Below are 57,402 nucleotides of genomic sequence, written 5' to 3' on the forward strand. Positions count from 1 at the left end.
TCAAAGTAGACCGTCAGGTTGTGGGCGGTGCCGCCTTCGTCATACACGCGTAACGTGGACTGGTAGGCAAAACTGTTCTGTCCGATGGGCGGGGAGTCCTGTCCGTTCCACTGGTTGAACATGGCAAAGAACGGGTCGTTGACGTCGTTGGCCTTGTCGCCGCCATCGCGGGCGTCAAGGTTGGTGATCATGGTAATGTTGGATGTGTGCTTGGGTTCGCACGTAAATCCTTCAAGCCTGATGTCGGTGGGGACACCCGACCCCTTGATGGCTGACGACGTGCTCGTTACCTGTGTGGACGAGGTTGCCAGCGAGGGACGGGCGGTCTGGATCTGCCAACCCTGCAGCACATAGCCGTGCGGGTCGACGAGATAGCCGTCCTTATCGAAGCGGAAGTTGCCTGCCCGGGTATAGTAGACGGATTCCTCTTCCTTTACTTTTACCTGAAAGAATCCCTTGCCCCCGATTGCAAGGTCGGTAGCTTCGGTGGTGGTTTCGAAGGCCCCCTGACCGAAGTCGCCGTAAATGGCTCCGATGGCGACGCCGCGTCCCACCTGGGTTACGCCGGCCGCGCTGTTCACATCTTGGTTGATGAAGTCCTCGAAGTCCATGCGACTGCCCTTGAACCCTACGGTATTGACGTTCGCAATGTTGTTGCCGAGAACATTCATTTTCTCGCCATGTGCCAGCAGGCCCGAAATTCCTGTCCACATGGATGCGGTAAGACTCATGATCGACCTCCTTACAAAGCACTTGTGTGCCACGTTGTGCGGAGTTATTCCGCACTTCTTTGTCAAGCTGCGTGCAGATGGCTTAAGCCATCGTTGCACAGGTTAGGATTTGTAAATTCGATTGCTATTGCCCGGACGGTGTTGTTTCATCCGTGTTAGAGCTGGAAGAAGTGTCCACAACTTCCTGAACGTCGGTAAATCTGACTACTCGACCGTCCGCAAGGCGCAGGTACTGTTCCGTGCCGTCCTTCTGAACACCGGCGACCTTGCCGCTGACTTCCGTCGATACGAGTACCGGGTTGCCGTCGAGACCTTCCGCGTACATGGCAACGGAATAGACGCCGTCGGCAAGGTTCGTGCCCTTGTAATCCTTTCCATCCCACTGGTATTCGTAGTTGCCCGGCTGTTTGGTGCCGATGCTCTCGGTGCGGACAAGGTTCATGTTCGGGTCGTAGATGTTGATAAAGCCGTTTGCTACCGGTTCCGTGATGGTGAAATAGAGCGAACTGGTACTGTCGTTCTGCTTGGAAAGCCCGTAACCCTTGGCTCGAACATCCTTGCCGATAAAGCTTACTGCGCTGATCATTTCCTGACGTGCAGTGGAATCGTTCATATCCTTGATCCCGCCGGAAATGTTGGTCAGCTGTTCAAGGCTGGAGAATTCAGAGAGCTGGGAAACAAATTCCTTGTCGTCCATGGGGTTCATGGGATCCTGATGGGAGAGCTGGGCTACAAGAAGGGTAAGGAAGTCTTCCTTGCCCAGTTCAGACTTGCCGCGAATCTGCAGTTGTCCGAATTCCTGCTCTGCCTTACCCAGAATGTTGCCATCGATTGCCGTTGCCATGGGAAACCTCTCTTACGCGATGATATCCAGTCCCTGATGGGTGGAATGTTTTGCCGTTTCCCCGGTATTGTGCATTTCCTGGGCCAAAGCTGATCCGTCAGCTCTCATGCTGTGTAAACGTCTCTGATTCAAAAACTTTTGTCTCAGTTCCTGTTGGGCATTATGTTCCATTGAACCCTGCCAGGAACTGTTGTTCTGCTGGTTCTGAAGGCCTGTCTGCACTTCGATGTTGTCCACCTTCAGGCCCTGATTTTCCAAGGAAGCTTTGAGCTGGTGCAGTTGATCGTTGATCGCTTTGGCTGCTTCCGCACTTTCAGGTCTGATAACGGCGTTCACTTCGTGGTTTTTTACGGAGAGGATGACGGTGACCTTGCCCAGATCTTCCGGCGTAAGCTGGAGGGTAAGCTGCTTGCCGCCATTCTGCATGGTGCGGAGCATGCCGTTTTCAACTTGTTCGAAGATCTGTCTGTCGGCATTTCTTGCCGTAGCTGTACGCAGCCCCCCTGCCGCCAGAGCGGCGTTGGGATCAGAAGTCTGAGTAGTCGTCGCAGCAGACTGAGGCTGGAACTCAAGGCGTTCAAGAAGCGTTTTCAACGCATCCTTTTTCCCTTTGGTCTGGTCCTTGGCGGCTTCATCGTCGAAAGAATCATTAAAGCGGTTGAACTGTCGGCCTTCGCTATTATGCTGCTTGTCGATGGCGGCTCGGCCTTCAGCCTTGCCTTCGTGTTGCTTGTCTGCATTCTTGAGGGCGTCTTCCGCCTTGTCATGCTTGGAGACGTTGCGTGCTTCGCGGTTCACTTCCTTGTTTCCCGCGGAACCTGCCGTGGCATTGGTAAATCCGTTGGCAGCAGCGGTCACACTGTCCTTGATGAGGACGGATGACGCTGTGGTTTCCTTTGAAGCACGCATGTCGGCAGCGTTGAATCTGCCGGAACGCTCCCATGCCTCTTCCATGGCAGGAGCAAGAGTCTGATGCAGGCTGTTCACCCGCTCTTCAGCAGCGTTACGTTTGGCGTTTACGCTGTTGGAAATTTCTGCCAGCAGGCTTTTCAGATTCTTTGCATCAACAGTTGCGCTCTGTTGTCCTGCAAAGAGCTGCTGCATGCGGGCAATGCCGTTTTCGTCAAGCTTGAGCGCCTTGCCGATGTTGGCAAGTTCTTCAGGAGCAATATCAATGCTGGTGCCTTCGGGCATTGCGTTGATCTTGTTCAGAACACTGTTCCAAGCCTTGGAAAGGTTGCCGGATTGAGCGGTTTCAAGAATGCTGGAGGATTCATCGGGGGTGAAGCCCAGCTTCTGGAGAAATACGGACGCGCCGTTTCGGGTGGCATCGTCGAGCTTGAAACCCGCTGTTTCCTGCTTTGTGAAAGCGCTGTTTGTCGTAAGGGTGTGCAGCAGGCTGTTCCAGGTCAAAGATCCTTCTGATGCAGAGTTTTCCAGCTCTTCGAGCGTAGAATCATCAACGCCGAGCTCTGAAAGCTTGGTCTTGAGTCCATGGAACGTGTGCACGTCGATCTTGCCATCGCGCAGTCCGCTTACTGCATCGTCCTTGCTGCCGCCTGTGAGAAGGCGGTTGCGGACCATGTCTGCCCGCGCACTGTTGCCGGGAAGAGACAAGGCGTTGATGGCGGAGTGCATGGAGTTGGCCCCCATATTTCCCGATGCATTCAAAAGCCCTTCGAAAGACACGCCAGAGGTCTTATCCTTGGGCTGTGCCTTTATGCCGGCAGAAGGGGTTTGATCGGAAAACAGTACGGGAAAGAATTGCATGGGGGAACTCCTTTCGCCTATGCAAAGCGAAAAGTGTTCCAAAATTGATAGGGCTGTAATTTCAGTTGGATAGTGATGTTTTTGTGGTGGAGATGGGCGGCACTACTTGCCCATAGAGGAAAAGCTTGCCTGCCGGAGGCGGCATGCGCTGCATGTGAGTATGGGCGCACTGGGCTTGCTGTTTATAGCAGGTGATGAGTCGGGACGGGAGGGGGCTGGGCGAGTATACCGGGATTGCAAACGGAGGTGCACTGCTGGCTATCGGGAAGAAAGTGCCAGAAGGCGCTCCAGCATGCTCAGGGCATCGGCAAGTCCGGCCGGGGAGAATTCCTGATTCTGCAGTGCAAGGTGCATGTATCCGGTGAGCGGGCGTATGAAAGGGGGATGTTTTTTCCAATAATTTTCTGACGTTGTCAGAGAAGGCTTGCCTTTTATGGCTCCAAGAAGATCTTTGCTTATGGTAAGCAATTCCTTTTTCAGTATCGGCATCAAGCTGGGGGAAATGGCACACAAGTCCTGCCATGCGGTTACTGTCCGGCTGGCGTCCCACAGGCCGAACTCTCCCCCGAAATAGGACTTCCAGAACAGGGCAAGACGATGCCTTGGGGTTGTTGTCTCCGTTCCGTCGGCGTATTGCAGGGAATAGAGGCCGTCGGTATCCCGTGAAGTGGCATAGAGGCGTTGTCCTGCGGGGGTGACACCGACGGCGGAAGAGCCCTTTTTGGTAATAGCGTGGGTGAGGGCGGCAACTCGTTCCATGGAGAAGGCGTTATGGCAGAGGAAGGAGGAGTGTTTACACTGCCAGCAGCCGTTGCAGCTGATGTTTGAGCGGAGCACATGGTGGCCCGGCTGGTATGGCCCCGTTTCCCAGGGATGCACATAACCCATGGAAAGATTGAGGGTCGGGGTGCCTGTCCACGCCGCAACATGCATGGGGCCTGTATCCGGAGTGATCATGCAACGCAGCGTTCTGGTCAGGGCCGTAAATTCAGCAAGCGTGAAGCGACCGCACAGATTCAGGGCAGGTGTTCCGGTCTTTAGCGCTACGGCATGTCCAAGCGGCATGTCGGCCTTGCCGCCGAGAAGCACCGGTTTCATGCCCCGCTTGAGCAGCGCCGTGACTAGAGTGCTCCATGTATCAACAGTGGGGCGCTTTGCTGCATCGCTGGCTCCGAGAAATACGCCGATTCTGGCTGCGTCCGACCGTTCCGTCTCTGGTGCTGGCCAGCGGGATGAACCGATGAGAGCAAGGGGCAGGGCGTCGAGGCCGTTCAGGTCTGCCCAGTGATACAGATTGTGCCGGTTGTTCTGTACAAGGCTGGCTCGGTAAAGCTGCCATTTACCGTGTATGTAATGGGTTCCCGAGGCTGTTGTCGCAGGACCGATGAGGTGGTCGCAGGTGACTTTACCGGCCAATTGGGCTGCCTCGGGTCGGTGGCTCAGGTTGATGACCAGCGCATAGGCTTCCTTGGCGAGCAGGGGAGCTGCTTCTCTGGGAAAGTATGTAACGTGGGGACTCAGGGGCATGAGCCCTTCAAAGAAGGTCCGCTCTGCTACAACCCAGATGGGATGGTTCGGATACTGGTGCTGCAACCAGAGCATGAGCGGAAATGTGAGCACAAGATCCCCCATGCGCTGCATCTGGAGGATGAGAATGGGCTTGTTGCTCATGGGCTTATCCGAAGATGCTGCGCATGGCGGCTGCAAGTTCCGTCACGCGTTTTTCATAGGTATGTTCTGCCAGGATGCGGGTACGGGCAGCTTGAATGACATTGCGCCGGGCCTGGTCATTTTTGAGATAGAAGGCAATAAGCTCGGGAGCTTCTTCGGGTTCGTTGTAGCAGACAACCTCTTTGCCGGGAATGAAGAGCTCGTCCATCTGTTCCCGTTTGTCGGTGAGAACGAAGGAGCCGGTTGCCGGAACGTCAAATACCCTCTGGTTTACTGCGCCCTTCATCTGCTTGCTGGTGCAGTTGAAGTTGATTGTCGAGAGGGGGTAGAAATGGGGCAACTCATCATAGTAGCCTATTTCCGGATGCAGTTCCCAGCGATGCTGAGAGGACCTGAAGGTCTGTCGCCAGCCTTTGTCCCCGACGATAAGGGGATTGAAAGGCAGCGTCTGTTCAACGCAGCGGGCACGGTACTGGCGGGTTGCTTCCCACGTGATCATGGTTTCATAGGAAAGCTGCCGTTCTGCGCTGTCCAGCGCATTGAAGTGCGGAAAAAGCTCGGGATGGTAGTGCTGCAGGAACGAGCGGACAGACCGCTCTTCGTGTGCGGCAAAATCCTTGGCCACCTGTTTGTAGCTCTTCAGCAATACTTGCGGGAAGCCGCCTGCCTTCATCCTGTGCGCAACCTTGTAGACCATGGAGTTTCCGACAAAGGAGATGTCGCGCTTCAAAGGATGATGTGCAGGGATTGCCGAAGGTTTGGCAAAACGGACCGGGTCGGTTCCAAGAGGCAGGTAGCGGACGTGCTGGAACCCCATCTGTTGCAGGCTGCCGATATTGTCGGTGTCCCAAGTGAAGATGGCTGTCCAGGGACTGATAAGCCGATTGTACAGGTACAGAATGAGATGGGGGTTATCCACAAACCATGAGGCGAGGGGAAGCTGTAGACGCTCCAGCAGGTCGGTCAGCACGCCTTCCCGGTCAACGCCAAGGTGGTTAATGGTAAAAGCGAAGTCCGGCTTGAATTCAAGCACAGCTTTGAGCAGGCGCTCCACGAATTCGGTGTGGCCTACCTCGTCGTCGTTCAACGTCAACAAGTGGTAGGGATAGCCAAGTCGCTCACAGGCTGTGACGATTTCGCCCATCAGGAAGTACTGGCTCGTAATGAGCAGAAGGCGCGGGGTATTGTCCTTGAATTTGGGGTAGGCCGCTTTGGACCAGAAATCGTAGCGTACGCTCGCTGCCAGTTTGTCCCTGATGGTGCCGTAGTAATTTCGGTCAAGGCGAAGATAGAAGGGGTGGGGAAGGGCTAGAAGCGGTTTGCCTCCACATTCCATCTGCCACTTTGTCAGGCCGTTGAGCACCGTTTCCGTATCGCCATCCGCTATCCAGAGAATGCGCCCGTCTTGCAGTGCGGTTGCCAACGCGGTCTCTGCCGGTGTTCCTTTCTGCGTATTGCCTGCGCGATCAAGGCCCGTTGCTTCAAGTATGGGCAATTCATTATCAATAACAGCAACTGGTCCGTCATATTGCTCAAGCAAGGCGCGGAGGGCATAGCCCATGCCGCTTCCAAGTACTACTGGCAGGGTGGCGTTCCTGTTTTCTTGCGCATGAAAAGGGCGGAGAATCTGCATCTCCCGATCAGAACCACCAGCGCCGAGCAGGGGCATGGTTTTCCCTGCCGTGGAAATACGGACATCTACGAGTTGTCCGTTCTCCATGACCGCTTCAACCTGATAGTTCTTTGTATGGGAAGACTGCATGGCTACCAGCTTTTCACCTCTGGTTTGTGGAGATAGAGCTCCATACGGTTGTTCGTCTCGCGGTTGGGGTCCGAGGTGTTGGGTAGCAGCGGCTGTGAATCCGCATATCCCACGGCCTTGAGGCGGGAGGCGGAGAGGTCGCCGCGGGACATTATTTCACGAAGCAGGGCTGCTGCCCGGGCGCTGGAAAGCTCCCAGTTGGTCGGGTACATGCCGGCAGGGGGAGCAATGTCGTTGGTGTGTCCGCGGACAACAAGATTAACGTTGCGTTCCTTGAGTATTTTGATGGCGCCGTCGAGCAGGGGGGCTGATTCAAGCTTCAATTCAGCAGAGCCGGGAGCGAAAAAGGTGCCAACAGGAAAGCGCATCACAACGCCTTGATCTTCTGCAGAGACTTTTACCGTCTTTTTCAGATTCGGGTCATCAAAAACGATATTCTTCAGTTCAACCACCATGCCCAGTATCTGCTGGTCGTCTTTCTTGAGCTCCACGTCCTTGCGTTCAAACTGGGAAGGAGAGAACGCTGCAAACTCGGCATCCGGTCTCTTGATCTGGATACCGAAAGCATTCTTGATGGACCCCATGAGTGTTTTGAACTTGTTGGCGTCCTGCTGGGCAAAGGAAAGAAGCAGCACGAAGAAGCAGAGCAGAAGCGTAACCATGTCTGCAAAGGTGGCCATCCATTCCGGAAGACCTTCCTGTTTCGGTGGTTCGTCCGCTTTGCGCTTCGGCGGAGGCGCGGCGTTTTTTTCAGCCATGTCCTACCTGCCCTGCCTCTGTCCGGGGGGAAGGAAGGAGTCCAGCTTTTCCTTCACGATACTGGGGTGTTCGCCATTCAGGATGGCAAGAACGCCTTCCATGATAAGCTCCATGTTCAGAGCTTCTTCATTTGAACGTTCTTCCAGTTTCTTTGCCATGGGCAAAAACATACAGTTCGCCAGAACCGCGCCGTAGAAGGTCGTCAGCAGCGCAACGGCCATTGCTGGGCCGATTGAAGCGGGGTCGTCCAGATTCTGAAGCATCTGAACGAGGCCGATCAGTGTTCCGATCATGCCGAACGCCGGGGCCATTGTGCCCATACCCTTGAGAATTTCCTGACCGGTGCGGTGGCGTTTCACCATGTTGCCCATTTCCAGTTCCATGACAGCGCGTACGATGGATTCTTCCGTACCGTCGGAAACAAGCAGTATGCCGCGTTTCATGAAGGGGTTTTCAACGGAAACCTTTTCCAGCGCGACCAAGCTTTCCTTTCTTGCCTTTTCTGCCAGACCGATGAGCGTCTGAATTGATTCCGTCAGGTTCGGAGGTTTTGCAAAAAAGGTCTTCATGATGACCTTGGCGGCACCAAGAATGGTCTTCAGGGGGAACATGACGAAGGCAACGGCAAAAGTACCACCCACAACAACGATGAGAGAGGGGATGTCAACAAAGCCCCCCATCCCGCCGCCGATGGCGATGGCGCCGATGATGAGGCCGAGAGAGCCGAGAATACCAATTAAAGTCGCTATATCCATGTGTTACTACTTTTTGACTATGGCTGGTGAATCAAAGACGATTTCATCATCCCGATATGAGATGCAGACGTTTTCCATGAAGTCGTTGATAATGCAATAGGCGCCGCCAATACTAATTTCGACTCCGGGGCGAAGCTGACCCGGGACGATGATGCGGCACTTGCGTAAATCCGATTCGCTGTTCATCTGGGCCCAGAGTGCTTCCCGCTTTTTATGCAACGCTTTCAGGCGGGTGCGGGCCTGTTCCAGTTTGCTTCCATATTCAGCGCGATGCACATCGCTTTTCGCACATTGAATACTCAGGCTGTCTACTATGGCATCCAGTTTCCTGATGCCTTCATCCGCTGCGCGTAGGTTATAAAAGTGCAAGGGGTCATAACCCATGACAATGCTGGTAATGGTGCTGATGCCGCCCCCCAGCTGGTCCTGAACATATACAATGCGGTTGGCGTATACGGTTCCTCCGTTCAGTCGCCCTTTGACAGCAAGATTCCCTTGCACCCATACGTCGGTATGCATGCAGGAGCCTTCAATCAGGATATCGCCCCCTGCGATGAGGGTGGCGTTTTCGATGAAGGGGATGCGGATGTCGTTTTTAGCAGAGATATGTGCCGTTTTTCCGCCTTTTATGCCATTTTCTGAAGTAAAGCTTCCAAAGGCTTCAATGTGAGCCCCTTCCACAGTCTGTTTGACTAGAATGTTGTTGCCCTGCACGTTGAATCCGGACCGGATGGTTCCATGAACGCAAATATCCCCGACAAACACGATGTTGCCCGTATGAAAATCCACGTCCCTGCGCACATTCAACAGCTTTTTAACGGTAATGAGATCTTCATGATAGAAGACATAACCGTTGGATGCTGCAATGATTTGTGTTGGTTTTACGGGGTTTTGTGCCGTGTTCGGTCCTATTGGCAGTTTGTTGTCCCTCAGCGGTCTTGGCGCCTTGGAGCCCTGAGGCGGCGGGGTGTCCTGCGCTATTACTTCTGCCAGAACCTGGCCGGCGACGACATTCTGCACATACCCCAAATTATAATGATCAACCTTTCCGTTGGATGACTCCTTTGGAGTGAGGTGCATGTGATCGAAATCGGGATCGAAGTAATGTACTAATAATTGAGACATGAACTGGTCCTGACAGTTATTCCGGCAGCAAATCCAGGATTTCATCGTCTCCTTCCAGAATCTGGAAGAAGCTGCTCAAGTGTACCAGATCAATGGTGGAACGGACCTGACCAGACGGATTGAGAAGAAACAGCGACTTGCTGCGGCTGGCCATTTGGGTTTTCAGGGCGACAAGCATGCCCACGCCCGAGCTGTCTATGAAGTCGACATGCTGCATGTCTATGACCAGGTGGTCAATTTTATTCTGTTCCATATACGATTCAACCTCAGCCCGAAGGCTTGAGGCGGAACTCAGCGTCACTTCTCCGTTGAAGTGGACAAGCAGAGTTGTTCCCTGTTGAATAGGAGTTAACGAATCCATAGGCCCCTCGGAATGGTTAACAATGCATGCACCGTATTCTTGCCGTCTTGCTCGTTCAGGCTGAATTCGCTTGCAAGCGAAGAGATGATGAAAAGGCCGCGTCCCCCTTCGGCCTCAGGTTTTGATAGCTCCGGGTTGGTAAAATCAGTTCCGTCTTGGGAAAAGCCGATTCCCCAGTCCGATATGCTGCAAGCAATGGAGTGTCCCGGATCTATGTCGAGTACAATCTCCACGTTGCCAACCTCCATGTTCCGGTATGCATGGCGTGCACAATTTGCAACGGCTTCTGTAAGGAGCAAATCCAGCGAATGCAGCACCTCTTCACTGAAAATGTAATCTTTCAAAACGGCCACGGCGCCCTTGGTCAAAGTGCGTGAAGCGTCCAGATGGGCCTTTGTTGTAAGTGTGTACACATGCATGAGTTGTTACCCCATTGCAATCCAGAGTGCTGTTACATCATCTCGGAAATTCTGCTTTCCACCGGCCTCAAGCGTCAAGCTATTTTGTAATGAATCTACATAATCCGACTGTACGGACATGAGATCGGAAACAAGCTCGAGGAAATGGGAAAGGGTGAAGAGTTCGCCGTCCGGCATCTGCCAGTCGAAAAAACCATCTGTATACATTAGCAATCTGTCGCCTTGCTCAAATCGGCATTGCAGGGATTCCGGCTGGATATCGAAGAAGCCCAGCAGCGGGATATTCGAATGCAGAATCTCGGTTTCGCCGTCGGAGTGGCGTAAAATGGCCGGACAGTGGCCTGCATTGATGTATTCCAGCGTATTGTTCTGCGTATCCAGATCAATGCAGAAAAGCGTTACAAAATCAACTTCGGTGCCGATAGTGTCCAACAGGTGTTTGTTGATCAATAATATGGTGTCGTTCAAGGGCATGGACCGGGACTGGGTAAGCCGGAACAAGGTGCGGACTATGCCCATGATGAAGGCGGCCCGGGCGCCATGCCCTGAGACGTCGGCTATGATGGCCCGAAGCGTGCGGTTGTCCGGTAACGTAAAGTAGTCATAATAGTCTCCGCTGGCATGCCCCGAAGGATTGTAGATGCTTTCAATGCGGATGCCGGGAATGAGCGGACTTTTGTCCGGCAGCAGCTTTTGCTGCAGGTGGGCAACCAGCTCGATCTCCTGACGGATTTTCAAGGAGTACTGCCGCAGTTGTCTGGTGATGGTCGTCTGACGCTCGGCGACACATATGCGGGCAAGGAGCTCTGCATTGCTGAAGGGCTTCTGCAAAAAGTCGTTAGCCCCTGTGTGCAGTGACAGTGCATGCAGCTGTGGATCTTCCTCGCCTGTCAGTACGATGATGAACGTGTCGGTATCGTTGTACTCCTGACGGATTGTCTGGATAACATTCAGGCCGTTCTCTTCGGGCATCTGCAGGTCGAGCAGAATGATGTCCGGCTTGTGCGCCAGATAGCTGCTCAGCGTTGCAACTCCCGTTTCCGCTTCATGCAGGATTCTCGAACTCCCGAGCATCGCCTTGAGAGATGCACGAGTCAGTCGCGAATCATCTGCGATAAGAATCGTGGATTTGGGAGTTGCGTTTTCCGTCATGGTTTCACGAAGTCTGTATCCGTCAGTGATATGGTTACCGGTCCCCAGTTCGTGAGAGAAACATCCATTTCTGCTCCGAAGCGTCCGCATTGGACGTCTGTATCGGGCTGCGGCATGGCGCTGCGTACATCCTGCACAAAGCGCCCAAAGAGCTGTTCTGCTGTTTGCGGGGGGCAGGCATCGGTAAAGGAAGGACGCCTGCCTTTCCGTGCATCGGCATAGAGCGTGAACTGCGGAATGAGCAAAACCTTCCCGCCATATTCCAGCAGGCTCAGATTCATTTTGCCAGCACTATCCGGAAATATACGCAGTTCCAGCATCTTGCTCAACAGGGTTTGCCATATTTTCCTGCTCGGCAGCGTTTCATCGTCGTGCTGGCCGAAACCGACCAGCACGACGAGTCCGGTGTCTATCTTGCCGATAACGGCATTATCCACGGAAACCTGCCCTTGCTTGGCACGTTGGATGAGCAATTTCATGAGCCTGTCCCTGTGGTCGTTTGCCCGGCGCTATTTGTTATCGGATTCAGTATCGCTTTCAGCGCTGTCTTCTTTGGCAGTGGTGACATTAGCTTTGGATTCAGCAGCTTGTTTGGACTTTGGTGCAGCATCTTCGGGCACAAGGTCGTCGGCAACCAGGAAGTTGGCCATGCTGGCCTTTTCCTCATGTGCAGCTTCTGCCTCGGCTTCGGAAATACGTTGCTCTTCTTCGGCACGCAGGGCTCTGCGTAACACTTTGCCGACAATGGTCTTGGGAAGCTCTTCCCGGAACTCGACTTGTTTGGGCAGCTTGTAGTTGGCAAGCTGCTCGCGGCAGTGTGCGATGATTTCGCCTTTGGTAAGCTTCTCGCCTGCCTTGGGTACCACGTAGGCTTTGATAATCTCGCCGCGGGTGGGGTGAGGGACGCCTACTGTGACAGCTTCCTGAACCTTGGGATGCTCGTACAGCACTTCGTCGATTTCGCGCGGATAGACGTTGTATCCGCCGACAATGATCATGTCTTTCTTGCGGTCCACGATGAAGAAGTAGCCGTCCTCATCCATGTTGGCGATGTCGCCGGTATAGAGCCAGCCGTTACGCAGGGTTGATGCGGTTTCGTCGGGACGGTTCCAGTAGCCTTTCATCACCTGGGGACCGCGGATGACGAGTTCACCGATTTTTCCGGCAGGCACCGGTACGAAGCCCAGTTCCATGTCCACGATGCGGGCTTCGGTATCCGGGAAGGGGACACCGATTGAGCCGATCTTGTGCACGCTGTCTATGGGGTTCAGGTGGGTGACGGGCGATGCCTCGGTCAGGCCGAAGCCTTCAATGATGCTGGCTCCGGTGAGCGCGGCAAAGCGTTTCATCTGTTCCACAGGCATGGGCGAAGAGCCGGAAATACAGTAGCGAATGCACGTAAGATCGTACTTGGAAATCTCTTTCTGCTGCATGAGGGCTATGTATACGGAAGGCGCACCGGGGAAGATGGTGGGCTTGTACTTCTGTATGCCGTCCAGCACATCCTTCGGCACGAAACGCGGGAAGGGAATGACCGTGGAGGCAAGCAGCGTGGGGAAGACGAGGCAGACCGTCAGGCCGAAAACATGGAAATAGGGCAGAATGCCGAGGAACGTGTGGTGCTCGCTTGCCAGCTTTTTGAGCATGGCGTTGCACTGCTGGGCGTTGACGCCGAGGTTGTAGTGCGTGAGCATTACGCCCTTGGCAATGCCGGTGGTGCCGCCTGTGTACTGCAGCAGTGCCAACGTCTCTGTCGGGTCCGCAATGGGCGCGCTGAGTCTGTCTTTGCCTTCGGCAAGCTGCTTCCAGGGCAGAATGGTTTTGCCGTCGAAGGGAATATTCTGGAAGGAGGCATCACGCTTGGACTTGACCGTATAAAGCAGGTTGAGAGGAAAGCCGAGACTCTCGGAAATTCTGGTGATGAAATATTTCTTGATGGGGAGTTTGTCGCGCAGCTTTTCCAGCTTTGGCCATACAAGATCAAGGGCGATCATGTGCTTGGCGCCAGAATCCTCGATCTGGTGCACCAGCTCCTTCTCCATGTAAAGCGGGTTTGTCATGACGACAACGGCACCTGCTTTGAGCACGCCCCAGAAGGCGGCAACGGTCTGCGGCAGGTTGGGCATCATGATGGATACCCTGTCACCCGGTTCTACCCCATGGCGGCGCAGGTTGGCGGCAACGGTTTCCGCCATGACCTGAAGCTTTTTGTAGGTGATCTTCTTGTTGCGGAAGATAATGGCAGTCCGGTTGGGGTGATTGGCTGCCGCCCTGTCGAGGTAGGCGTACAGGGGAAGCTTTTCGTATTCAATGGATGCGGGAACACCATCGTCGTAATGGGCCAGCCAGGGAAATGCGTAGGAGGGGGTCTGCTCGCTCATGAAGATATTTTTGTAATGGGTGGATGAAACGCCCGCAGGACAAGTTGTACTATGCGGGCGCCTGAAACATTCAATTTGAATCTGATTTGTTGATGCAGATGCTTTTACAATGGCCCGAAGATTAACGCAAGGTGCTGATTTTTCGACAGGTCACGAGATGAGTATTCACTTGTGTTGAATATATCGTTGCCCAAAGAGGCGGTCGCAGCCTGTTTTTTCTATAGATCAATGTTTCCAGAGGTATTGAAACATGCATAGGCGTGGGCGATAAAAACCTTTGAACTGCGCATAGATCTTTACATTATCAGATTTGGGATTCCTTGCGGCAAGGAGCCAACTCCCTGCCTCACTATCTGTAAAGTGGCAGCGATGGTTGCTTTTTGTGTGGCGTGTTTTCTTGTTGCTGAAGTGTGTACGCACACAGCTTCGGGCAGGAAATGTGTAAGGATACAACTTCAGGATATGTTGACTGCGCTTTTACAGACTCTCCAGTCTGGCATCAGGACTATTTGCGGCCGGGGGGCAAGGTCGGCGAGGTGGGGAAAAACTGGTGGAGGGGTGAAGTCATGGTTGGCGCTACTGTGGGGCATCCCTGCAGCATTGAAATGGGGTGATGAAAAAAGCCCGCAGGCAGCGCCTGCGGGCTTTTGGGTAACCGGAATGAACGAAGTTAGAGAAGTCCCTTGGACTGTAGGCAGCTGCGAAGAGTCTTTTCGTTCTGTTCCATGAGGGGAACCAGCGGGAGACGCATCTCAAGGCTGATCTTGCCCATCATGGCCAGCGAGGTCTTTACGGGAATCGGGTTGGTCTCAATGAACATGGCCCTGCACAGTCCCTGCATGTCGAAGTGCAGCTTGCGTGCAGTGGCGATGTCGCCATCCTTGAAGGCCTTGCACAGCCCCGCCATCTTGTCGGGAATGATGTTGGACACCACGGAGATGACCCCGCAGCCCCCCAGAGACAGCAGCGGCAGCACGGTGAAGTCATCACCGGAAAGCACCTGAAAGTCTGGGCCGCATTGTTCAATGATGTCGGAAACCTGCGTCAGATTTGCCGTGGCTTCCTTTACCCCTTTGACCTGGGGAATGTCTTTGAACAGACGGGCAAGAGTGCAGGGCAGCATGTTGGTGCCGGTGCGGCCGGGAACATTGTAGAGAATGAAGGGCATATCCACTTCGGCGGCAATGGCCTTGAAGTGCTGATAGAGCCCTTCCTGCGTGGGTTTGTTGTAGTAAGGCGTGATGAGGAGCGCGCCGTCTGCTCCGGCCTCTTTGGCAAATCTGGTGAGGTCGATGGCTTCTTTGGTGTTGTTGGAACCTGCGCCGGCCAGAACCGGTACGCGCTTTTTCGCTTGGTCAACGCAAATGCGGATGACCTCGCGGTGTTCCTCATGGGAAAGCGTGGCGGATTCACCAGTCGTGCCACAGGGAACAACGCCGTTGATACCCTGTTCAATCTGCCACTCGATTAATTCCCTGTATCGCTCCTCATCAACGACGCCGTTCTTGAACGGAGTCACCAGCGCCGTAAACGCACCCGTAAATTGCATATTGCCTCCTCTTCTCTCTGTCGGAGCGTTCGTCCGGACAATGGTGTCCGGACGAGCGGGCCGTTTGTTCCTTAGGATAGGGTGAGGCCAAGGGCCTCAAGATACATTTCGCCGGAATACACATTCAGCGCTTTGCCTTTAAGGTAGACGCAGCCGTCTTCAATGGAAATGCCGAGAATCTCGCCGCCTGAGCTGCGTACGTTCACGGATTCCTCGGTCAGGCCGAGCGCGCTGGTGACGACAACGCCCGCTGCGGCACCTGTGCCGCATGCGTAGGTTTCGTCTTCCACCCCGCGCTCATAGGTGCGCAGATGAATGTTCTTTTTGTCCAGCACGGTCACAAAGTTCGCATTGGTTCCCGCAGGGGCGAACGCCGCGTGGTAACGCACGTGCGCTCCCAGCGTTTTCACGTCCAGTCCGGCTGCGTTGTCGTGAATGTATACGGCATGGGGCACGCCGGTGTTCACGAAGTGGATGGTGCCTTCCATGCCGGGCATGTCGATGGGCTTGTTGAGCTCCAGCCCCTTGGGAGGGGTAAGCTGGACCTTGACCTCGCAGTTATCGACATCCACTTCGGCGCGGATGGGGCCCGCATCGGAGCCGAAGGTGTGAATGGGGCCGGCGAATCCCAGCTTTACGGCCAGAAGACCGGCACAGCGGGATGCGTTGCCGCACATTTCTGCGCGTGAACCATCGGCGTTGTAGAAATGCCAACGGTAATCGACAGAAGCTTCAGGGGCCTCTTCAAGAAAGACGAGGCCGTCGGCTCCAACTCCAAAGGCACGGCGGCAGACCTTTTTCGCCCAATCCGCCATCGCTGACACGGGCAGCTTAAGCTCTCTGTTGTCAATGAACACGAAGTCGTTGCCGCAGCCCTGCATTTTATGGATGGGGACTGCTTTCATGTTCCTGTTCACCGATTAACTCCTTGCAATGTATGCGATATGTGCCCGTTTTCGCGTTTATGATCACGGGGCGGGCATGGACGCGATAACCGGATCAGGGGCGACGGATTCATCAAGATTGACAACGGGGAAGCGGACGTTGTCATTCTCTCTCCATTCCCAGTCCGGAGTTCTCCGGGGCCATTCCATAAGCTCGATAACGGCCAACGCCTTGCCTTTGGCGTAGCCCCGTGCCCACAGGATGGTACCTTTCGAATCCATGTTGCCCCGCATTCCTCCACCTGAACCGCTGCCGAGCAGAACATCGAAATGTCCTGAAGCAGCGGTAAGAAATTCTCGTTCCGACGGTGTGCCCCAAGGGCTTACCCCTATGATGAGGTCACACGTTTCGCGAAGAGAATCCGCAATGCGGATCAGTTCATTCTTATCCGTTTCGGATTCGTCCAGTTCTGCCGGAAGCAGGATGACTCCGATGCGTTTGTTGTCGATCACACTCTGATGCACAACCGGTGTTTGGTCAACAAGGCGGAAGCCCGATGGCACTTTGCCTGTATGCCCTAAAAACCAATTGTGCGCAGTGGTTCCCATCCACCCTACGTCAACCTGCATTCTTTCAAAGGCATCAATAAGATAGGGGGCTGAGGATGCGGGCAGTTCTTTGCCCTTGGCATCCGTGAATTCACCACTGCCGCCGATGACAAGGGCTGGTCCCAGCGTCCTGTATGATGTAATTTTTCCGGCCCGCCGGGCCAGTCCTCCGAGGGTTTTTCCTCCTCAGGTGGGACAGGGAAACATTTCACCATAGCCGTTGGCAAAAAACACAATGCGCAGAACGGGAAGGTTCTGCGCGTCGTGTGCTTCTGCCGCCTTTCCCGTGAGCAGTGCGAGCACACTCAACAGGGCGGCCAGGATGGCTATGCGGCCAGCGCCGGTAAGGCGCCTTGGGCTACTCATTGAGAAATTCTTTGAGTTCCTTGCCGGCCCTGAAGAAGGGGAGCTGTTTAGGTTTCACCTTCACTACTTCGCCGGTTTTGGGGTTGCGTCCGGTGTATCCGCCGTAATCCTTGAGTTTGAAGCTGCCGAAGCCGCGAATTTCAACGCGGTCTCCATTGGCAAGGGCGGACTTCATGCTGTCCACGAAGATGTTGACCACGGTGGTCGCCTCTTCGATGGAGATGTTGTTTTCATCGGACAGGGTCTTGATGAGTTCGCTTTTGTTCATCACCTACTCCGGGCAAATAGGGCATGAGGACATGCGCTGTGGTTAGAGGTCAAGAAGATTGCAGCTAACACAAATTGGGCATGTGGAGTATGTAATAAATCATTCTGATATTCAAGCGGTTATTAGAAAAAACCTACCCCTCGATCAAAAAAGGTCCGCTCGCGATTTGGTCGCGCATGGAAACGCGCAGTCTCTGCAACTTGACGGCAAGAGCAAACAGGTCCTGCGCTGCGGGAGAAGTGGGGGCCATTTTCAGCAGGGGCTTCTGGCGTCTTACAGATTCCGTCACCATCTTGTCGCTACGGATACCTCCCAGAAGGGTGGGCGTAAAACCGAGGAATTTATCACAGGCGGCGGCAAGGCGCTTGAAGGTGATCTCCTCTTCCCGCTTGTCTTCGACCTGGTTCACGATCACGTAGAAGTCCTTCACGCCGTGCTGGGTGGAGAGCACCTTCATGAGGGCATAGCTGTCCGTCAGCGAGGTCGGTTCAGGTGTGACGATGACAAGGCGTACATGGGTCATGGCACCGAAAGCGAGTACCGTCGGATTAATGCCTGCGCCAATGTCCATGAAGAGATAGTCATAGTCGGCGAACAGGGGGGCGAGCTTGCGGAACAGCATGGCGCGCAGGTCTGAATCCATTTCCACCAGTTCCGGCACGCCGGAGGCGGCAGGCAGGAAGTCGAAGCCGCCATTCTCGATATGTATGGCGATTTCTCTGGGGTTCATGTCGGAGTCCAGCAAGTTCTGCATGTTGTATTCGGGGGCGATGCCCAGAAGCACGTCCAGATTTGCCAGGCCGAGGTCACAGTCCATGAGCAGCAAAGGGAAGCCGCCGCGGAACATGCAGTATCCGAGGTTGAGGGCGATGTTTGATTTACCCACGCCGCCTTTGCCGCTGAGTACGGAAACGCTGAGAGTTCTGTTAATGCGCATGTTCATATGGAGTTCTATTCAGTCCCGGAAAACAGGAACTGTTTCTCGTTGGAGTGTACCATGGTGGATCGATCGTATTCGAAGTCCGGCTGCTGGCGGGCAACATGTACGCAGTTCTTGCCGCTGGTCTTCGCTTCATAAAGGGCCTTGTCGGCCAGCTCCATCAGCATGGCAGGCGTAGTGGTGCCCCGTCCGCTCATGCAGGAAACGCCGGCGGAGAAGGTACAGGAGAAGGGGGCGTGGGGCTCGCAGCCGAAGAGCTGCTCGCTGAAACGCAGCAAGACACGTTCAACCATCGACTTCGCCTTGAGGGCGGAGGCACCGGGAAGCAGCAGGGCGAATTCCTCTCCGCCGAGCCGCGCCGCAACATCGTAGACCCGTTTGGTCTCAGACAGTACTTCGGCCAGGCCGCAGAGCACTTCGTCTCCGCAAGGATGACCATAGGTGTCGTTCACGTTTTTGAAGTTGTCTATGTCGATGCAGGCAAGGCTCACCGTGCCGTTGCTCCGGTCAACACGTTCAGCTTCGATCTGAAGCTTGCGGTTGAATGCCCGTCGGTTTTCAAGGCCCGTCAGCGGATCATGTTCCGACTGGTGCGCAAGGTCTTCCAACGCCTGAAGCAGATGGCTCAGGTTCAGATGGGAAGACTCGTCCAGCGACAGGGCAAACCATTCCTGCAGGCCGTGCTTCTGGGCTACCTGTTTCCACTGCTCAATGGTTATGCCGTTGAACATGCGTGTGACGGCAATGAGGCCTGAGGTCTGTCCGGACGTGCGTTCCTTGGCAAGTTGCAGCAAAATTTGGCGCAACGATTCCAGTTCGCCAGACAGGGGGCGCAGGTCTTCCGGAATATCCCTTCCGCCGTATGTCTTAGTTTTCTGCATGGAGGTACAAAAGGAAATCTCTCAGGAATACGTCGATCTTGCCGTTCAGAACGGCTTCGACATCTCCCATTTCCGAGTTTGTCCGGTGGTCTTTGACCAACCGGTATGGCTGGAGCGTGTAGGTACGAATCTGGCTGCCGAAGCTGATGTCCATCTTGTTGGCATATTCTGCCTGGCGTTCGTCCTGCCTTTTACGCAATTCCAGATCATACAATCTGGCTTTGAGAATCTGCATGGCGGAATCGCGGTTCGCGTGCTGCGACTTTTCGTTCTGGCACTGGGCCACGGTTCCCGTGGGAATGTGGGTGATGCGCACCGCCGAGCTGGTGGTGTTAACGCTCTGTCCACCGGGACCGCTGGAACGGAAGAAGTCGATACGCAGATCTGCTTCCTTCACGTCCACGACGATATCGTCTCCGGCATCGGGAATGACATCCACCGAAGCAAATGACGTGTGCCGCCTGCCGGATGAGTCGAACGGGGAGATGCGGATGAGGCGATGGATGCCTCTCTCGCCTTTAAGCAGGCCATAGGTATTCGTGCCGCGGATACGCAGGGTGACACTCTTGATGCCTGCTTCATCGCCGTCCAGAAAGTCGAGGTACTCGGCCTTGAACCCTTGCGCGTCTGCCCAGCGCACATACATGCGCAGCAGCATCTGGGCCCAGTCCTGTGCTTCGGTGCCGCCTGCACCGGGGTGGATTTCAAGAATCGCATCCTTGGAATCTTCCGGCGCGGAAAGCAGCATGTTCATTTCAGTGATCTGCAGCAGTTCTTCAAGCAGCTGGGTCTGCGCCTCAAGCGTTTCAAGGATTTCTGCGCTCTGATCATCTTCTGCAAGCAGCAGCCATTCTTCAAGATCTTCCTTGGCCTGCTTGAGCGCTTCCAGACGACTTATTTCTGCTTCAAGGCCGCTTTTTTCCTGCAGCACGGGCGTTAGCTTTTCCGGCTTGTCCCATGCGCCGGGACTGGAAAGCTGTTTCTCTATCTCATCGAGGCGGTTTTTCGCTGCCTCGAGGTCAAAGACGCCTCCACAACGTGGAGAACTGTTCGAAGAGGGCTTGGCTTTGCGTACGCAGATCGGCAAGGTGCAACATATATGTATCGTTGATTATGGTTAAGGTTTCTTCCGTTTCATCCCGATTGCGATGCAGAGCATGCAGGCTCCGGCCAGCAGTACATGGATGAACGTGTAGGCATTGTGGTACGGCGTTGTCCGGCTGACTGTCGCGGCGATACCGTTGATGGTTTCGGCGCGGAACAGGGAACTGCGGGCTATGAGGGTGCCTTTGGGATCCACAATGGCTGAAATGCCGGTATTGGTGGAACGTATCAGATATCGGCCTTGTTCGATAGCCCTGAGAACAGCCAGATGCAGGTGCTGGTCTGGCGCGGCCGTATTACCGAACCAGGCGTCGTTGCTGATGTTGACCAGCAGATTGGCACCTTCGGCAACTCTTTGTTGGGCCAGCTCGGGAAAGATGGTTTCGTAGCAGATGAGTACACCCAAGGCAAGGTTGCCATGGGAAACCGGATGGATGGCAGCACTGGTCTGGAATTCGCCGGTTCCTTCAAAGAAGACTTCAAGAAAGGGCAGATATTGCCCGAAAGGCAGATATTCGCCAAAGGGCACAAGGTGCTCCTTGTCATACCAGCCATTCATCAGGCCATCCGGCGTGAGCAGGTAGGCTCGGTTGAGCGTATCCCACTGCCGGCCTTCAGTCCCCTTGGCATAGGCTGGGGTGCCGACAAGCAGCGGTGTTTTTTCGGATATGACCATGTCCCGAACAACAGAAAGGTATTCCTTCTTCTCCTGCAGATAGAAAGGCATAGACGTTTCCGGCCAGACCACGAGATCGGCCGGGGCTTTGGACAGCGCGCCGAGGGTCATGTCCACGTAGCGATGCACGGTTCCGTTCTGGTAAGCGGGAACCCATTTCTGCCCCTGATCAATATTGCCTTGCACAATGGTGGTGCGGACAGGGGACGTGGTCGGTATGGCGGTTTGCCATGCATACAGGATCCAGCCTGCACATGCGGCAAGAATTGCGGCAGCAATGCCTGCAGGGATAAGGCGGCGGGAGCGCGCCGTTTCCAGCAACAGGGCGACAACCATGACCAGAATGCCGGAATAGGCGTAGCTTCCCATCAGGGAGACGGGCTGCAGCAGTTCGGGCCACGGAACAAACGCGGCGGCAAGCACCGCCCAGGGGAAGCCTGTGAACAGGGTGCCCCGTAGAAGTTCAAGTGTTCCCCAGAGCAGGCCAGCAAACACGGCAAGGAGTACTGGCGAGAGTCTGTCGCGCATGAGCCTGATACCCAGTGCGAAAAGTCCGGCATACAGGGCCAGATAGGTTGCGAGAAGCGCGGGGGCGGGAAAGGCCAGTGCCCAGTGTATTCCCGCCTGTTCTTCAAGGGGGACAGCCACCCAGTAGATGCACGCCGTGTACCCCAGAATGCCTGAGAACAAGGCCTTGCGGAATACCGAAGCAGGAGATGCCTCGCCAGAACCGAAGCCGTAGAGGACGGCAGGAAAGAGCAGGGCAAGCGGAGGCAGCTGGAACAGCTGGTTGGCCATTCCCAGGAAGAGGCCGAGCGCGGCGATCAAAGGTAGTAGTGCGTGCATAATGTGCAGAGAAAAATGGGTTTTCGGAAAAAGGTCAAGGGATAAAGCGGGGCGCATGAAAAAGGGGCAAAGAAAAGGCCCGCGGGTGCGGGCCGTTGCTTAATCCTGTCGTTCAACGAGTATGGATTGGATGAGTTTGGCGTTCGCATCCTTGATTGAGAACCGGTAGCCCTCAAGCATGAAGGTTTCACCGGCTTGCGGAACGTGTCCTGCAAGCTCGCTGAGGTAGCCACCGATGGTTTCCACCTGTTCGGATTCAAGCCTGATATTAAGGATAGGCTCAAGCTCTTCCAGCAGCGCTCTGCCGGACAGCATATAGCTGTTGTCATCAAGCTTTCTGATATCCTCTTCCTTGGGAAGATCGTATTCGTCGTCAATGTCGCCGACGATGATTTCCAGAATGTCTTCGATGGTGACAACGCCCGACGTGCCGCCGTATTCGTCTACGGCAATGGCGAAGTGGAGCTTGCGGGCCCTGAATTCCTGCAGCAGATCGCTCACCATCTTTGTTTCCGGAACAAAGAACGGCTTGCGCATCATGGTTCTGAGAGGGGTATTGTGCAGGGCAGGGTCATACAGGAAGCGCAACACATCCTTGGCATAGGCAACGCCGACGATGTTGTCACGGTTTCCTTCGTAGATGGGAATGCGTGAGTGACCGGATTCTATGATGAGTTTGACGACCTCGCGTACGGAAGCGTTGATCTCGATGCAATGGATGTCCGTACGGGGCACCATGATTTCATCAACCTGAGTCTCGTCTAGGCTCAGCACGTTAAGAAGCATGGAACCTTCAACCGCCTCAAGCTCGCCTTCTTCGCGGGCTTCGAGAATGGCTTTCTCCACGCTGTCACCGGATTTATTGTTAAAAATATTACTGATCAGCGACCAGAGTCGACTGTCCGAACCTCCGTCCAAAACGGGTCTCCTTGTTGAGGTGGCTGGATATTGGGTCAATGTTTGTCCCTCTGAATTCTGCGACAATATCTATCACAAGTGCCTGACGCAAGCGCAAAAAAGCGGGTTTTCTGAAATATCTATTCAATCCCTTTCTCGCGGTAAAGCTCCAGATGGCGCTTCATGGCCCAGTTACCTATCTCATCAACCTCGTTGTCCCTCAGAGGGGAAAGCCAGAACAACTCCCCGTTGCTGTTGTCGACTATTTCGGCCCGTCGCATGAACTGCAGTCCCAGATCGACATCGCGGGTCTCAAAGTCGATATAGGGCATCTGCAAGCGGCACAGGAGCCAGTAGCGGTTTCTCTGACCCGCTTCCGGTTCCCACAAGTCCAGAAGGACAAACAGTCTGTCACCTATATTGAAGGAAAGGCCGCATTCCTTGGCGTTTTGTCTTTTTACATGCAGCTTCAGGCCGCCCGCAGAAACGTTTACCAGCCGGATCTCAGCCCGTTTGCCGGGAATGTAACTCAGAACGGGCTTGCCCCAATTCTTGAAATTCATGTCATGCGTAGCGTCGGAAAGCAGTTTTTCCGGCCAGAGGGCAATGCCCATGATGTACTGGTCCGGCGGGTCCACGCGCAATGCGGCGCGCTTCTGCTTGAGTTCCAGTTTGTTCGGCATGGCCAGATTCAGGTGGCATATGTCGTTGCCCACAGGTCTGATGCCGATGATGGGGGACGTGAACATGTAATGCAGAGGATTGTGATGCTCATCCTGAATGCGGAAGTAGCAGTCGACATACTTGCCGAGCCAGTTTCGGCTGATGTTTTTGAGGGTGGAACACTCCATCGTCACGGTGTCGGCGCTCATTTCATACAGAGAGCAGAAGGTTGAGCGACGTCTGTTGGACTCTGAATGGAACTGGAGCTCCATCTTGCTGCGCAGTTCCATGGCTTCGTTCAGATTCTTCTGGATGGATTGAGGTTCAAGTACCCAGCCGTGGGGAATGTATACGGTATTTTTTTTTGAGCGAAACCACATGACAATGATGACGCCGACCAACACGAGAACGACGATGAGCAGCACCAAAATGGCCTGCATTGATATCATCTCGCTGGCGGTACTATGCGTGAAGCTGCGACTTATTTCGGAGAAATAATCGGTGGTTTTATCCACGGCTGTAATCAGTGGGAATCGCACGGTATTATGTATTGTTCCAATTCGGTTATACGTTCTTCAATCCGCTGTTTCAGGGCCATGTCCTCTGTGAACAGGTGCGCAAGCCGCCAGTCTTCTCTGAGAAAGACTACCCAGCCAAGCCGCGAATCGTTTGTGCGGGCTATGCCGAGAAACATGTAGGCAACTTCAGTATTGCCTGCCGCATGGGCCTGCAGTGCAGCCTTGCGTGCATAATGCGAGGCATAGAGCTGGTCTTTCTCTTTTTCAAGTCGGCTCTTCAGGGCGGCAAAATCGTTCGTTTGCAGCAGATGCCGGTAGTTTGTGTCGCGGGAAGATATTGCCTCTTCTGCCGTCTGTCCACCCTGTGCCGTAAGGAGTGAAGCAAGGGGATGCTGCGCTGTTGAAGCGGGGCAGTCGAAGCCCATTCTCCTGTACCGTTCCGCCTGTCTTTTAAGCTCCGGATCATCAAGCCCTACATACTGCTTGAGTCTCCATGCCAGCGTATAGTTGTATGCCGCCTGACACACCATGTCCTGCCGCAGAAAATTTTCCTGACTGGTTGCAAATAACGCCTCGGACTCACACCAGTTTCCTTGCAAGAAAGAGTCCACAAAGCTTGAGCGTCCAAAGGGGGCCTGTTTGAGCTGGTCGGGTTCGGAATAGGCCTTGTCTGAACGTGGAGCGCCGCAGGCAGTGAGCACGATGATCAGGCATGCAAGGAGCAGGGGGATGAGCGTGGTTCTTTGACAACGGGCGGGGGAGTGGCTGCTGCCGTGGTTCGATTGTACCCGATATGCTTTCATGAGACCTGTCCTGCGGTTGTGTGCTGTTCAAAGCTCAGGAGCGTCTGCCGTGTTTTGTCATGGTTGAGGGTGCGCAGCCGGAACCTGTCCGTCGCCTGTGCGGCGAAGCGGCCAGGTTCGCTTCAGGCGTTCCAGCACATCCGTTCCCAGCTTGAGCGTGTATTCCGCCTGTGACCTGAGGCGTACCAGATCCGTTGTAGCCCTGCGGACTTCATCACTGATGGCGTTTGTGTTGTTCACCGTTGGCTCCAGTTGGGCCCGCATGGCATCCACATTCGCCACAAGCACGTTCAGGCGGCCGAGCAGGTCTTCCACGCCGGCAAGCACTTCATTGATGCCGTCCACACTACCGGAAGCCTTGTCGGTCACCGTGTTCAGCCCTTTGAGCAATGCTTCGCTTTCCTTCAGCACGGCAGCAAGGCGTTTGACCGGTTCGGGATCATTAAGAAGGTAGCGTACCAGTCCTTCGGCATCGGCTATGGTGCCTGTCAGGCGCTGCATGTTGGCCAGGGTTTTGTGAAAGTCCTTGTCCGGTTCGCTCAGGTCGGTCGTAATTCTGCGGGTATTCTCAAGAATGGCAGCAACGTCATCCAGCATTGCTGGCATGCGTGCCTGCAGGGAGCCCACCAGCCCCTCGTCGTGCGTCAGTTCAAGCGTGGTGCCCGGGCTGATTACCGGTCCCTCTCCGGGGCCGGGAAAGACTTCTATCCAGGCGGAACCGATGGGAAAACCGCCTGCTATCTGCACGGTAACACCTCTGGTGAACCAGCTCTGGTAGCGTTTGAGGACTTTCAGCTCAATCTTGATGTAGTCAATGCCGTGCATCTGCACATCACTGACGGTGCCGACGCGAAAGCCGGAGATCTTCACCGGAACCCCGCGCTCGATTTTTTCTCCGGTGGGGCTCACAACGTAGTAGTAGACCTTTTCACTGAACAGTTCCTTTTGGATGCCGACAAAAACGAGTGAAAAGACGGCAAGGCCGAGCATGGCTATGACGAAAATGCCTGTTTTGAATTCCCTTGTCAGAACAGGGTGTTGCATCACAAGGCTCCTGACGCGACATGAAAAGGAAGATCATGCAGGGATTGGGCGTACTCCGGTGTGCACAGGATCCAGATACGCGTTCCCGCTGCGTGTCTGTCGCGCATGACTATGGCTGCTTCGAGTATGCTGCGGTCCATACAACTGCGAGTATCCAGAACAATAACCCGACTTTCATTCATGATGCAACGCAACATGCTTGTCCGTATGAGAATCTCCCGCGTAACCGACAATGGAAAGCAATGCGCCAATGTATCCAACCCTTCCGTCTGCAGCAGGGCTTGAACTCTCTTGTTGATGGTCTTGCCGGTCTCCAGCCTTTTGTACAGGGCTGGTAACGCAATGTTATCCGCGATGGTAAGCTGATGCAGCAGAGGAACAGAGTGGCTTGCTATGCCGATGCGAAGGCGTGCGGGGAGCATGCTTTGTATGGCTTTGTCCATGGCAGTTTCGGGCAAGGGAAGGATCAGGTCGTGCTCGAGTGCAAGAAGACGGGAGGGGGGCAGCATCACATGCCTCCCGCAAGAAAGAGAATCTCCACGCCGACGATGTAGCCCACTCCCTGCAGCAGTGCGCTGACAATGCGCGGGCCCACATCATGCGGGCTGATAACGCGCATGCCGTGGGCGACGGCAGGGGTGCTCACCGCAAGGGCCATGCATGCCGCCTTGAGAAAGAGGATAATCAGGTCGGTAAATTCGGTGCCGTACAGGAGTTGGTCCATGTAGCTGTCGAAGGTGATGTCGTGCAGGTAGCCGAAGATGAAGAAGCCCCCGATGAGGGAAAACAGGCTGAAGTAGAGGGCCAGAAGGGGGGTGCCGATCAGGGCGGCAAGATAGATGGGGGCGTGCCGGTAGGCGGCGATGCCAATGCCCATATTGGCCAGCGAGGTTGCTTCATGGTTCAGGGAAAGTATGCCGCATCCAGTGACGATGGTCGGTGCGGAACGAAGCAGCATGACAAGGGCGCAGGAGAGCGGCGCCAGTTCCCGCAGCATGGCCGGAGCGAGGTATTCACCTATGCTGTCGTAGGCGTCCAGTTGTGTGAGCAACGAAAGGAGCAGGTTGACCACAATGGAGCCAAGCGCCAACGCAAGGCAGGTAATGAGGGGTAAGGACGAGACCGCCTGAGCGTGGAGCTCTGCGAGCAGTGCCTTCAGAATGGCAGGGTTGCGCAGATTACCGAAGAGCGGCTGTTTGTATTGCGTCTCAGGTATACTTTCGGGGCTGGCGTCTTCAGGATGCAGGGCCAGAAGCGCAAAGAAAGCCCCAAGAAATAGGCTGCCTTGATACCTCAAGCCGTTCAGGCGGTGCAGGGCGGCGGCACCAACCCGCTCCACAAATGAATGCGCCAAGTTCTGCATGGTTACAGAATAGCGCAAAGAGGAAATATGAGAAAGAGCTAAGCTAAATAGTGTGATCTAATTGCAATATTGGGAGTATGAGTATAGGTGTGTGGGCATGAAAGACGCATATTCTATTTTTATCGATGAGTCAGGGGGGACAAGCCCGTCGTCAAAACTTCCTGACGATAGGTATTATGTTCTTGTCGGTGTTGTAGTTGCAAACAGTAATATACCTGAATTTGAGAAGTCTTGCGATCAGATCAAGCAAGGAAATAGTGAAATCAAAGCTTCATCTATAAGAAGCCGTGATTTTCTGTCTTATGTATCAAAGATATCCAAAATAGATTATAGGTATTATGTTTTAATTGTCGACAAACAGGAAATAGATGATAACTCGGGTGTTTATAAGAATAAACAGGTGTATATAAAATTCTTCGTAAACAAGTTGATTGAGCAGGTTGCCGGTGTATACGACAACTTGAAAGTGTTTTTTGATGCCATTGGAGATAATGAATTTAGAGATAGTTTAACACGCTATGTGCATTCTAAGAATGATACGTATGAAATGTCGTTATTGAAAGGCACGTCCACAAGTCCCATTGTATTTGATAATGTAGATAGCAAGGCGTATAGAGGTGTGCAGATAGCTGATTTTACAGCAAATGTATTTAGAAGGCTGCTGAATAGGCGTATTTCTTTTAGCGATATTGAAGAAATAGTAAAAAAGAAGATATCTATCGATGTCTACCCAACTAGGGTGCTAGAAAGGAAGATTGAAACAATAAAAATAGAGTTTGATTCGTATGTCTCAGAAGCTGTGCACGACCAGATTACGAATTATATTTCAGAAAATATTGGTCGTGGAAACGAAGATTCAAGCATCAAAATAGATATACTTCAATACCTATTGAATAATCCTCAAGAATTTACAAATGCAGAGAAAATCAGTCGCCACCTTTCCGAAATTCGAGGAATTGATGGGGTAGATGGGGTGAGGGTCAGAAGAGAAATTTCAAAAATGAGATCAAAATCGTTGCCCATTGCATCATCAAAGAAGGGATATAAAGTTCCTTACTCCATGGTGGATGTGAATTTGTATATCCAAAAGGTAGATTCGATCGTTGATCCTTATGTGATGCGACTTGGTAAGTTCAGAGATTTGCTGAAGAAAATTTCTGGCGGCGGCATGGATATATTAGACCATGCAAACGCAATGAAATTAAAGCACTACTTAGATACAGCAGAAAATGCTTTATTAGATGCAGGTAAGTAAAAGGCTTAGGCGCCGCGTTCCAGCTTCTTGAGGTGGATTTCAAGACAAGCTATGGCCGCCGGTGTGATGCCGGATATGCGGGATGCCTGCCCCAGCGTACGCGGACGAATACTGCTCAGTTTTTCCACGGCTTCACGGGTAAGGCCGGCAACATCTTTGTATTCCATGGTTTCCGGCAGTACCGTATGCTCGGAACGGGCAAAGCGTTCCACCAGCTCTTCCTGTCTGCGCAGGTAACCTGCGTATTTGGTGATGGTTTCGGCCTCGCGCAGCGAGTCTTCGGGGAAATTCGTGATCTCTGGCCAGAATGGCGAGAGGTCGGCAATGTGCAGTGCCGGTCTGCGCAGCAGGTCGCCAAGGGTGATGGCCTTGCTGGGCACGGCTTCGTTCATTCCTTCAAGAATGGTGCGGGTGTCGGCATCGGGACGGATGCGACGTTCCTCAAGCTCATGCAGCAGAGCATCGAGCGCATCATGTTTGGCCGTGTAGAGCGCCCACTGTTCGTCCTTCACAAGGCCGAGTTCACGACCGATCGTCGTCAGGCGGCGGTCTGCGTTGCTCTCGCGCAGCAACAGGCGGTGTTCGGCACGGGAGGTGAACATGCGGTAAGGCTCTTTGGTGCCCTTGGTGACAAGGTCGTCCACGAGGACAGCCATGTAGGCCTGATCACGGCCCAGAACGAAAGGCTCGCGGCCGGAAATGGCACAGAAGGCGTTAATGGCTGCCCAGAGTCCCTGAGCCGCAGCTTCTTCATAGCCTGATGTGCCGTTGACCTGTCCTGCCAGATAGAGTCCGGGCAGGCATTTGGTCTCCAGCGTGGGATGCAGCTGGGTGGGGTTGGCGTAATCGTATTCTATGGCGTAGCCGGGGCGGACGATCTGCGCCTTTTCAAGGCCGGGAATAGAGGCGATCATGGCCTTCTGCACGTCCAGCGGCAGGCTTGTGGGGATGCCGTTGGGGTAGCATTCGGGGCTGGTTGCGCCTTCCGGTTCAACGAAGATCTGATGGCGTTCCTTGTCGGGGAAGCGTGCCACTTTGTCTTCAATTGAAGGGCAGTAGCGTGCGCCGGTGCCTTCGATCACTCCCGTGAACATGGGGGAGCGGTCAAATCCGGAACGGATGGCCGCATGGGTGGCTTCGTTGGTCCACGTCATGTGGCAGGGCAGTTGCGGCAGCCGGGCTTCGGTCGAGCGGAAGCTGAAGAGTGGTGGCGGGGTATCCCCCGGTTGCTCTTCCATGACCGAGAAGTCGATGCTGCTCTTGAGAAGGCGCGGCGTGGTGCCGGTCTTGAGTCTGCCGAGGCTCAGCCCCACAGACTCCAGCGACTTGGAAAGATGCATGGCAGCAGGATCGCCGAGGCGGCCACCGGAGAAATTGGTCAGCCCCACATGAATGAGGCCGCGCATGAAGGTGCCTGCCGTGATGATGACGCTACGGGCGCGGAAGACCTGCTGCAGTCTGGTGCGCACCCCGGCGCAACGGCCGTCCTCCACAAGGATTTCTTCAGCGGTGTCCTGCCATACCCAGAGTGTGTCCTGCGCGTAGATGTCGCGCTTGACCACACGCATGTATTCGTCGCGGTCGATCTGGGCTCGGGTTGCGTGAACCGCAGGTCCCTTGCTGGTGTTGAGGGTGCGGAACTGGATGCCGGCCCGGTCGGCCCACAGGCCCATCATGCCGCCAAGGGCGTCTATTTCACGAACCATGTGTCCCTTGGCAAGCCCTCCGATGGCGGGATTGCAGGAAAGCGCGCCGATGTGGTCGGCGTTGATGGTCATGAGCATGGTGTTCAGGCCGAGATTGCTGGCAGCCATGGCGGCTTCGCAACCGGCGTGACCGGCGCCTACGACGATGACATCAAATATTTCCGGGGGCAGGGACTTGAGCATGGTGTTTCAAAATGTCCCGGAACAATAAATGTTCCGGGGCGGATAGTCGTGAAAGGGGAGCCTACTTGTCGAACAGCAGGCGGGTCATCACCTTGGCATCATTGATGTTGATGGAGATGAGAGACTTTTCATCAGGCTGGTGGGCATTGCCGCTCAGTGTGCTCCAGCAGGCCACTTCAAGGCCGTGCACACGCATGTGGGCCGCCACGGTGCCGCCGCCGATGCCCATGGGGCGGGCTTCCACATTGTAGACTTCACCTATGGCCACGGCGAGGCGCTTGACTACATCGCAGTCTGCAGGAGTGGAAACGGTGGACTGGTTGGCCTGAACGTCTTCAAAGCTGATGGTCACCCCGCGGGAGGTCTCCACCTCGTCCGCAATCTTGCGGACGGCGGCGCGTACATCGGCGAGGTCATATCCGGGCAGCACACGGCAATCAATGCAGAAAACATCAAGGCCGGGCACGGTGTTCACGTTTTCCACATTCATCTCCTTCTTTGTGGGAGTGAAGGTGGAAATGTTGGGTTCAAAAATTTCATCCACACGGGGGAAGGTGTCGTGCAGGCTGCGGACCTTGAGAATGAGTTCGGCAGCGGCTTCGAGTGAGTTCACGCCAAGTGCGGGGCGGGAAGCATGGCACTGCTTGCCGCGTACGGTCACCTTGAGCCAGAGGATGGACTTTTCCGCAACCTCGATCATGGAGCCGTCTTCATTGCCCACGTCGGGGACCACAATCAGGTCATCCTCGGCAAAAAGGTCGGGCTTGGTTTCCATAAGATAGTCAAGACCGTACTTGCTGCCGGTTTCTTCGTCAGCAACAAGGATGAGACCGAGGGTGAAGTCGGGCGTTACCCCATTCTCAATCAGCGTCTTGGCGGTGAGCAGGGAGGAAACAATGCCCTGCTGGTTGTCTTCCACGCCGCGGCCGCAGAGCACGTCGCCGTCTACCTGCACCTTCCACGGATCATTGGTCCAGAGCGCAAGGTCGCCGGTGGGCACTACGTCGGTATGTGCGAGCAACCACACGGTTCTGGGGCTCTTGCCGGGAACTCGGGCGATGAGCGTGGGGCGGTAACCGCAGGGTACGCGTTCATCGGGGGCGCGAACTTCTTCAACGTCGCTGATGCCGTTGGCGAGCAGCCAGTTCTTCAGGTATTCGGCCTTGTCTATTTCGCCAACGCCGCCTGCCGTGGGGCAGAGGGCAGGGCGTGCCGTCATTTCAGTCTGAAGTTCGATAACGAGATCGCGCTGGTTGTCGAGAAAAGCGTAGAGTTTTTCCAGCATGAGGATGCTCCGGTGATAGTGGTTGGCGGGCACGCGAGCCTTTTCCATACCATCCTGCACTGTCTGCGGCTAGATGTATGCTGAACCGCAAAGGGGGTGGCTCCACTGCCCGAGAATCGTTGAGACAGGAAAGAAAAAACGGGAAGGTTGCCGAGGCGCACCTTCCCGTTTGTCGGCTGTAACAGAAGAGCCTACCGGCCCTTGGCAGCGCGCTTGGAAGCCTTGAGGGGGTTAACCTTAACCTTGCCGCCCTTATCGACGGTTGCCTTAACGTGGGTGGCAAAGTTGCAAACACCCAGTGCCCACTTTGCTTCGGGCTGAGCATAGCTGCCGCAATAAGCCTGACCTTCAAACTGCTTGCTACGTTCGCAGCCCTCGCACTTCTCGACTACGGGCTGGCAGATGACGCCATTGAAAAGCATCCCTTCTGCGGTCATGACTGCACCTTCAAATACTGCACTCATTGTATCGTCCTCCTGGATCGCGCGGGCTGCGCGCGAATATTGTTCTTGAAAGCAGGGTTCAATTATATAGATCCCGGGAAAAGTCAACACAAAAGTGGCTGCTTTGATCGGAATCTCTAGAATTTATACAAAAAGAGGGCTGTCCTGTCGAGAGCATGGGCGGACAGGGGACCTCTAAGCCAGTTTGCCGCGCACCCAGTCGCGCAGGGAGCGGATTTCGGAGACAAGGGACGGATAGTCGATTTTCAGGAACTTTCCATCATTATATAATATTTGTCCTGCAACCATGGTCATGCGTACTTCCGCGCCGGTGGCCGCGTACACGGCATGGGATACGGGGTTGTGCATGGGCAGCAGGTTGGGGGCATTGAGGTCAAGGGCAATGATGTCGGCCTTCATTCCCGGAGCAATGCTGCCAATGTCTGTGCGATGCATGGCGGCCGCTCCGCCGATGGTCGCCATATCCAGCACTGCCTGAGCGGGGGCGCAGGTGGGGTCCATGCAGCGTACCTTGTGCAGCAACGCGCAGGAGGTCATTTCCGTGAACATGTTCAGGGCGTTGTTTGAGGCAGCACCGTCTGTGCCGAGGCTGACTTTAACGCCTTTTTCAAGCATGTAGGGAATGTTGGCAATACCCGAAGCAAGCTTCATGTTGCTTTCGGGATTGTGGGCAACAACCGTGCCCGTTTCGGCCAGCAGGTCGATCTCCGCATCGGTCAGATCCACGGCATGGGCGATGGTGGTGCGGGGAGAAAGCAGGCCGAGATCGTGCGCATACTGTACGGGGCGTTTGCCGAAAGCCTTGAGGCACTGTTCCGTTTCGGTGACCGTTTCACCCAGATGTATATTCAGGGGGATATCCAGTTCTTCAGCAAGCTCCCGGCATCGGGTGAGAATTTCCGGAGTTGTCGTATAGACGGCATGCGGCATGACGGACTGCGCGATGCGCGGATGGTTCTTCCACTTGTCGTGAAGCTCGCGCACGATTTCGAATCCGCGTTCCGTATTCGGATAGGCGGGAGAGGGGAACATGAATATGCCCTCGCCGCCGAGGATACGCAGGCCCGCCTTGTCTACAGCAGAGTAGGTTGCATCTTCCAGCAGGTACATGTCGCAGAAGGACGTGGTGCCAAGACGGGTCATTTCGGCACAGGCCAGCAGGGCTCCAAGTTCCACGAATTCAGCGGTAAGATGCTGTTCAACCGGGAAGATGTGCTTGGTCAGCCATTCCATGAGCGGCAGGTCGTCGGCAACACCTCTTAGCAGGGTCATGGCTGCGTGGGTATGGGCGTTGACAAGGCCGGGCATGATCAGCGAATTGCCAAGATTGATCGTCGACTCTGCATGGTAGCGGGCGTTGATGGACTCCCAGTCGCCTACGTCCATGATGGTATTGCCCGTAATGGCAATGCCGCCCTGCTCGACAATGCTTCTGAGCGGGTCCTGAGTGAGAATCATGTCTGCTCTGACGAGAATGTCGCACACCAGTGTCATGCCGGAATCTCCATAAGGCGTTTTCGCGTGAATTTGCGCGGTGTTGAGTTGTACTGTTCCAGCGGCCAAAATATGGTATCCTTGGCGCAGGCGCAAGCTTCTTGCGTCTTGTTGATGTGTAAAAGTTGCCGATACGTCGGATGTCGTTCGGGCGGCATCATTATAATAATTGGAGGATGAATGAAAACGGGGTGTCTGTTGATACATGGGTGGGCTGGTGCCCCCTTTGAAATGGAGCCGCTGGTAGCTCCCCTTGAGAGCATGGGGTGTGTTGTCCGTAATTGTACACTCCCCGGGCATGGCGCCACATTCGAAGAGTTCTGCACCACCTGGTTCGAGGACTGGGCGGGTGGAGCTGAGAGTGCGTATCAGCAGTTGGCTGGCGAAGTGGACAGGGTTGTCGTCATGGGGCTGTCCATGGGGGGCGCACTGGCGTTGCACCTGGCCAGTCGGTACCCCGTTGCGGGTGTGGTTACCATGGCTTCGCCGGTTTATGTGTACCGGCTTTTTCCGCCGCAGATGAAGGATTGGCGTTTGCCTCTAGTCAGGTTTCTTCGCCATGTGCGTCCCATCTGGCCGGGAGAACCCAGGCGCGCTGAGGCCAATGCAATTGCCCCGTGGCAGGGGTATGATGGAGCAACAAGTCTGCCTCAGTTGTGGAGTCTTATAGAGGGGGTGCGCGGGGTAGGTAAAAACTTGCATAAAGTAACCGCGCCGCTTTTGGCCATGCATTGCCCGACGGACAAAACTGCTCCATCAGGTAACGTGTGGGAGATTGTGCGCGGTGTTTCGTCACAATACAGGCGAATGGAGCTGATACCCATTGAAGAGAAGGTGACGGCGCATCATATGCTGACAACTCACAGGGAAACCAGAGACAGGGTTTGCGGGTTGATTCAGGACTTTCTTACAAGAAACGTCTGTTTGTAGACAAAAATGTCAACAAGTGTGAGGTGGTGATTATATGACAATTTCGTCAAAACATATCATAACTAGTTTGTTAAATTGAATAATGATCGGATTTTCGGTGTGGCTCACGAATGCTGACAATGTGCCAGTTGACAATTTTAGTATTTTTGAGCTAATTCGTACTTCCGTTCAATGAGAAATGCCCTCAAAGCGTTATTTTCGCATTTTTTATCAAAATTGTTAGCGGGTCCGGATGAACGGGGTGAGGGGATCCGGCCGCCCGCTTCTGTGCAAAGCGAGGAGACTGTCTTGCTTTTCAAGCCGATCAGCCAGAATTTTAATGATTTCGTCATAGACCGGGACAAGGAACGATGCATCAACTGTGAAGTGTGTGTGCGTCAGTGTTCCTACGAAGCCCATTTCTGGGATGATGCCCGTCAGTGTGTGAACCACGACAACACCAAGTGTGTCGGCTGTCACAGATGCGAAGCGCTTTGTCCCACCGGTTGTCTCACCATCAAAAAGAATCCTGCAGACTTCCGTGACAACGCTCTGTGGACCCCCACGTACATGAAGTATCTGTACAAGCAGGGAGACACGGGCGGCATTCTGCTTTCCGGTATGGGCAGCCCGAGCGCAAAGCCCATCTACTGGGATAATCTGCAGCTTGATGCAAGCCAGGTAACCAACCCTTCCATCGACCCGCTCCGCGAGCCCATGGAATTGCGCACATACCTTGGCTCCAAGCCTGACAAGGTTGAAATCGAGCAGACTCCCGACGGTCCCAAGCTGAAGACCAAGATCGGTCCGCAGATCAAGCTGGAATATCCCATGATGTTCTCGGCCATGTCTTTCGGGTCCATCAACTTCAACCTGCACAAGGCCATGGCCATGGCGGCCACCGAACTCGGCATTGTTTACAATACCGGTGAAGGCGGCTTGCACCCCACCTTGTACAAGTACGGTGCCAACACCATCGTACAGGTTGCTTCCGGTCGTTTCGGCGTGCACAAGGACTACCTGAATGCCGGTGCCGCTATCGAAATCAAGGTCGGTCAGGGCGCAAAGCCCGGTATCGGCGGTCACCTGCCGGGCGAGAAGATCGACGAAGAAGTTTCCAAAACCCGTATGGTGCCTGTGGGCTCCGACGCCATCTCTCCCGCGCCGCACCACGACATCTATTCCATTGAAGACCTGCTGCAGCTCATCTATGCGCTGAAGGAAGCAACCGAGTACCGTGTGCCCGTGTCCGTCAAGATCGCGGCCGTGCACAACGCTGCGGCCATCGCTTCCGGTATCGTGCGCGCAGGTGCCGACATCGTCGTTATCGACGGTTTCCGTGGCGGCACGGGTGCAGCTCCCACCATGATCCGCGACAACGTGGGTATTCCGGTGGAACTGGCCCTTGCTCAGGTGGATAACCGTCTGCGTGACGAAGGCATCCGCAACTGGGCTTCTCTGGTTGTTGCCGGCGGCACCCGCTGTTCCGCTGACGTCATCAAGGCCATCGCCCTTGGTGCCGACGCCGTCTACATCGCAACCGCTGCTCTGGTTGCCGTGGGTTGTACGCTCTGCGGTCGCTGCTACACCGGCAAGTGTCCCTGGGGTATTGCCACCAACGAAGCGCGCCTCAAGAAGCGCCAGAATCCCGAAATCGCGGCCAAGCGCCTTACGAACCTCGTCAAGGCATGGGGTCATGAGATTCAGGAAATGCTGGGCGGCATGGGCCTCAACTCCATCGAGAGTCTGCGCGGAAACCGCGACAAGCTCCGCGGTATCGGCCTTAACGAAGTGGAACTTGACATCCTTGGTGTCAAACACGCCGGGAGGTAGGCAATGCGCAGAGTCTATCCCAACAAGGACTTCTGTATCGGATGCCATATTTGCGAACTGGCCTGTCTAACCGCTCACTCCGAGAGCAAGGACCTCATCATTGCCGTTCGCGAGGAGCAGGCTTCCGGCCTGCGTCCCTGCAAGGCAGTGTATGAAAAGGGCCCCGTATGCGTCTCCCTGAGCTGTCGGCACTGTGAAAACCCCAGCTGTGTTACGGCATGCATCTCCGGCGCTCTTTATAAGGATGAAGAGACCGGCAGGACCATGTATGACGAGCGTCAGTGCGTAGGTTGCTGGTCGTGTCTGATGGCCTGTCCTTTCGGAGCCATCCGCCGCAATCAGGCCAAGGGGAAGATCATCAAGTGTGACCTGTGTGAAGGAAGGGATAAGCCCGCCTGTGTCGAGGCTTGCCCCAATGCCGCACTGAGCTACGAAGATCGTTAGCAACAAAGCATCCGGGAGAATACCATGACCTATGTCATCGTAGGCAACGGCGTAGCCTCCGTTGGTGCCATTGAAGGCATCCGGAAGCTGGACAAAGAGGGCAAAATAGTGGTGGTGAGTGAAGAAAACACCCCCACCTATGGACGCCCCCTCATTTCCTACTTCCTCGCGGGCAAGATCGGGCTGGATCGCATGAGTCTCCGCCCCGACGACTACTACGAGAAGAACAACGTGGAGCTCAAGCTTGGTTCGCGCGTTGTGGGCCTGAATACCGATTCCAAGACGCTGGAGCTGTCAAGCGGCGAGAGCGTTTCATATGACAAGCTGCTGCTGGCGACCGGTGGCGTTCCCTTCATGCCTCCCATCAAGGGACTTGAAGGCCCCGGCATATATAACTTCACCACGCTGGCCCATGCTGAGATTCTGCTCGATATCGCGCAGAACATCCGTAACGTGGTGGTCATCGGTGGTGGTCTTATCGGCCTGAAGGCTGCAGAAGGCCTGTTCGATAACGGCATTAACGTGACCATCGTCGAATTGGGACCCCGCGTTCTTTCCGCCGCTTTTGACGATATCGCCGGGAAGATGGTTTCCCGTCGTCTTGAGAACGAAGGACTGGGCGTACGCTGCGGCAACACCGTTGAGGAAGTTCTTCGCGGACCCAGCGGCGGCATCAACGGTGTGCGTCTGACCAACGGTGAAGTGCTGCAGTGCGAAGCCGTGGTTGTGGCTATCGGCGTTGTGCCGAGCCTGACCCCCGCAAAGGAAGCTGGTCTTTCCATCCGGCGCGGCATCAAGGTGGATGAGTTCCTGCACACCAGCGCTGAAGGCGTGTATGCGGCTGGCGACGTGGCCGAAGCATATGACATGATCGCTGATGACGCGCGTGTTACTCCCATTTGGCCCAACGCATATAGCCAGGGCTACTACGCGGGCATGAACATGACCGGTCAGAAGCACGAAAAGCATCCCGGCGGTCTGGCCATGAACGCCATTTCCTTCTACGGGTTGCCCACCGCTTCGCTGGGTATGGTTAATCCCACGGCTGAAGAGGGCTGCGATGTCTTCACCTTTGTTGATGAAGAGAAGCAGACCTACCGCAAGCTAGTGTTCCGCGGCGACAAGCTGGTCGGTTATGTGCTGGTCGGTGATATCGACTTTGCGGGTCTGTACACCGGTTTTGTCCGGTTCCAGCTGCCCCTGACCGAGGAGATCAAGCAGGACCTCAAGGACGGACAGCCCTCTGCGCTGCTCTGGCCCGAACACGATTTCGATACGAGATGGACCCCCGAACACGAGTAGGGAACACCATCATCGGAGATTACATATGAAGGCTCCCAGCAATTTCTGGCAATTTGACAAGGATATCTCCGGGTGCGGTGTCTTCGGTGTCATAGACAAGAAGAAGAACCTCATTTCCGGTTCCATGCCCATCAGCGCAATGTGCACCATGCACGATCGCGGTAACGGACTTGGCGGCGGATTCGCGGCTTACGGCATCTATCCGGATCACAAGGACGAATATGCGTTCCATCTGATGTGCGATGATCAGGCTGCTCTGGACAGGGCCGAGGAAACCATCAAGGAATACTTCGAGATTTCCGTTTCCGAGCCTATCCCCACCCGCAAGGTGCTGAGCATCAAGAATCCGCCTGTCATGTGGCGCTTCTTTGTCACTCCCAAGGCTCGACGTCCCCAGTGGGAAGGTCTGACCGAAGAAGACTACATCGTTAACGTGGTCATGCTCATCAACCGCAGGGGCGGAGCGTTCGTCTTCTCCAGCGGCAAGAACATGGGCGCTTTCAAGGGTGTTGGCTTCCCCGAAGATATCGCCGACTTCTTCCGTCTGGAAGAGTACAGTGCATACATCTGGACCGGTCATAACCGTTTCCCCACCAACACTCCCGGCTGGTGGGGCGGAGCGCATCCCTTCACCATTCTGGATTGGGCAATTGTGCACAACGGCGAAATCTCGTCCTACGGCATCAACCGTCGATACCTCTGTCAGCATGATTACGAATGTACCATGATGACGGATACCGAAGTTGTGGCCTACCTGCTTGACCTGCTCATTCGTAAGCACGGCCTTTCCTACGAGATGGTCAGCAAGGTTTTTGCTCCTCCTTTCTGGGATGAGATTGACCGCATGGGACCTGAAGACCGCAAGCTCTATGAGAACCTGCGTATGGTCTACGGCCCTGCCTGCCTGAACGGCCCCTTCGCCATTCTCGTGACCGATGCCAATACCATGATGGGCCTGAACGACCGCGTAAAGCTGCGTCCTCTGGTTATTGCCGAGAAGGACAGCATGGTCTTTATGTCCAGTGAAGAAAGCTCCATCCGTGAAGTCTGCCCCGATCTTGACCGCGTATGGGCGCCCAAGGCCGGTGAACCCGTTATCGTGAAAGTGGAGGCGTAACCATGGGCAAGAAGGTCACTCTGGACGCCAACGGCGTTTACTACAAGCAGCTTAATGAGCAGATCCGCGAAGCGGTGCGCAACGGCGCTGAAGAGATTGAACTGCTTAACGTGCGCGGCCAGCGCTATATCGGCAATTCCATCGACAAGCCTATCCGTTTTATCGTGAACGGCGTGCCCGGTCAGGACATGGCTGCATTCATGCGTGGCGCTTACATTCGTGTGGAAGGCAACGCTCAGGACGGCGTGGCCAACACCATGGATGACGGCGAAATCGAAATCAACGGCATGGCCGGTGACGTGCTCGGATACGGCATGCGCGGCGGTCGCGTTATGGTGAAGCAGGACGTGGGATACCGCGTAGGCATTCACATGAAGGCCTACATGGACAAGTCCCCCGTGATTGTTGCCGGCGGCAAGGCCGGTGACTTCCTCGGTGAATACATGGCGGGCGGTGCGATCATCCTGCTCGGCATGGATTCCACCATGCCTGTGGAGGCTCCCATAACCGGTCGCAGCCTTGGTACCGGCATGCACGGCGGTGTCATCTACATTCGCGGCGATGTGCCCGAATATCAGCTTGGACCTGGTCTCAGCTTCCATCCTCTGGAAGATGAGGATATCGCCTTCATCCGCAAACATGTGGAAGACTGGGCCAAGGCCTTCGGCAAGGACGCCGAAGAGGTCATGGCAGGCACCTTCCGCAAGGTGAAGCCGTTCTCCAAGCGTCCCTACGGCAATATGTACGTGGGTACCAACTAGTCTCGCCTCATATGCTCAAGACAGGGCTCCCGCATGGGAGCCCTTTTTTGTTGCATGGCCGTTGAGTGAAAATAGAGCATGGGTGAGCGGGGCGGTTTCATTTCGTTGCGACTGTGGCATCTGGTCTTTTTTTGATATATGATCCGGTACATTGTAATGGTTTTGAAGGAAGGAACAGAAGCAGTCGCTACGAAGGCTTACACCCCCATGCGATGCGTTCGAAAACGGTTGCATGTTTTTTCCCTAAAAGGTACTTCTTGCAGGTTTTCAACAAGGTTTTCATTTCATGATCACCCCATAAGGAGCAAATCATGTCGTTTATCAACACCGCTTGGGCCATGGGTAACGCCGGTCAGGCTTCCGGACAGGGTGGGGGCATTGCCGCTTTTGCACCCCTTATCCTCATGTTCGCCATCTTCTACTTCCTCCTCATTCGTCCTCAGCAGAAGAAGGCCAAGGAACACAAGGCCATGCTCGACGGTCTGAAGAAGGGTGATGCCATCGTCACCTCCGGTGGCCTGTATGGTACCGTTGTCGAAGCCAAGGACGAAGTTCTGACCGTGGACCTCGGTTCCACCACTGTTAAGGTTGGCCGTCAGTTCATTTCCGGTCTGGTTTCCGCGCCTGCGCCCAAGGAAAAGAAGAAGGGCAAGGAAGAAAAGCAGGCTGAAAAGTAGCCCGCTGATAATGTTTGTAAGGCTGTGGGGGGCGCTTTTCCGTGCCTCCCACTTGCCATATACCCCAAGCGGGCGTAAGTATTGCCTGTTTGGTTGTAATATGCCCGGGCGGCGTCGTGTCGCTTTGGGCTTTGCTGTTTGACGGAAGTCAGTATCAGATAGCATTTAGGAGTTAGAATGAAAGAAGGTCTGCGATGGCGAATGCTGGTTGCCCTGCTGGTGACCGTGTTGGGCCTTGCCTATGCGTTGCCGAGCGTTCCTTTTGTCGGGAATTCCGCTTTGCAGAAGGTATTGCCGGAAGACAAGATCAGTCTCGGCCTTGACCTTAGAGGCGGTATTTACCTGACTCTCGGCGTGGATGTGGATAAAGCCATCGAGAACACCCTTGCCCAGACTGGGCAGGACCTGCGTACCGTAGCACGCGAAGAGAAGATCGGCATGCTTCGTCCCCGTGTGGTTGGTGGTGACAAGATCGAATTGGTTCTTCTCAAGTCCGAGCAGAAAGAGTCTTTGAACAAGCTTATTGCCGAGAAGTTCTCGCATCTGGTCAACGAGGCTCCGGTGGATATGGAAGAGGGCAAGGTTCGCTACTCTCTTTCCTACACCGATGAATACCGCAAATACCTTGCGAATCTTGCCCTTGATCAGGCTGTTAAGACCATCCGCAACCGTATTGACCAGTTCGGCGTGAGCGAACCCGATATCCGCAAGCAGCAGGATTATCGCATTCAGGTACAGTTGCCCGGTCTGAGCGATCCGGAACGTGCCATTCAGATTATCGGCAAAACCGCGCATCTTGAGTTCCGCATGGTCAAGGACGATGCCAACATCGAGAACGCCAAGCGCGGCATCGTGCCCCCCGGCTATGAAGCCATGCCCCAGATGATCCGTAATCCTGACGGCACCTACACTGAAAGCGCTCTTGTTGTTGAAAAGGACGCTGCCATGACCGGTGAATACGTTCAGGACGCCTATGTGAACTTTGACCAGTTCAACCAGTCCTATGTAGGCATTACTTTCAATAATAGCGGTGCCCGCCGTTTCGAGCAGATCACCGGTGAATACACCGGACGCCGCATGGCCATCGTGCTGGACGGCAAGATTCACTCTGCTCCCGTTATACAGGAAAAGATTCGCGGCGGTCGCGCTTCCATTTCCGGACGCTTTACCAAGGAAGAAGCTCACGATCTGGCTATTGTCCTTCGTGCCGGTTCCTTGCCCGCTCCCGTAAACATCCTTGAAGAACGTTCCGTAGGTCCTTCCCTCGGACAGGAATCCATTGATCAGGGCGTTTCCGCTGCGCTTATCGGCGGCGCGTTGGTCATGGTCTTCATGGTTGTTTACTACGGATTCGGTGGTCTGGTTGCCAACCTCGTGCTCTGCTTGAACATTGTGCTCATCATGGCCGGTCTTGCAGCATTTGGCGCCACTCTGACCCTGCCCGGTATCGCCGGTATCATTCTGACGCTGGGTATGGCGGTTGACGCCAACGTGCTCATCTTCGAGCGTATCCGTGAAGAACTGCGTCGGGGACTTACACCTCTGGCTGCCATTGCAGAAGGCTACAACCGTGCCTCGCTGACGATCTTTGACGCCAACGTGACCACGCTGATTGCCGCCGTCATTCTGTATCAGTTCGGCACCGGTCCCATCCGTGGCTTTGCTGTTACCTTGAGCCTGGGTATCCTCGCTTCCATGTTCACCGCCATCTTCTGCTCACGCATCCTGTTCGATCTGTGGGCAGGCGGCAAGCAGCGCGCCAAGCTCAGCATCTAAGGAGTTGATTACATGGGTCTGAGTATCATCAAACCGGATAGCAATATCGACTTCGTAGGGCTGCGTAAGATTACGCTTATCATCTCTCTGCTGGTCGTTCTGGCTGGTGTAGGATCGCTGCTCATGAAGGGCGGTCCCAAGTACGGTATCGACTTTGCCGGTGGCGTCATGGTGCAGGTGCACTTTGACCAGTCGGTGGAACCCGATGCTCTCAAGGACAGCCTCAAGGACGTTGAACTGCCCGGCCTTATGGTGCAGCGTATCGGCCTTGCCGCTGATAACGAGTATCTCATTCGTGTTTCGATTTCCGATGCCAACCCGGAAAACATGCGCGGGAAGGTGCAGGATGCCCTGAAGACGAATCTGCAGGGCGTAAACTTCGAGATTCAGCGACTGGAGATGGTCGGCCCCAAGGTGGGTAACGACCTGCGCTCCGCAGCTCTTGAAGCGCTGTATTATGCCGTTCTCATCATCGCCATCTACATCTCCGGCCGTTTCGAACAGCGCTGGGTTGTGGCGGGCATCATGGCGGCAGCACTGGCCACCGCACTGTATGGTCTGGGCCATCTCGGCATGTCCAAACAGTATCTCGTCATCGCCGCAATGGTGCTGACGTTGGGTCTGTGCTGGAAGCTACGGCTCAACTACGCGCTGGGCGCGGTTGTGGCTCTTATTCACGACGTGCTCATAACGGTCGGCATCTTCTCCATTCTGGACAAGGAATTCGATCTGACCATCGTTGCGGCCCTGCTGACCATTGTCGGTTACTCCCTCAACGACACCATCATCGTGTTTGACCGCATCCGCGAAAACATTCGTGCCCGCGTGGCTCCCACGTATGGTGAGGTCGTGAACAAGGCCGTCAACCAGACCCTGAGCAGAACCCTGCTTACCTCCGGTACGACTTTGCTGGTTGTTCTGGCGCTGTTCTTCCTTGGTGGCAGTGTTATCCATGACTTTGCACTGGCCATGCTGGTTGGTATCGGCGTGGGTACCTATTCGTCCATCTTCATCGCCAGCCCTGTGCTTCTGGCCCTGAGCCCCGAAGAACTGCCTGAGGAAGAGCCGAAGAAGGAACCCATCGTGAAGTCTGAACACGGCGTGGTCTAGTTCTGCAGGCAATATGAAATGCAATGGGGCGTTCCGGAAACGGAACGCCCCATTTTTTTTCGTGTTTTGCCTTCCAGTCTCGAAAATGCTAGGTGGGGGATATGAGCTATCCCAAAACTTCCGATGATGAAAAAAAGCATCTCACGGCTTCTGCCGGCGAAGAAGGCGTTCTTGCCTCAATCGAAGATGCGTTATGGTCCCGCAGGGATGCCATGAAGCTGTATCGCGCGTTGTTCGAGCTTGTTCCTGATGCCCTGGTGCTTGCAGATTCCTCGTGCAGGATACTGGGCATAAACGGCAATGCGGCCTCGATGTTTGGCAGAACTGAGGAGGAACTGCTTGGAACAGACTGCCGAGAGCTGGTTTCCGCGTCATGTGCGAGGGAGTTCGACGCGGCACTGCGCAGTCTCGGACGGGATGCTGTCTGGAACGGCACACTTGAGGCGTTAGGGCAGGGCGAATCAGCAGTTCCCGTGGAGATTGCTGTACACAAGGTGTCCATAGCCTCGGATGTACTGTTTCAGATAGTCTTGCATGATATTAGTGCCCACGTAACCCTTGAGCAGGATCTGCAACGCTCTGAAGCCGTTCTTGAAGGAATGAACCTTGCCCTGCGCCACGTCATTCAAAGCGTTCATGAAGAGCGCAAGGAGATGAAGGACGAACTGGTCCAGCAGGTAAAGGAACAGGTTCTGCCAGCAATTGAACGAATTGCCGAGGAAGACAGCTCGGATATACGCCAGAACTACAAGGCCGTCATTGAGGACCAACTGGTTGAAATGGCTGATACCCCCCCGGATCTGTTTGATAACGTCCTTATTCATCTGACTCCGCGTGAGAACGAGATTTGCCGCCTTATCGCCTTGGGGCGCAAAACTCGTGAGATTTGCGAGTTACTGCAGGTTTCCTTTGAAACCATGCAGACACACCGCAAGAATATCCGCAAAAAACTCGGTCTCACGGGGAAGGGCATTTCCCTGTACGTATTCTTGCAGCAAGGTCAGCAGACATCTCCCCGATAGTATAAATCGGGTATGTCGCATACCCGATTTATACCCAAATCCCCCCCTTGTTTGTGTCTCCGCTCTCGGTGAATATTCTATGGTTACACATAGCTATAATTCACAGGCGCACCCAAGCCGCATTCCCTTTAATCAGATTGTCAGACCATGATGGTCCTTCGCCGGCCTTTTCCGGCAGTTTGCGGTTTCTTTCGCGATGGTGCGTCATGCATTCAGGAGATTCGATGTCAAAAATCGTTGTTGATGGGCTGTATAAAATCTTCGGTCCTTCACCGGATACCGCCCTTGCGATGCTCAGAGAAGGGAAGAACAAGGACGAGATCATGGAAGCAACCCGGCACGGGGTCGGGGTGAACAATGCTTCATTTTCCATAGAGGAAGGCGAAATCGTCGTCATCATGGGGCTTTCCGGCAGCGGCAAGTCAACCTTGGTGCGCTGCCTCAACAGGCTTATCGAGCCGACCGCCGGTACCGTCAGCATTGACGGTCAGGATATAACGACCATGGATACGGAGGAGCTGCGCAGGTTGCGGCAGTCCAAACTGGGAATGGTCTTTCAGAATTTTGCCTTGTTTCCCCATAGGACGGTTGCGGAAAACGCGGCCTACGGGCTTGAAATCAAAGGTATTCCCCCCGAAACCCGCATGACCAAGGCGTATGAGGCTCTTGAACTTGTCGGCTTGAAGGGGTGGGAGAGTGTGTTGCCCTCGCAACTTTCCGGCGGCATGCAGCAGCGTGTTGGTCTTGCTCGCGCCTTGGCGCTTGATCCTGATATTCTGCTTATGGACGAGGCCTTCAGTGCCCTTGATCCACTGATTCGCCGGGATATGCAGGATGAATTGATCAACCTGCAGGAAAAGATGCGCAAGACCATCGTGTTCATCAGCCATGACCTTGATGAAGCCTTGAAGCTTGGCGACCGCATCATCCTCATGAAAGACGGCAAGATCGTCCAGATCGGCACGCCGGAAGAGATTCTGACCGAGCCTGCCAACAGGTACGTGGAACGTTTTGTGGAGGAAGTGGATATCTCCCGCGTTCTGACTGCCGAGTCCATCATGCAGAAGGTGTTGGCCGTAGCCCATCTCGGTGCGGATGGTCCCCGTGCAGCGCTTCGGAAGATGCGGACGCATGGTATTTCCTCCCTCTTCATTCTGGACAGGGAGCATACCCTTGTCGGCGTGGTTTCCGCGGAACAGGCTGCACAACTCATCGAGAACGGCGAGTCAGACCTTTCACGCATCATCTGTACGGATCTCAAGACGGTGTTGCCGGATACCCCCGCGCAAGATCTTTTCCCCATCATGCATAACCTTGCATACCCCCTTGCCGTGGTGGACAACGCCAACCGCCTGAAGGGGGTCATTGTGCGGGGCACGCTGATTGCCGCATTGGCGGAAGGGAAGGGGGCCTAGCATGAGTTACAGAATTCCTGTGGGCGATGTCATTGAAGCGGGGATCAATTTCCTTGTCGAGCATCTCGCCTTTGCCACTAAAGCCTGCTCTGTCGTAGTAGAAGCCTCTTTACGCCTTCTTGAAAAGGGAATGGTTGCCATTCCCGAACCCATTTTCATTCTCTTGTCCGGCCTTGCCGTATGGCGCCTGACCCGTGAGCGTAATCTGGGCATATTCACCGTGCTGGGATTGGCGCTTATCTGGAACATGGGCCTGTGGAAGGCAACCATGAGCACCATAGCCCTCGTGCTTGTCGCCACCCTGTTCGCCATTCTGCTGGGGCTTCCCATCGGCATTTTCACGGCGGTGAACAGAACTGCCTATCGCATCATCATGCCTTCTCTGGACATCATGCAGACCATGCCTGCATTCGTGTATCTGATTCCCGCCATTCCTTTCTTTGGTCTGGGCAAGATGGCCGCCATTTTCTCAACGGTCATCTTCTCCATGCCCCCCGCCATCCGGTTGACGTGTCTTGGTATTCGTCAGGTTCCGGCTGATCTTGTGGAATGCGCGGAAGCCTTCGGGACCAGTCGTTGGCAGCGATTGGTAAAGCTGGAACTGCCCCTTGCCAGACCGACCATTCTTGCAGGCGTGAACCAGACAGTCATGCTGGCGCTCTCCATGGTGGTCATTGCGGCCATGATCGGCGCTAAGGGGCTTGGCGGGGAAGTCTGGAAGGCTATTCAACGTCTTCAGATGGGACGCGGATTTGAAGCCGGAATCGGAATCGTTATCGTGGCGATTATTCTGGACCGTGTCCTGCAGAAGGCGGGAAAAAGTAAACAGTAGTGAAGGAGTTGTTGATGAAACGTGTACTGTCGTTGTGTATGATTCTGGCTTTTGTTCTTGCAGGTTCCGTTGCGGCTTTTGCAAAGGATCCTGTACGTATTGCATATGTTGAATGGGACTGCGCAACCACCTCGACCAACATGGTAAAGGCCGTGCTGGAACAGGAACTGGGCTATGATGTTGAGATTCTGCCCGTCGCCGCAGCCGCTATGTGGCAGGCTGTCGGTTCCGGCGATGTTGACGGCATGGTTACTGCGTGGTTGCCCGTCACGCATGGAGACTACCTGAAAAAGGTAGCCGATAAGGTGGAAGATCTTGGTCCGTTGGCTACCGACGCCAAGGTGGGCTGGGTTGTTCCCAAATATGTGACCATTAATTCCATTGAAGAACTCGAGGCCAGCAAGGATAAGTTTGATTCCAAGATTATCGGCATTGATCCCGGGGCAGGGTTGATGCGCATGTCTGAAGACGCCATCAGTGCCTATGGGCTGGATGACTTTGAGCTTGTTGAAGGGAGCGGTGCGACCATGACCGCAGCCCTTGCCGATGCCGTTAAGCACGAAAAGTGGGTTGTAGTGACCGGTTGGTCTCCCCACTGGATGTTCGGCCGCTGGCAGCTGAAGTATCTTGAAGATCCCAAGGGCACGCTCGGTGGTTCCGAAACCATCAATGCCATTGTCCGCAAGGGGCTGAAGCAGGATATGCCTGAAGTCTATGCCTTCCTTGACCGTTTTGAGTGGCAGAGTCCTGAGCAGCTGCAGATGGTAATGGCATGGAACCAGGAGCCGGGTGCCGATCCTTATGAAAACGCAAAGCGGTTTATTAAAGAGAATCCCGATGTCGTGAAGAAGTGGCTTGGCAAGTAGCTTCTTCGTCCATGAATATGCAAAGGCCGCCTGTGAGGGCGGCCTTTTTGTTCATACGCTGTATTTCTCATTTGCGCTGTAACGTGTTGCCTTTTTTTGAACAGTCATGCTAACGTAGAACTCGGACTTGTAACAATAATAATCAATTGCTTGGAGGATACAATGAAACGTTTTCTGGTAGCTCTGTCTGTTTCCGGCGCACTTCTTTTCGGTTCTTCCCTTGTTGCCTTCTCTCAGGACGGCGCCTCTCTCTACAAGGCCTGTCAGGGCTGTCATGGTGCGCAGGGTGAAAAAATGGCCATGGGCGTGGGCCATCCCCTCAAGGGGCAGAGCGCTGAAGATCTGCTCAAGAAGATGCACGGATACAAGGATGGCAGCTACGGCGACGGCAAGAAGGCCGTGATGGAGAATATGCTCAAGCGCTTTGATGACGAGCAGTTGAAGGCTCTGGCTGACCATATAGCCACGTTCTAACGCGGCGATTCTTCGCTGCGCCCTTTGCGGAGTTGGTATGCGATCCCTTCTTGCGATTTTGTGTCTGATTGCATCGCTGGTGTGGAGCTCTTCGCTTCCGGCGGCCTCTCACGATATGTCTACTGGTCATGCAACACATGAGCAGGGCATGAATGCCGAGTCCGGCATGCAAAAACACGATACGGAAACGCATGGCCAGCATGGTGATGCGCAGATGGTTCCTGACGGCACGGCTCCCGGATTGGATGGACATGTGCACAAGGCTCCTGAAGCGTCTTCTCCCTTGGCCTTTGTGGATGAGAAGCTGGGTCAGACGATTCCGCAGGGGATTATGTTCAAGGATGAAACGGGGCAGATGATTGACGTGCGAACCCTGATGGACAAGCCGACAATCATCGCCCCAGTATATTTCACCTGTCCCAGCGTTTGCCATGTACTTCAAGGTTCCATTGCCCGCGTTTTGCCGCAGATGAACTTGAAGCCGGGAGAGGAGTATCGGGTTCTCTCCGTCAGCTTTGACGAAACCGATCCCCCGGCACTCGCAGCACGGCGCAAGGCCAACTACATGGCCGCAATGCATAATAATTTCCCGCCGGAAGGCTGGCGCTTTCTGACCGGCGACAAGGCCGCTATTGATGCCTTCATGGGAGCCCTCGGCTACCACTTCACCCGGATGGAGAATGACTTTGTGCATCCTGTCGTGATTGTCATAGCTTCTCCTGAAGGCAAAGTTGTGCGCTATCTCTACGGCAACAGTTTTCTGCCTTTCGACACAACCATGGCCCTGACGGAAGCTGCTGAGGGAAAGGTGGGGCTTTCTCTCAAGCGTATTGTTTCCTACTGTTTTGCCTATGATCCGCAGGGAAAGCGCTATGTTCTTGATGTCATGCGCATTGCCGGATTTGTGGTTCTGTTCGGCGTTGTCGTTCTCTTTCTTGTCCTGACCCGCGGAGGTCGCAAGGCCCGCAGGTGACGCTGTTTTTCTTTGTCGTTGAACCTTCGATCTGCGAGAGGTTGTCATGGCTCCGGACCAGAATTCGGCCCTCAGTTTCTTTGACAGGCAGCCAGGAACGTTAGGAGGCATCACCTCCTGGATATTCTCCACCGACCATAAACGCATAGGCATCATGTACCTGTGGGGCATCATGGCCTTTTTCATCGTGGGCATGCTGCTGGGGTTTCTCATCCGCATGGAGCTTATAGCTCCGGGGCGGGATATCATGGATCAGCAGACCTACAACGTCATGTTCACTCTGCACGGGGTGATCATGATCTTTCTTGTGGTTATTCCCAGTATCCCCGCTGCCTTCGGCAACATATTTCTTCCCATCCAGATAGGGGCTGAGGATGTTTCCTTTCCCAAACTGAACAACTTTTCATGGTGGCTGTACGTAACCGGAGCCACACTCGCTCTCGTCTCTTTGTTCACGGGTAACGGTCCTCCTGATACCGGCTGGACCTTCTATGTGCCATTCAGCAGCAACGTGACCACTACCAACGTAAACGTTGCCGTCATTGCCGTGTTCATTCTGGGATTCTCATCCATTCTCACGGGGCTTAACTTCGTCACCACGCTGCACCGACTGCGGGCGCCGGGCATGACATGGACCCGTATGCCGCTTTTCTGCTGGTCCCTGTACGCGACTGGCTGGATTCAGATTCTGGCGACGCCTGTTCTGGGCATAACCGTCCTGCTCATCTTTGCAGAGCGCATTCTCGGAGTAGGGCTTTTCGACCCGGCCAAGGGCGGCGATCCCATTCTGTACCAGCATCTTTTCTGGCTGTATTCGCATCCGGCTGTGTACATCATGATTCTGCCTGCCATGGGCGTCATCTCGGATGTTCTGCCGGTTTTTGCGCGGCGCGACATATTCGGTTACAAAATGATCGCCTTTTCCAGCGTCATGATCGCCTTTGCCGGTTCATTGGTGTGGGCGCATCACATGTTCACCAGCGGTATGAGCGATACGGCGGTGCTGGTGTTCTCCTTCCTGACATTCATTGTAGCCATTCCTTCCGCCATCAAGGTCTTCAATTGGGTGTCCACGCTGTACAAGGGATCGATTTACACCGATCCGCCGTTCTGGTTCGCTCTGGCTTTCATCTTCCTGTTCTCCATAGGCGGGCTTACGGGCCTTATTCTCGGCTCGGCTGGTACGGACGTGCATGTGCACGATACCTATTTTGTTGTTGGACACTTCCATTACGTGATCTTCGGCGGGCTCGGCTTCGGTCTGTTCTCGGCCATGCATTACTGGTTCCCCAAGATATTCGGCAGAATGTACGACAAACGCATTGCAAAGATCGCCTGCGTCATCATTTTTACCGGCTTCAATGTGTTGTATTTCCCCATGCTCATTATGGGACTGCAGGGCATGCCGCGCCGGTATTATGATTATCTGCCGCAATATGCGCTGGGGCATCTTATTTCCACCATCGGTTCCTGGATTCTGGTGGCTGGCCTGCTGCTCATGTTCGGTAATCTGATCAAGGGAGCTTTGAGAGGCAAACGTTGCAGCAGCAACCCATGGGGAGGAGCGTCTCTTGAATGGCAGATTCCTTCACCGCCTCCGCACCATAATTTCGTGACGGAACCGGTTGTAGATCGTGGCCCCTACGATTTCAGAGGAGTGGAGCGCGATGAGTGTGATTAAGGATTATACCGGTGCAAAGCTGGGCATGTGGCTCTTCCTGTTTACGGAGGTGCTGCTGTTCGGCGGCCTGTTTCTGCTCTATGCGGCGTACCTGCACAAGTTTCCTTCGGAATTTCATCTGGCAGGCAAGGAGTTGAATGTGGTCCTTGGTGCCACGAACACCGTGGTACTCATTTCCAGTTCGTGGTTCATGGCCATGTCCATCAGCGCGCTGCAGCAGGGTAGTGTGGATCAATCAAAGAAATTCCTGCTGCTTACGCTGGCTATGGCGTTGACTTTTCTCGTGATCAAGTACTTCGAGTGGTCTGCCAAGATTGAACACGGCATCTTTCCGGATTCGCCGGAACTGTTGGCCCGTCCTGCCGGTGAAGTCGTGTTCTTCGGGTTGTATTACCTCATGACAGGCCTGCACGGATTGCACGTTATTCTGGGCGGCGGCCTGCTTAGCTTTGCCTATTTCCTGATAGTGCAGGGCAAGGTCACACCGCAGGATTTCGTCTTTCTCGAAAACTCCGGCCTGTACTGGCACCTTGTGGACCTTGTGTGGATTTTCCTGTTTCCGCTTTTCTACCTGATAGCCTAGGGGGATGCCGTGACTGAGCATCATGAAGAGCATCATACCGTCACCTACAAGCTCAACACCATCATCTGGGGGCTGCTGCTGGTCCTTACCGCGGTGACCGTGGCTGCAGCCCAGTTCGATTTCGGCTTCCTGAATGTGGTGGTCGCGTTGAGCATTGCCACCGTCAAGGCCGGTCTGGTCATTCTTTTCTTCATGCATCTGAAGTACGAGAAGCCGTTGTTCAAGATCATTGTGTTCATTACGTTTCTGCTGCTGGCGATAGCCATCGGGTTCACCTTTTTCGACATTGGCTACAGATACTGAGGAGGCGCAATGAATCCGCAGAATCTCAATCCCGTGGCAGAGGTGGACTTCGCGTTCTACGTCATCTTCGGCATTTCCATTATTCTGCTGCTTGGCATCAGTGCCACGGCAGTGTGGTTTGTCTATCGATACCACCACACCAGAAACCCGAAGGCAGAGGATATAACCGGGAACCTGCTGGCTGAGATTGTGTGGATCGCCATTCCCACCATCATCGTCATGGCGTTGTTTTATTACGGCTGGGCCGGATACAAGGCGCTTCGCACCGTGCCGGAAGATGCCATGAACGTGAAGGTGACGGCACGTATGTGGTCATGGGTGTTCGAGTATGAAAACGGCAAGCGGAGCAGTGTGCTCTATGTTCCCAAGGACAGGCCCATCAAACTGCTCATGACCTCTGCTGACGTCATTCACAGCCTGTATATTCCTGCCTACCGCATCAAGATGGACACCGTGCCGCGCATGGAGACCTATGCCTGGTTCAACCCCGATTCCGAAGGTTCTTTTGACGTGTTTTGTGCCGAATATTGCGGTCTGAAGCATGCCAATATGATCACAACGGTAGAGGTCATGCCGCCTGACGAATTCAACAAGTGGTATAACGGCAAGAGTGATTCCAGCGGCGCAGGCAAGGCTATGACTTTACTTGAAAACTACGGCTGTCTCGGGTGCCATTCAACGGATGGTTCGCAGAATACCGGACCGACCTTCAAGAATCTTTATGGCAGACGCCAGACGGTTGAACTTGAGGACGGCACGAAAAAGGAAATAGTTGTGGATGAGCCGTACCTGCGCCGTTCCATTCTCAATCCGCAGGCCGAGGTGGCCGAAGGCTTTGTTCCTGCCATGATGCCTTATGAGGGTGCCATTTCCGATGAAGACCTCAAGACCATAGTGAAATGGTTCATGCATGGAAACGAGGTTTCCCTTGATGCAGGGCGCGAGCTCATGATGGCGGAAGGCTGCATTTCCTGCCATTCCACGGACGGCAGCCTTGTGGCTGCGCCTTCCTTGAAGGGAATATGGGGGCGCAAGGTTGTTGTACTGGACGGAGGCAAGGAACGGACGGTTGTTTCGGATGAGGCGTATATCAGAGAGTCCATTCATGAACCGGAAAAGCTTGTTGTGAAGGGCTTTGATCCCATCATGCCGCCTTATGGACATCTTACGCCGGAGCAGGTCGATCAGATGCTTGAGTATATGCGGTCCTTGTCCGGAGATAGCAGGTAGCATGCTGCGCATGATGGCCAAGCTTGTGCGGCTGCCTGTCTCCCTGATGGTGGCTGTATCCGCAGGATTCGGCTATCTGCTGGTGCGCCCGGTGCCCGATGCCGGTCTGGGGCTCGCTTGTGCCGGTACTTTTCTGTTGGCCTCGGCCTGTTCCATATTGAACCAAATTCAGGAGCGGGATACGGACGCTATGCTTTCCCGCACGGCATCGCGTCCTTTGCCGTCAGGTCAGATAGCCCCGCATTCGGCGCTTGTTCTGTCATTGGTGGCAGCGTTCATGGCGTTTGGCTGTTTCTTTCTGCTTGGAGTGCCCGCGTTGCCATGGATGGCTTGTCTTATTGTGGCGCTTTACAATGGCGTATACACCCCTCTCAAACGCAGGACGGGGTTTGCGTTGCTTGTGGGGGCTGTTCCCGGTGCCATGCCTCCCGTAATGGGATGGGCGGCAGCGGGAGGCAATCTTTCAAGCCTTGAAATTCTCGTCGTTTTTGCCGTGTATTATTTATGGCAGGTGCCGCATTTCTGGCTGCGAGTGGAACGCGATGCTTCCGAGTATGTCAGGGCAGGTTTGCCCATTCCCGTTACCTGCTTTGGTCAGGAACGATACCGGTTGCTGTTGCGCCTGTGGTTTCATGCCTATGTAGCCGGTATTCTGCTTTTGCCACTCTTTTCCCAGATGCAGACGGCTTTCATGCGGATAGCCGTGACACTTTCCGCAATGCTGCTGTGCCTGATTTCGGGATTGTTACTTCACAGGCGTCGCCACGAGACGGTGTTTCATTGGGTTAACGCATCCCTTGTGCTGGTCATGTGTTTTCTTCTGACAGACAGGTTGTATGCTGTTTATGCAGGCGCGTAAGTCTGCATATACATGTCTTATCAGATGCAAAAGCAGGTTCCGTTTATTCTTGAAGGTGAAGAAGAGGTGAATATGGATACCCGGATTATGATGTGGATTCATCCGTTGATTCAGATTGTTGCGACCATAGTCGGATTTACGGCAATGTACTGGGGATTCAGAAGGTTCCTGACCGTGCATATGAAGCAGAAGCTGGTGTTTCCGTGGAGACGGCACGTGCTGTGGGGGACTATAGGGTTGGGGCTTTGGGGCATCGGTCTGGGTCTTGGGCTTGTTTTCGCCGACGCGGGGTGGGGATCCATAATGATTACCGACATCCACTACAAGGTAGGTTTTGCCGTTGCACCGCTTTGTATCACAGCCTTTGTAACCGGTTGGATCATGGACAGGCACAAACAGAAACGCACCGTGTTGAATGTGTTCCACGGATTGAACAACCTGCTGTTATGCTCGCTTATTGGTGTACAGATTGTGACCGGAGTGTGGGTTATCAAGGTGTTTCTGATGTATTAATCTCTGCCTCAAGGGGATTTGAGGTTGTCCGCAGCCTTAAACCAATACTTTAAATAAAAAGGGCCGCCATGCGTTGCACGGCGGCCCTTGTGTATTCCTGTCGCAGAAGGACTAGGCTGTGCGTTTGTCGAAAACGCGCTTGGCCTTGCCTGCGGAGCGTTCGATGGTTCTGGGTTCGACGAGGCGGACCTTGGTGGATACGCCGAGGAACTCCTTGATCGTTTTCTGGATGCGGCCCTCGATGCGCTGCAGGTTCTTGATGGCGTCGGAGAACATGGTCTCGTCCACTTCCACCTGAATCTCCATATGGTCGAGGTTGCCTTCGCGGGTGACTATTATCTGGTAATGGGGCGATGCGCCTTCGGTTTCCAGAATGATGGATTCGATCTGGGAGGGGAAGACGTTCACGCCACGGATGATCAGCATGTCATCGCTGCGTCCGGTGACGCGACGCATACGTACGTGCGTTCTGCCGCATGCGCAGGGGGTGTAGTTGAGCGACGTGATGTCGCGGGTGCGGTAGCGGATGAGCGGAATGCCTTCCTTGGTCAGCGTGGTGATGACCAGTTCGCCGGTCGCGCCGGGGGGCAGCTGTTCTCCGGTGACGGGGTCAATGATCTCCGGCAGGAAGTGGTCTTCCCATATATGCATGCCGTCCTTGGCCACGGCGCATTCCATGGAGACACCGGGGCCCATGATCTCGGAAAGGCCGTAGATGTTGACAGCGGTGATGCCCATCTTTTCTTCGATGTCGGCGCGCATGGCGTCGGTCCAGGGCTCAGCGCCGAAAATGCCGATTCGGAGCGGAAGGTCGCGAATGTCTATGCCAGCTTCCTGTGCCGCTTCGTACAGGACCAGACCATAGGACGGCGTGGAACAGAGCACTGTTGCCCCGAAGTCACGCATGAGCTGCACCTGACGCTTGGTTCCGCCGCCGGAAACGGGGATGACGGTTGCGCCGAGTTTTTCTGCACCGTAATGGGCTCCGAGTCCGCCGGTAAACAGGCCGTATCCGTATGCGTTGTGGATGAAATCCTGACGGGAAGCTCCTGCACACATGAAGGAGCGTGCCATAAGTTCAGCCCAGTTGTTCACGTCTCGCTGCGTGTATCCCACCACGGTTGCCTTGCCCGTGGTACCCGATGATGCGTGCAGGCGTACGATGGTATCCTTGGGCACGGCAAAGAGGCCGAAAGGATAGTTGTTGCGTAGGTCCTGCTTCTCGGTAAACGGTAGATACTTGAGGTCGCTAAGGGACTTGATGTCGGAAGGGTTTACTCCCGCCTCGTCGAACCGTTTGCGATAATGCGGCACATTGGCGTACACGCGTTCGCAAAGGTTTTTCAGCCGCCGCAGTTGAAGCGCTTCCAGTTCTTCACGGGGAAGCGTTTCGCGGTCAACGTCGTAAATCATACCGTTTCTCCTGCATCTTGAAAAAAAGGATAGCTGTTCGTACTAGATACCAGTATAAACTGAATACTGAGATGTGCCTGATTCCCCGAGTGTGGTCAAGCCGTCACAGATGGCAGATTGGTATTGTGCACAATCTCATCCTGCTTGGTTGAACGGAGGATAGTCACTACGATGAAGGTACTGATTTGCGGGGCCGGTCTCGTCACCGCCGAATTGCTCAAGCGCTTGGGAAAGAAGTGGCAGGTAACGCTGGTGGAAAAGGACCAGGCAAAGACCGGACTGTGCCTGCAGGGTTGCGACATGGTGGTGAAGACCCTGTTTGAAGATGCCTCCAGTCCTTTGGCGCTTGAGGCGGCCGGTATTGCTGAGCAGGAATATGTTCTGGCCCTTACCGACCGGGACGACGTGAACCTGGCTGTGGTCAGGCTGGCTCGCGAAGCAGGGGTTGCCCATGTGCTTGCGCTTGTTCACGCGTCTTCCCGTGTGGATGTGTTTGAGACGCTTGGGGCTCGTGTCGTTCAGGTGGGCTCCCTGCCTGCCCGACATATATACCACTACCTTGAAGATCCCAGAATTGCCGTGACGCCGTTGGCAACGGGCAGGGGAGAGGTGCTTGAGATAGACACCTCCGTATATTTCAGAATGATAGGCAAACCGGCCCTCAGCATCCGTGGCGAAGGCTGGCGGCTTGCCGCGTTGTTTCGTAACGGCAAGTTTCAGTTGCCGGAGTTCGGTACGAGGGTTGAAGCCGGTGACCGCATGGTCATCGTCGGCGATGCGGGGTCCTTCCAACCGGTTTGCTCCCTCTTGGAATGCGACTCTCCCCATTTTCCGCTGGCCTATGGTCGCGGAGTGCTGGTGGCACTCATTCCCGACTGCGAGACGCAGGATGCCGTGCTGGATGAGGCTCTGTATGTAGCCCGCTATACCAAAGTATCGCATATGAGTGTTGTTTGTACCGAGGACCTCTGCAATGTAGAGAAGCGAATCAAGGAGCTCTCGCATGTCTTTGAAAAACATCCGGAAATGAATACGGAAGGCGTCTTGCGCAGAGTGCGGGAGGTTGTGGAGGAAGGAAGTGTTGGGTGTGTTGTCGTCCCTCCTTTTGAAACAGCGCTCTGGAACAGGCTGCTCAAACCGCCGCTGGTGGGGCTCGCTCACTCTCTGGGGTGTCCGGTGCTCTTTTCCCGTGGCTCGGAACCCTATTCAAAGATTCTGGTGCCCTTCAATAACAATCCAGTCGCCGAGTTGACCCTTGAGCTTGCTCTGGATTTTGCCAAACAGGTGCAGGCTGATGTGACGGTCATTATTGTCGAGGAAGAGGACTTTGTGCACGGTGAGGACTGGATGCTTTCCGCCGAAGATATGACAACGCGCATCAAGGAAATCAGCCATGTGCATAAGGTGAAGATTGACGTAATGGTCTGCAAGGGGAATCCGGTGAAGGAAGTAATCTCTGTCGCGAAGGGATATGATCTGCTTGTCGTGAGCAGTTCAACCGATCATAAGGATCTGTTCTTCCCGCATGTGGGTGAAATGCTGACGGCCGGCGTTTCATGCTCCGTGCTGGTTGTCACCTCTTAGAGGCTGTCATGATTCTGGATCAGGCATATTCCCTGCTGCTTGTCTCCGGTGCGGCGCTTTTTCTGCCCGGGGTGAGCCGTATCCTGCGTATTCCTGCGCCTGTTGCAGAAATCCTGTTCGGTGTCCTGCTGGGTAAGAGCCTGCTGCACTTGCAGTTCTCGGGCGAGTGGTTGCCATTTCTTGCGGAATTGGGATTT

56 protein-coding genes (2 of these 56 cut by a window edge) are annotated in these 57,402 nt (G+C 54.6%); 24 read left to right on the plus strand and 32 right to left on the minus strand.

All coding sequences use genetic code 11. The features are described from left to right. The 27 genes from N1030_RS04160 to N1030_RS04295 all read right to left on the minus strand — a co-directional run. On the minus strand, window positions 1-731 hold the start of the coding sequence (locus N1030_RS04160) for a flagellar hook protein FlgE (protein ID WP_265827861.1). 919 nt of this gene lie to the left of the window's left edge; 731 of the gene's 1,650 nt are visible here — the first part of the coding sequence; it begins with the start codon at window positions 729-731; its stop codon lies off the left edge, out of view. A gap of 124 nt (window positions 732-855) precedes the next feature. Then, window positions 856-1,575: a flagellar hook assembly protein FlgD gene (locus N1030_RS04165; RefSeq protein WP_265827862.1), complete on the minus strand. Its 720-nt coding sequence runs from the start codon at window positions 1,573-1,575 to the stop codon at window positions 856-858. 12 nt (window positions 1,576-1,587) lie between these two features. Further along, window positions 1,588-3,345, minus strand: coding sequence for a flagellar hook-length control protein FliK (locus N1030_RS04170; RefSeq protein WP_265827863.1), 1,758 nt, complete (start codon window positions 3,343-3,345; stop codon window positions 1,588-1,590). A 258-nt stretch (window positions 3,346-3,603) separates the two neighbouring features. Continuing rightward, entirely contained in the window at window positions 3,604-5,016 is a 1,413-nt protein-coding gene (locus N1030_RS04175; RefSeq protein WP_265827864.1) for a glycosyltransferase family 9 protein, read from the minus strand. Between the two features lie 4 nt (window positions 5,017-5,020). Then, window positions 5,021-6,778 carry a CgeB family protein gene (locus tag N1030_RS04180; protein ID WP_265827865.1) on the minus strand — a complete coding sequence of 586 codons (1,758 nt, stop codon included), beginning with the start codon at window positions 6,776-6,778 and terminating at the stop codon, window positions 5,021-5,023. 2 nt (window positions 6,779-6,780) lie between these two features. Next, window positions 6,781-7,536 carry an OmpA/MotB family protein gene (locus tag N1030_RS04185; RefSeq protein ID WP_265827866.1) on the minus strand — a complete coding sequence of 252 codons (756 nt, stop codon included), beginning with the start codon at window positions 7,534-7,536 and terminating at the stop codon, window positions 6,781-6,783. 3 nt (window positions 7,537-7,539) lie between these two features. After that, the gene (locus N1030_RS04190) at window positions 7,540-8,292 is read right to left on the minus strand and encodes a motility protein A (RefSeq protein ID WP_265827868.1); all 753 of its coding nucleotides are present in this window, start codon (window positions 8,290-8,292) and stop codon (window positions 7,540-7,542) included. Between the two features lie 6 nt (window positions 8,293-8,298). Next, entirely contained in the window at window positions 8,299-9,417 is a 1,119-nt protein-coding gene (locus N1030_RS04195) for a DUF342 domain-containing protein (protein ID WP_265827869.1), read from the minus strand. Window positions 9,418-9,433: 16 nt separating this feature from the next. Next, complete coding sequence (locus N1030_RS04200) at window positions 9,434-9,778, minus strand: STAS domain-containing protein (protein ID WP_265827871.1); 345 nt, start codon at window positions 9,776-9,778, stop codon at window positions 9,434-9,436. Continuing rightward, window positions 9,766-10,197, minus strand: a complete 432-nt coding sequence (locus N1030_RS04205) for an ATP-binding protein (RefSeq protein WP_265827872.1) — start codon at window positions 10,195-10,197, stop codon at window positions 9,766-9,768. The genes N1030_RS04200 and N1030_RS04205 overlap by 13 nt, the downstream gene beginning before the upstream one ends. A gap of 6 nt (window positions 10,198-10,203) precedes the next feature. Then, a complete protein-coding gene (locus N1030_RS04210; RefSeq protein ID WP_265827873.1) occupies window positions 10,204-11,349 on the minus strand; it encodes a SpoIIE family protein phosphatase in 1,146 nt (381 codons plus the stop codon). Next, window positions 11,346-11,828, minus strand: a complete 483-nt coding sequence (gene dtd, locus N1030_RS04215) for a D-aminoacyl-tRNA deacylase (protein WP_265827875.1) — start codon at window positions 11,826-11,828, stop codon at window positions 11,346-11,348. The genes N1030_RS04210 and dtd overlap by 4 nt, the downstream gene beginning before the upstream one ends. 30 nt (window positions 11,829-11,858) lie before the next feature. After that, entirely contained in the window at window positions 11,859-13,730 is a 1,872-nt protein-coding gene (locus N1030_RS04220; RefSeq protein ID WP_265827877.1) for a long-chain-fatty-acid--CoA ligase, read from the minus strand. A 670-nt stretch (window positions 13,731-14,400) separates the two neighbouring features. Beyond that, window positions 14,401-15,279: a 4-hydroxy-tetrahydrodipicolinate synthase gene (dapA, locus tag N1030_RS04225; RefSeq protein ID WP_265827878.1), complete on the minus strand. Its 879-nt coding sequence runs from the start codon at window positions 15,277-15,279 to the stop codon at window positions 14,401-14,403. Between the two features lie 71 nt (window positions 15,280-15,350). Then, window positions 15,351-16,196, minus strand: a complete 846-nt coding sequence (dapF, locus tag N1030_RS04230) for a diaminopimelate epimerase (RefSeq protein WP_420842822.1) — start codon at window positions 16,194-16,196, stop codon at window positions 15,351-15,353. A gap of 51 nt (window positions 16,197-16,247) precedes the next feature. Further along, on the minus strand, window positions 16,248-17,138 hold the full coding sequence (locus tag N1030_RS17730; protein WP_420705184.1) for a UshA-like (seleno)protein family 2: 891 nt from the start codon (window positions 17,136-17,138) through the stop codon (window positions 16,248-16,250). Continuing rightward, window positions 17,131-17,406 carry an HU family DNA-binding protein gene (locus N1030_RS04245; RefSeq protein ID WP_265827883.1) on the minus strand — a complete coding sequence of 92 codons (276 nt, stop codon included), beginning with the start codon at window positions 17,404-17,406 and terminating at the stop codon, window positions 17,131-17,133. The genes N1030_RS17730 and N1030_RS04245 overlap by 8 nt, the downstream gene beginning before the upstream one ends. Before the next feature lie 133 nt (window positions 17,407-17,539). Beyond that, on the minus strand, window positions 17,540-18,343 hold the full coding sequence (locus tag N1030_RS04250) for a MinD/ParA family protein (RefSeq protein ID WP_420842840.1): 804 nt from the start codon (window positions 18,341-18,343) through the stop codon (window positions 17,540-17,542). 14 nt (window positions 18,344-18,357) lie between these two features. Beyond that, window positions 18,358-19,227 (minus strand): GGDEF domain-containing protein, encoded by an 870-nt coding sequence (locus N1030_RS04255; protein ID WP_265827885.1) that lies wholly within the window; start codon window positions 19,225-19,227, stop codon window positions 18,358-18,360. Next, window positions 19,214-20,324 (minus strand): peptide chain release factor 2 gene (gene prfB / locus N1030_RS04260; RefSeq protein WP_265827887.1). Its coding sequence is split into 2 segments (ribosomal slippage): window positions 19,214-20,248 and window positions 20,250-20,324, totalling 1,110 coding nucleotides; the frame shifts between segments, so codons are not numbered across the junction. Before prfB ends, N1030_RS04255 begins: the two co-directional genes overlap by 14 nt. Window positions 20,325-20,344: 20 nt before the next feature. Beyond that, a complete protein-coding gene (gene lnt / locus N1030_RS04265) occupies window positions 20,345-21,853 on the minus strand; it encodes an apolipoprotein N-acyltransferase (protein WP_265827888.1) in 1,509 nt (502 codons plus the stop codon). Window positions 21,854-21,952: 99 nt separating this feature from the next. Continuing rightward, a complete protein-coding gene (locus N1030_RS04270) occupies window positions 21,953-22,771 on the minus strand; it encodes a hemolysin family protein (RefSeq protein ID WP_265827890.1) in 819 nt (272 codons plus the stop codon). A 119-nt stretch (window positions 22,772-22,890) separates the two neighbouring features. Then, the gene (locus N1030_RS04275; RefSeq protein ID WP_265827892.1) at window positions 22,891-23,928 is read right to left on the minus strand and encodes a hypothetical protein; all 1,038 of its coding nucleotides are present in this window, start codon (window positions 23,926-23,928) and stop codon (window positions 22,891-22,893) included. An 8-nt stretch (window positions 23,929-23,936) separates the two neighbouring features. Continuing rightward, complete coding sequence (locus N1030_RS04280) at window positions 23,937-24,734, minus strand: hypothetical protein (protein ID WP_265827893.1); 798 nt, start codon at window positions 24,732-24,734, stop codon at window positions 23,937-23,939. 57 nt (window positions 24,735-24,791) lie between these two features. After that, window positions 24,792-25,778: an MlaD family protein gene (locus tag N1030_RS04285; protein WP_265827894.1), complete on the minus strand. Its 987-nt coding sequence runs from the start codon at window positions 25,776-25,778 to the stop codon at window positions 24,792-24,794. Beyond that, a complete protein-coding gene (locus N1030_RS04290) occupies window positions 25,778-26,287 on the minus strand; it encodes a P-loop NTPase family protein (protein ID WP_265827895.1) in 510 nt (169 codons plus the stop codon). Before N1030_RS04290 ends, N1030_RS04285 begins: the two co-directional genes overlap by 1 nt. Further along, entirely contained in the window at window positions 26,287-27,132 is an 846-nt protein-coding gene (locus N1030_RS04295) for an ABC transporter permease (RefSeq protein ID WP_265827897.1), read from the minus strand. Before N1030_RS04295 ends, N1030_RS04290 begins: the two co-directional genes overlap by 1 nt. A gap of 106 nt (window positions 27,133-27,238) precedes the next feature. On the opposite strand from N1030_RS04295, the gene N1030_RS04300 reads away from it, so the two are divergent. Further along, window positions 27,239-28,396 carry a DUF3800 domain-containing protein gene (locus N1030_RS04300; RefSeq protein WP_265827898.1) on the plus strand — a complete coding sequence of 386 codons (1,158 nt, stop codon included), beginning with the start codon at window positions 27,239-27,241 and terminating at the stop codon, window positions 28,394-28,396. 5 nt (window positions 28,397-28,401) lie between these two features. On the opposite strand, the gene mnmG is transcribed toward N1030_RS04300, so the two are convergent. The 4 genes from mnmG to N1030_RS04320 all read right to left on the minus strand — a co-directional run bounded on the left by mnmG (window position 28,402) and on the right by N1030_RS04320 (window position 33,528). Continuing rightward, the gene (mnmG, locus tag N1030_RS04305) at window positions 28,402-30,285 is read right to left on the minus strand and encodes a tRNA uridine-5-carboxymethylaminomethyl(34) synthesis enzyme MnmG (RefSeq protein WP_265827899.1); all 1,884 of its coding nucleotides are present in this window, start codon (window positions 30,283-30,285) and stop codon (window positions 28,402-28,404) included. Between the two features lie 61 nt (window positions 30,286-30,346). Beyond that, window positions 30,347-31,570: a M20 family metallo-hydrolase gene (locus N1030_RS04310; RefSeq protein WP_265829015.1), complete on the minus strand. Its 1,224-nt coding sequence runs from the start codon at window positions 31,568-31,570 to the stop codon at window positions 30,347-30,349. 191 nt (window positions 31,571-31,761) lie between these two features. Beyond that, window positions 31,762-32,034 carry a PxxKW family cysteine-rich protein gene (locus tag N1030_RS04315; protein ID WP_265827900.1) on the minus strand — a complete coding sequence of 91 codons (273 nt, stop codon included), beginning with the start codon at window positions 32,032-32,034 and terminating at the stop codon, window positions 31,762-31,764. A 174-nt stretch (window positions 32,035-32,208) separates the two neighbouring features. Next, window positions 32,209-33,528 carry an amidohydrolase gene (locus N1030_RS04320; protein ID WP_265827901.1) on the minus strand — a complete coding sequence of 440 codons (1,320 nt, stop codon included), beginning with the start codon at window positions 33,526-33,528 and terminating at the stop codon, window positions 32,209-32,211. A 180-nt stretch (window positions 33,529-33,708) separates the two neighbouring features. On the opposite strand from N1030_RS04320, the gene N1030_RS04325 reads away from it, so the two are divergent. From N1030_RS04325 to N1030_RS04425, 21 genes are all read left to right on the plus strand, one after another. Beyond that, a complete protein-coding gene (locus tag N1030_RS04325) occupies window positions 33,709-34,458 on the plus strand; it encodes an alpha/beta hydrolase (protein ID WP_265827902.1) in 750 nt (249 codons plus the stop codon). A gap of 288 nt (window positions 34,459-34,746) precedes the next feature. Then, the gene (locus N1030_RS04330; protein WP_265827903.1) at window positions 34,747-36,270 is read left to right on the plus strand and encodes a glutamate synthase-related protein; all 1,524 of its coding nucleotides are present in this window, start codon (window positions 34,747-34,749) and stop codon (window positions 36,268-36,270) included. Window positions 36,271-36,273: 3 nt separating this feature from the next. Next, window positions 36,274-36,714 carry a 4Fe-4S dicluster domain-containing protein gene (locus N1030_RS04335; RefSeq protein ID WP_265827904.1) on the plus strand — a complete coding sequence of 147 codons (441 nt, stop codon included), beginning with the start codon at window positions 36,274-36,276 and terminating at the stop codon, window positions 36,712-36,714. 24 nt (window positions 36,715-36,738) lie between these two features. After that, window positions 36,739-38,016, plus strand: coding sequence for an NAD(P)/FAD-dependent oxidoreductase (locus N1030_RS04340; protein WP_265827905.1), 1,278 nt, complete (start codon window positions 36,739-36,741; stop codon window positions 38,014-38,016). Between the two features lie 25 nt (window positions 38,017-38,041). Continuing rightward, entirely contained in the window at window positions 38,042-39,133 is a 1,092-nt protein-coding gene (locus tag N1030_RS04345) for a class II glutamine amidotransferase (protein ID WP_265827906.1), read from the plus strand. Between the two features lie 2 nt (window positions 39,134-39,135). Continuing rightward, a complete protein-coding gene (locus tag N1030_RS04350) occupies window positions 39,136-39,894 on the plus strand; it encodes a GltB/FmdC/FwdC-like GXGXG domain-containing protein (protein WP_265827908.1) in 759 nt (252 codons plus the stop codon). A 311-nt stretch (window positions 39,895-40,205) separates the two neighbouring features. After that, window positions 40,206-40,571: a preprotein translocase subunit YajC gene (gene yajC / locus N1030_RS04355; protein WP_265827909.1), complete on the plus strand. Its 366-nt coding sequence runs from the start codon at window positions 40,206-40,208 to the stop codon at window positions 40,569-40,571. A gap of 177 nt (window positions 40,572-40,748) precedes the next feature. Further along, complete coding sequence (gene secD / locus N1030_RS04360; protein ID WP_265827911.1) at window positions 40,749-42,347, plus strand: protein translocase subunit SecD; 1,599 nt, start codon at window positions 40,749-40,751, stop codon at window positions 42,345-42,347. 12 nt (window positions 42,348-42,359) lie between these two features. Continuing rightward, window positions 42,360-43,457 carry a protein translocase subunit SecF gene (gene secF, locus N1030_RS04365; protein WP_265827912.1) on the plus strand — a complete coding sequence of 366 codons (1,098 nt, stop codon included), beginning with the start codon at window positions 42,360-42,362 and terminating at the stop codon, window positions 43,455-43,457. Window positions 43,458-43,558: 101 nt separating this feature from the next. Beyond that, complete coding sequence (locus tag N1030_RS04370) at window positions 43,559-44,479, plus strand: helix-turn-helix transcriptional regulator (RefSeq protein ID WP_265827913.1); 921 nt, start codon at window positions 43,559-43,561, stop codon at window positions 44,477-44,479. 224 nt (window positions 44,480-44,703) lie between these two features. Next, window positions 44,704-45,894 (plus strand): quaternary amine ABC transporter ATP-binding protein, encoded by a 1,191-nt coding sequence (locus tag N1030_RS04375; RefSeq protein WP_265827914.1) that lies wholly within the window; start codon window positions 44,704-44,706, stop codon window positions 45,892-45,894. 1 nt (window position 45,895) lies between these two features. Next, window positions 45,896-46,726 (plus strand): ABC transporter permease, encoded by an 831-nt coding sequence (locus N1030_RS04380; protein WP_265827915.1) that lies wholly within the window; start codon window positions 45,896-45,898, stop codon window positions 46,724-46,726. 14 nt (window positions 46,727-46,740) lie between these two features. Further along, window positions 46,741-47,592 carry a glycine betaine ABC transporter substrate-binding protein gene (locus tag N1030_RS04385; RefSeq protein ID WP_265827917.1) on the plus strand — a complete coding sequence of 284 codons (852 nt, stop codon included), beginning with the start codon at window positions 46,741-46,743 and terminating at the stop codon, window positions 47,590-47,592. Between the two features lie 162 nt (window positions 47,593-47,754). Continuing rightward, window positions 47,755-48,066 (plus strand): c-type cytochrome, encoded by a 312-nt coding sequence (locus N1030_RS04390; protein ID WP_265827918.1) that lies wholly within the window; start codon window positions 47,755-47,757, stop codon window positions 48,064-48,066. A 37-nt stretch (window positions 48,067-48,103) separates the two neighbouring features. Then, a complete protein-coding gene (locus N1030_RS04395) occupies window positions 48,104-49,039 on the plus strand; it encodes an SCO family protein (protein WP_265827919.1) in 936 nt (311 codons plus the stop codon). Between the two features lie 46 nt (window positions 49,040-49,085). Next, a complete protein-coding gene (gene ctaD / locus N1030_RS04400; protein ID WP_265827921.1) occupies window positions 49,086-50,720 on the plus strand; it encodes a cytochrome c oxidase subunit I in 1,635 nt (544 codons plus the stop codon). Beyond that, window positions 50,707-51,303: a cytochrome c oxidase subunit 3 gene (locus N1030_RS04405; protein WP_265827922.1), complete on the plus strand. Its 597-nt coding sequence runs from the start codon at window positions 50,707-50,709 to the stop codon at window positions 51,301-51,303. The genes ctaD and N1030_RS04405 overlap by 14 nt, the downstream gene beginning before the upstream one ends. A gap of 9 nt (window positions 51,304-51,312) precedes the next feature. Then, window positions 51,313-51,606, plus strand: coding sequence for a cytochrome C oxidase subunit IV family protein (locus N1030_RS04410; protein WP_265827923.1), 294 nt, complete (start codon window positions 51,313-51,315; stop codon window positions 51,604-51,606). Between the two features lie 9 nt (window positions 51,607-51,615). Continuing rightward, window positions 51,616-52,836, plus strand: a complete 1,221-nt coding sequence (gene coxB / locus N1030_RS04415; protein WP_265827925.1) for a cytochrome c oxidase subunit II — start codon at window positions 51,616-51,618, stop codon at window positions 52,834-52,836. A gap of 1 nt (window position 52,837) precedes the next feature. Further along, window positions 52,838-53,695: a protoheme IX farnesyltransferase gene (locus N1030_RS04420; RefSeq protein WP_265827927.1), complete on the plus strand. Its 858-nt coding sequence runs from the start codon at window positions 52,838-52,840 to the stop codon at window positions 53,693-53,695. Window positions 53,696-53,767: 72 nt separating this feature from the next. Next, window positions 53,768-54,208: a DUF4079 domain-containing protein gene (locus N1030_RS04425; protein WP_265827928.1), complete on the plus strand. Its 441-nt coding sequence runs from the start codon at window positions 53,768-53,770 to the stop codon at window positions 54,206-54,208. Between the two features lie 111 nt (window positions 54,209-54,319). On the opposite strand, the gene N1030_RS04430 is transcribed toward N1030_RS04425, so the two are convergent. After that, the gene (locus N1030_RS04430) at window positions 54,320-55,621 is read right to left on the minus strand and encodes a phenylacetate--CoA ligase family protein (RefSeq protein ID WP_265827930.1); all 1,302 of its coding nucleotides are present in this window, start codon (window positions 55,619-55,621) and stop codon (window positions 54,320-54,322) included. Window positions 55,622-55,792: 171 nt separating this feature from the next. Here N1030_RS04430 and N1030_RS04435 point away from each other — a divergent pair, with 171 nt between their 5' ends. Together N1030_RS04435 and N1030_RS04440 are read left to right on the plus strand one after the other, a co-directional pair. Continuing rightward, window positions 55,793-57,205 (plus strand): NAD-binding protein, encoded by a 1,413-nt coding sequence (locus N1030_RS04435; protein ID WP_265827931.1) that lies wholly within the window; start codon window positions 55,793-55,795, stop codon window positions 57,203-57,205. A gap of 8 nt (window positions 57,206-57,213) precedes the next feature. After that, window positions 57,214-57,402 carry the beginning of a cation:proton antiporter gene (locus tag N1030_RS04440; protein ID WP_265827932.1) on the plus strand. 990 nt of this gene lie beyond the right edge of the window, so the window shows 189 of its 1,179 coding nt (coding positions 1-189); it begins with the start codon at window positions 57,214-57,216; its stop codon lies beyond the right edge, outside the window.

This window comes from Desulfovibrio mangrovi, from assembly GCF_026230175.1.
Taxonomy (GTDB): domain Bacteria; phylum Desulfobacterota; class Desulfovibrionia; order Desulfovibrionales; family Desulfovibrionaceae; genus Halodesulfovibrio; species Halodesulfovibrio mangrovi.

Excerpts from the sequence above, each read along its gene's own strand:
- N1030_RS04165 (WP_265827862.1), bottom strand. The coding sequence starts at position 1,575 with ATGGCAACGGCAATCGATGGCAACATTCTGGGTAAGGCAGAGCAGGAA.
- N1030_RS04170 (WP_265827863.1), bottom strand. The coding sequence starts at position 3,345 with ATGCAATTCTTTCCCGTACTGTTTTCCGATCAAACCCCTTCTGCCGGC.
- N1030_RS04175 (WP_265827864.1), bottom strand. The coding sequence starts at position 5,016 with ATGAGCAACAAGCCCATTCTCATCCTCCAGATGCAGCGCATGGGGGAT.
- N1030_RS04180 (WP_265827865.1), bottom strand. The coding sequence starts at position 6,778 with ATGCAGTCTTCCCATACAAAGAACTATCAGGTTGAAGCGGTCATGGAG.
- N1030_RS04185 (WP_265827866.1), bottom strand. The coding sequence starts at position 7,536 with ATGGCTGAAAAAAACGCCGCGCCTCCGCCGAAGCGCAAAGCGGACGAA.
- N1030_RS04190 (WP_265827868.1), bottom strand. The coding sequence starts at position 8,292 with ATGGATATAGCGACTTTAATTGGTATTCTCGGCTCTCTCGGCCTCATC.
- N1030_RS04195 (WP_265827869.1), bottom strand. The coding sequence starts at position 9,417 with ATGTCTCAATTATTAGTACATTACTTCGATCCCGATTTCGATCACATG.
- N1030_RS04200 (WP_265827871.1), bottom strand. The coding sequence starts at position 9,778 with ATGGATTCGTTAACTCCTATTCAACAGGGAACAACTCTGCTTGTCCAC.
- N1030_RS04205 (WP_265827872.1), bottom strand. The coding sequence starts at position 10,197 with ATGCATGTGTACACACTTACAACAAAGGCCCATCTGGACGCTTCACGC.
- N1030_RS04210 (WP_265827873.1), bottom strand. The coding sequence starts at position 11,349 with ATGACGGAAAACGCAACTCCCAAATCCACGATTCTTATCGCAGATGAT.
- dtd (WP_265827875.1), bottom strand. The coding sequence starts at position 11,828 with ATGAAATTGCTCATCCAACGTGCCAAGCAAGGGCAGGTTTCCGTGGAT.
- N1030_RS04220 (WP_265827877.1), bottom strand. The coding sequence starts at position 13,730 with ATGAGCGAGCAGACCCCCTCCTACGCATTTCCCTGGCTGGCCCATTAC.
- dapA (WP_265827878.1), bottom strand. The coding sequence starts at position 15,279 with ATGCAATTTACGGGTGCGTTTACGGCGCTGGTGACTCCGTTCAAGAAC.
- N1030_RS04245 (WP_265827883.1), bottom strand. The coding sequence starts at position 17,406 with ATGAACAAAAGCGAACTCATCAAGACCCTGTCCGATGAAAACAACATC.
- N1030_RS04250 (WP_420842840.1), bottom strand. The coding sequence starts at position 18,343 with ATGCGCATTAACAGAACTCTCAGCGTTTCCGTACTCAGCGGCAAAGGC.
- N1030_RS04255 (WP_265827885.1), bottom strand. The coding sequence starts at position 19,227 with ATGCAGAAAACTAAGACATACGGCGGAAGGGATATTCCGGAAGACCTG.
- lnt (WP_265827888.1), bottom strand. The coding sequence starts at position 21,853 with ATGCACGCACTACTACCTTTGATCGCCGCGCTCGGCCTCTTCCTGGGA.
- N1030_RS04280 (WP_265827893.1), bottom strand. The coding sequence starts at position 24,734 with ATGAAAGCATATCGGGTACAATCGAACCACGGCAGCAGCCACTCCCCC.
- N1030_RS04285 (WP_265827894.1), bottom strand. The coding sequence starts at position 25,778 with ATGCAACACCCTGTTCTGACAAGGGAATTCAAAACAGGCATTTTCGTC.
- N1030_RS04290 (WP_265827895.1), bottom strand. The coding sequence starts at position 26,287 with ATGCTGCCCCCCTCCCGTCTTCTTGCACTCGAGCACGACCTGATCCTT.
- N1030_RS04300 (WP_265827898.1), top strand. The coding sequence starts at position 27,239 with ATGAAAGACGCATATTCTATTTTTATCGATGAGTCAGGGGGGACAAGC.
- mnmG (WP_265827899.1), bottom strand. The coding sequence starts at position 30,285 with ATGCTCAAGTCCCTGCCCCCGGAAATATTTGATGTCATCGTCGTAGGC.
- N1030_RS04310 (WP_265829015.1), bottom strand. The coding sequence starts at position 31,570 with ATGCTGGAAAAACTCTACGCTTTTCTCGACAACCAGCGCGATCTCGTT.
- N1030_RS04315 (WP_265827900.1), bottom strand. The coding sequence starts at position 32,034 with ATGAGTGCAGTATTTGAAGGTGCAGTCATGACCGCAGAAGGGATGCTT.
- N1030_RS04320 (WP_265827901.1), bottom strand. The coding sequence starts at position 33,528 with ATGACACTGGTGTGCGACATTCTCGTCAGAGCAGACATGATTCTCACT.
- N1030_RS04325 (WP_265827902.1), top strand. The coding sequence starts at position 33,709 with ATGAAAACGGGGTGTCTGTTGATACATGGGTGGGCTGGTGCCCCCTTT.
- N1030_RS04335 (WP_265827904.1), top strand. The coding sequence starts at position 36,274 with ATGCGCAGAGTCTATCCCAACAAGGACTTCTGTATCGGATGCCATATT.
- N1030_RS04340 (WP_265827905.1), top strand. The coding sequence starts at position 36,739 with ATGACCTATGTCATCGTAGGCAACGGCGTAGCCTCCGTTGGTGCCATT.
- N1030_RS04345 (WP_265827906.1), top strand. The coding sequence starts at position 38,042 with ATGAAGGCTCCCAGCAATTTCTGGCAATTTGACAAGGATATCTCCGGG.
- N1030_RS04350 (WP_265827908.1), top strand. The coding sequence starts at position 39,136 with ATGGGCAAGAAGGTCACTCTGGACGCCAACGGCGTTTACTACAAGCAG.
- yajC (WP_265827909.1), top strand. The coding sequence starts at position 40,206 with ATGTCGTTTATCAACACCGCTTGGGCCATGGGTAACGCCGGTCAGGCT.
- secD (WP_265827911.1), top strand. The coding sequence starts at position 40,749 with ATGAAAGAAGGTCTGCGATGGCGAATGCTGGTTGCCCTGCTGGTGACC.
- secF (WP_265827912.1), top strand. The coding sequence starts at position 42,360 with ATGGGTCTGAGTATCATCAAACCGGATAGCAATATCGACTTCGTAGGG.
- N1030_RS04370 (WP_265827913.1), top strand. The coding sequence starts at position 43,559 with ATGAGCTATCCCAAAACTTCCGATGATGAAAAAAAGCATCTCACGGCT.
- N1030_RS04375 (WP_265827914.1), top strand. The coding sequence starts at position 44,704 with ATGTCAAAAATCGTTGTTGATGGGCTGTATAAAATCTTCGGTCCTTCA.
- N1030_RS04380 (WP_265827915.1), top strand. The coding sequence starts at position 45,896 with ATGAGTTACAGAATTCCTGTGGGCGATGTCATTGAAGCGGGGATCAAT.
- N1030_RS04385 (WP_265827917.1), top strand. The coding sequence starts at position 46,741 with ATGAAACGTGTACTGTCGTTGTGTATGATTCTGGCTTTTGTTCTTGCA.
- N1030_RS04390 (WP_265827918.1), top strand. The coding sequence starts at position 47,755 with ATGAAACGTTTTCTGGTAGCTCTGTCTGTTTCCGGCGCACTTCTTTTC.
- N1030_RS04395 (WP_265827919.1), top strand. The coding sequence starts at position 48,104 with ATGCGATCCCTTCTTGCGATTTTGTGTCTGATTGCATCGCTGGTGTGG.
- ctaD (WP_265827921.1), top strand. The coding sequence starts at position 49,086 with ATGGCTCCGGACCAGAATTCGGCCCTCAGTTTCTTTGACAGGCAGCCA.
- N1030_RS04405 (WP_265827922.1), top strand. The coding sequence starts at position 50,707 with ATGAGTGTGATTAAGGATTATACCGGTGCAAAGCTGGGCATGTGGCTC.
- coxB (WP_265827925.1), top strand. The coding sequence starts at position 51,616 with ATGAATCCGCAGAATCTCAATCCCGTGGCAGAGGTGGACTTCGCGTTC.
- N1030_RS04420 (WP_265827927.1), top strand. The coding sequence starts at position 52,838 with ATGCTGCGCATGATGGCCAAGCTTGTGCGGCTGCCTGTCTCCCTGATG.
- N1030_RS04425 (WP_265827928.1), top strand. The coding sequence starts at position 53,768 with ATGGATACCCGGATTATGATGTGGATTCATCCGTTGATTCAGATTGTT.
- N1030_RS04430 (WP_265827930.1), bottom strand. The coding sequence starts at position 55,621 with ATGATTTACGACGTTGACCGCGAAACGCTTCCCCGTGAAGAACTGGAA.
- N1030_RS04435 (WP_265827931.1), top strand. The coding sequence starts at position 55,793 with ATGAAGGTACTGATTTGCGGGGCCGGTCTCGTCACCGCCGAATTGCTC.